We start from the raw sequence: 55,999 nt of genomic DNA, 5'->3' as shown, positions 1-55,999 counted from the left end.
CGATTCCAGTCCGCGCTGGAGGACCGGCGCGGTGGCCACGCCGAGGGCACCCAGGCCGAGGGTGCCGAGGAAGACGCGGCGGCCCATCGGCGTTCCGCGCTCCTCGGGCTGTTCGGAGTTCACGTCCTCATTCGAGCACCCGCGCCCCGGGCGGGCCAGGGGTCGCGGGCGCTCGTCAGGGTTCCGTAATGTCCGCGGGAGCATCTCGGGGATGTCCGCGGGAGATTCTCGGGGCGAGGAGCCGGGGCGGGAATCTCGGGGCGGCAGGATCAGTGCGAGCTCTCCGCCGCCTTCTCCAGCTGGAACGCCTCGTTGCCCAGGCCGATACGGGCGTGCGCCTCGGGGGCGCGGGCTCGCAGGACCAGGCCCTGGACCAGGCCGCCGACGAGGGCGAGGGCGATGATGCCGGGCAGGATCCAGTGCAGGGACGAACCGGGGCCCGAGCCGACGAGTACGTCGAAGTCCTTGACGGTGTAGACGACGATGAAGAGCAGGGCGATGGTGGCCAGGCCCGCCGCGGCCAGACGCCAGAACTGGGTGCCCACCGCGCCCCGGCGGACGAAGAAGACCACGACGGACACCGAGGCGATGGCCATCAGCAGCGTGACGCCGAGCGCGCCGACGTTGCCCATCCAGGTGAACAGGTGCAGCACCGGCGCGGTCGGGTCGCCGGTCGGCTTGTCGTCGGTGAGCGCGAAGGCGGCCACGACCACCAGGGCGATCACGGTCTGGAGCAGGGAGCCGGTGCCGGGGGCGCCGCTCGCGCTGGTGGTACGGCCGAAGGCGGAGGGCAGCAGGCCCTCGCGGCCCATGGCGAAGGCGTACCGGGCGACCACGTTGTGGAAGCTGACCATGGCGGCGAACATGCCGGTCACGAAGAGCACGTGCAGGACGTCGGTGAAGGTCTCCCCGACCAGGCCCTCGGTCAGGAAGAACAGCATTCCGGCGCTCTGTTCCTGAGCGGTGCCGACGACGGCGTCGGGGCCGGTGGCGACGGTGATCGCCCAGCAGCTGATGGTGTAGAAGACGGCGATGCCGCCAATGGCCAGGAACATCACGCGGGGCACGAGGACGTGCGGGCGGCTGGTCTCCTCGGCGTAGACAGGTGCCTGCTCGAAGCCGAGGAATGCCGCGACGCAGAAGCACAGGGCGGTGCCGATGCCCGCGCCGCTCAGCGTGTCCGGGTTGAAGGCGTGCAGGGAGAGGCCCTCGGGACCGGGGTCGCCGAGGGCGGCCACGTCGAAGATCACGACGAGCGCCACCTCGATGAGGAGCAGGACGCCGAGCACGCGCGCGTTCAGGTCGATCTTCAGCCAGCCGAGGGCGCCGACGAACAGCACGGCCAGCAGCGCCGGGATCCACCAGGCGAGTTCGATCTCCAGGTAGGTGGCGAACAGGGCGGAGACCTCGAAGCCGAAGATGCCGTAGATGCCGACCTGGAGGGCGTTGTAGGCGACGAGCGCGACCAGGGCGGCGCCGGCGCCGGCGGTGCCGCCGAGGCCGCGGGAGATGTAGGCGTAGAAGGCGCCGGCGTTGTGCACGTGCCGGCTCATCTCGGCGTACCCGACGCTGAAGAGGGCGAGCACGACGCCGAGGATCACGAAGAGGAGCGGCTGTCCGACGATGCCCATGACCCCGAAGGTCGTGGGCATGACACCGGCGACGACCATCAGGGGGGCCGTCGCGGCGAGCACGGACAGCAGCAGGCCGATCGTGCCGAGCCGGTCGGCGCGCAGGGCGCGGTCCTGGCCCTTGAAGGTGCTGATGCCGGCGGTGTCGCCGACGGTTCTGGAGCTGCCCATCGTCATCGCGGGGCGTCCTTTCACAGATCTCGGGGGTGTCCGGGGTGCTTCGCGGTGCGGGGTGCTGCGGGGTGCTGCGGGGTGCTGCGGGGTGCTGCGGGTCTTGCGGGGTCCTACGGGGTCCTGCGGGGTCCTGCGGGGTCCTGCCGGGTGCGGCGGCCCGCCACTTGCCGCGGGGTCCCGCCAGGTGTGCCGGGTGATGCGGGTTGTGCCGGGTGCTTGCGAGTCGTGCCGGGTGCTGCGGGGTCCCACCAGGTGTCCCGGGCGCTGCGGGTCGTGCCAGGTGATGCTGGTCATGCCGGGTGGTGCCGGTCATGCCGGGTACTGCGGGGTCCCACCAGGTGTGCCGGGTGTGCGGGTCGTGCCAGGTGATGCTGGTCATGCCGGGTGGTGTGGGTCCTGCCAGGTGTGCCGGGTGCTGCAGATCGTGCCGGGTGGTGCGGGTCCTGCCAGGTGATGCCGGTCATGCCATGTGATGCGGGTCGTGCCGGGTGGTGCGGGTCGTGCCGGGTGGTGCGGGGTGTTTCACACCGTGCCGAGCGCGCTGTCGCGGGCGGCACGGAAGGCGGGGTACGGGTCGCGGTCCGGGTAGGACCATGGCGCCGGGGTGGCGTGTTCGCCGATGCGGTGGAACAGGGCGGCCGCCTCGGCGCCCCGGCCCTCGCAGAACTTGGCGTGGGCGAGGAAGTTCAGATCGACCAGGCGGCGCGGATGCCCCTCCTGCTCCCACTCCAGCCACCAGTCGAAGGCCGCCTTCAGCACCTGGCGGGCCCGTCGGCCGACCCAGTGCCCGGAAGCGGCCGGGTCGGGCGGCTCGTGCCCGGCGGCGGCCAGTACCCGGTAGCGCTCGGCGTGCGCGATGACCGGCAGGATCGCCAGCGGGGAGTCGGCGGGGGCCCGCTCGGCGGCGCCGTTGGCGAAGTCGTAGACCTCGTGCAGCGGGTCCGGGCCGACGGCCGGGTGGCGCTCGGCGAGCCGGGCGACCATCAGGTGGTGGGCGTGGTGGTGGTCGGGGTGCCGGTGACCCAGCTCCTCGAAGTGCTTCAGCGCCTCGTCCTCGGTGCCCGTCCCCCGGGTCAGCATGAGCAGGCCGAGCCACGGGGTGGGGTCGGCGGGGGCGTGCACGGCGGCCGTACGGCAGGCCTCGCGGGCGCGGTCCGGCTTCTCCTTGCCGCGCAGGACACGCTGGACCTGGGCGAGGGCGAGCAGGACGCGGGCGTCGGCGGACTCGGGCTCGGCCAGCAGCCACTCCCGGGCCCAGGGGGCGCTGTAGGGCTCCTGGGCGAGGACGGTGATCCGGTGGCCGCGCCGGTCCCAGTCGTCGCCGGTACGGGCCAGCAGGGAACGGGCCGCCTGCCACCGCCCCTGCGCCAGCGCCGTCCGGGCGGCGACGAGGTCGAGGTCGTCGAGGGCGCCATCTAGGGTCCGGTCCGCGCGCTTGCGGCCACGACCGAGGGGTGGCGGGGGTGGAGACACCTCGGGTACATCCTCACGCGACGCGAGTCGTCGTCCGGTTTCGGTTTGCCATCGAGCGATCACACACAGCCAACCCCCCGCCAACACTTCGCGTCAAGGGCCGCCAGCGCGTTACACGCGTCAACTCCTGTGACTCATGGGGCACTTGTGGCGTGTTGTCGGAGTCGGTATGGCACATTGGACCGTACCTGTGGCGTACGCCATGGCGTCGATGGCATCGGGCACGGACCATTGCGTGAAGCCCATCGCCCTCCGGCTCTCCCGGAGGCGCACCCGGCCCCGGGACGCTACAGTCGGCCCTTACGCAGTACGCCCCCCGAGCCCCGGCCGAACGATCGAGGAACGTCGCGTGTCGCTTCAGGTTCTGATACTCGCCGTGAGCGCCGCCTGCTGCCTGGGCTTCGGATTCGTCCTGCAGCAGAACGCCGCTCAGAAGGCGCCCCTCAGTGACTTTCTGTCCCCCCGGATCCTGCTGGACCTGGTGAGGGTGCCGCGCTGGCTGGGCGGTATCGCCCTGATGGTGGCGGGCATGGCGCTGGGCGCCGCCGCCCTCGGCCAGGGCGAGCTGTCCCTGGTGGAACCCCTGCTGGCGACCAACCTGCTCTTCGCCATGGCCCTGTCCCGGCGCCAGACCCGGCAGCCGCTCGGCCGCCAGGGCTGGACGGGCCTGCTCCTGCTCGCGGGGGGTGTGACCGCGTTCATCGTGGCCGGGCAGCCGAGCGGCGGCGAGGCCCTCAGCGACCCCTCCCGGCAGTGGCTGATCATCGGCGCCATGGTCGGTACGGCCCTGCTGCTCACGGCGTACGCCAAGCGCTCCCGGCTGAGCGCGGGCCCGGCCCTGCTGGCCACCGCCGCCGGTCTCCTCTACGGCGTCCAGGACGCCCTGACCCGGGTGACCGGGGAGCGCTTCGGCGAGGGTGGCCTCGGCGAGGTGCTGACCGGCTGGCAGCCGTACGCCGTGCTGGCGCTCGGTGTCACCGGCCTGGTGCTGGTGCAGAGCGCCTTCGAGACCGCGTCGCTGCGCATGTCGCTGCCCGCCCTGACCGCGGCCCAGCCGCTGGCCGGGATCCTGTGCGGCGTCGGCTTCCTCGGCGACCGGCTGCGCACCGACGCGGGCGCCCTGGCCTGGGAGTCCGCCGGCCTCGCCGCGATCGTGGTCGGCATCATCGTGCTCGGCCTGCACCCGGCGATGCCGTGCGGCGCGAAGGTCCGCGAACCGGCCCGCGCGCTCCAGCCGAGCTGACTCTCCGGGCCTGCTTGGATGGTCCGCATGAGCGCAGCTGACGAGATCCTCGACGTCGTCGACGAGAACGACCGTGTCATCGGTCAGGCGCCCCGCGGCCGGGTCTACGCCGAGGGCATGCGGCACCGGTGCGTGTTCGTCCAGGCCCGGGACACGCAGGGCCGCCTCTTCGTCCACCGCCGCACGCCGACCAAGCTGGTCTTCCCCTCCCTGTACGACATGTTCGTCGGCGGAGTCGTCGGCGCGGGCGAGCGCTACGACGTGGCCGCCCTGCGGGAGGCCGAGGAGGAGCTCGGGGTGTCGGGACTGCCCGAGCCGGAGTTCCTGTTCAAGTTCCTCTACGAGGACGGGGCCGGGCACAGCTGGTGGTCGGCCGTGTACGAGGTGCGCTGCGAGCTGCCGGTCAGCCCGCAGGTGGAGGAGGTGGCCTGGCACGCCTTCCTGCCCGAGGAGGAGATCGAGGACCGCCTCGCGGACTGGGAATGGGTGCCGGACGGACTCGCCGCGTACGAGCGGTTGCGGGCGTACCGGGCGGCGGAGGGCTCCCGGTAGCTCCGGGTAGTGTCCGGGGCGTGATCGAATTCGTACGGAACGCCCGGCTGTGGTTCGCGCCCGAGGAGGTCCGGCGCGAGGGCAGCACGCCGGACTACCGGTTCTCGCTGGCCAACGAGCGCACCTTCCTGGCCTGGCTGCGCACCGCGATGGCGCTGGTCGGCGGCGGTTTCGCGGTCGACCAGTTCCTGCCGGACCTGCGCTGGGGCTGGCGCGTCGGGCTCGCCCTCGCCCTGCTCGCGGCGGGCGTGCTGTGTTCCCTGCGCGCGGTCAACCACTGGGTGCGCTGCGAGCGGGCGATGCGCCGGGGGGAGGATCTGCCGGTCTCACGGTTCCCCGCGCTGCTGAGCGTGGTGGTCGCGGTCGTGGCGCTGGCGATGGTCGTGGTGGTGCTCGTGGGGTGGGAGGGGTGAGCACCGAGCCGGTGCCGGCCCGGGACCCGGGGCTCCAGCCCGAGCGGACCCGGCTCGCGTGGCGCCGTACGACCCTGGCGGGCACCGTCGCCGCGGTGCTCGCCGTGCGGGCGGCCCTGCACAGCGGGGTCTCGGCGCCCCGGATCGTCGTGTGCGCCCTGATCTTCGTGCTGTGGCTGTGCTTCCTGGCGGTCGCCAACCGCCGTATCCACGCCCTCGCCGCAGGACCGGAACCCGGGCCCCTCGCCCCCCGGCACGCGACGGCGGCGGTGCTGTGCACGGTGGGGCTCGCGGTGTGCGGGGCGGCGCTGATCCTCTGAGGCCGAAAGGCACGCGGCCCGGGCGGCCTCCCTGATGCCCGGGACACGGCACAGGCCGGGCGGCCTCCTGCCCGGGACACGGCACAGGCCGGGCGGCCTCCTGCCCGGGACACGGCACAGGCCGGGCGGTCTTCGGGTACCCGGAACGCCACGCAGGGCGAATGACCTGATATGCACCGTTCTCGTGGCAGCCTGTCCGTCGTCATCACCCGGACGTTCGAAGGTGAGCAATATGACCACCTACCACCAGGAACACGCCTCCCACGCCCACACCCACGGCCCCGGTTGCGGGCACACCGAGGTGCCGCACGGCGACCACGTCGACTACGCGCACGGCGGGCATCTGCACCGTGAGCACGGCGGCCACTGGGACGAGTGCGAGCCGGGCGACCACACCACCCACGCGGGCCACGACCACCAGCACGGCGAGGCCTGCGGACACGAGAGCGTCCTGCACGGCGACCACGTCGACTACCTCCACGACGGCCACCGGCACGCGGCCCACGACGGGCACTGGGACGACCACTGACCCAGACCCCGGTCACGGCCGAAAGACAGCTCCTCGCGCCCCGCGCGGGGAGCTGTCGGCCTATCGTGGCTCCGATCACGTTGGGCTCGCGCACTGGACGACATACCGACCGGTCGGCATCATTGGTCGGGACTTGTTCACCTGCCCGTAGGAGCCTCGATGAGCCCCGACCACCCGCCCGGACTCGATCTCGACCGGCTGCGCGCCCTGCTGGACCGTGAGCGCCCCGGCCTGGTGCAGGGCCCGCTGACCGGCCGGTTGATCGAGGGTGGACGGTCGAACCTCACCTACACCGTCTCCGACGGCACGGCCCGCTGGGTCGTACGGCGGCCTCCGCTCGGCCATGTCCTCGCCACCGCGCACGACATGAGGCGCGAGCACCGGGTGATCAGCGCGTTGCACCCGACGAACGTGCCGGTGCCCCGTCCGATCCTGCTGTGCGAGGACGAAGAGGTCATCGGGGCGTCCTTCTACGTCATGGAGTTCGTCGAGGGCACCCCGTACCGCACCGCCGACCAGCTGGTCCCGCTCGGCGCCGAGCGCACCCGGCAGGCGGTGCTCGCGCTCGTCGACACGCTGGTGGACCTGCACGCGGTGGACCCGGCGTCGGTCGGCCTCGCCGACTTCGGCCGCCCGGAGGGTTTCCTCGACCGCCAACTGCGGCGGTGGGGAAAGCAGCTGGACGCCTCCCGCAACCGCGAGCTGGCCGGAATCGACGAACTCCACGCGACCCTCGGGCGCAGGCTGCCGACGTCGCCCGCGCCGACGGTCATCCACGGCGACTACCGGCTGGACAACGTCCTGATCGGCCCTGCGAGCGAGCCGGACGGTGGGGCCGACCAGATCAAGGCCATCCTCGACTGGGAGATGTCGACGCTCGGCGACCCGCTCACCGATCTGGGCCTGCTGGTGATGTACAGCCTGCCGCTGGGCATGCCCGACTCCCCCGTCTCCACCACCGCCGAGGCACCGGGTCACCCGGACCCGGCCGAGCTGATCGAGCGGTACGCCGCGCGCTCGGGGCGCGACGTCTCCGCGGTCTCCTGGTACACGGCGTTCGCCTGGTTCAAGCTCGCCGTGATCCTGGAGGGCATCCACTACCGCTACACGTTGGGCCAGACCGTCGGACGCGGCTTCGACCGCATCGGCGACCTGGTCCCGGTCTTCATCGACCACGGTCTGACCACTCTCCAGGAAGGCTGACGGGACATGGACTTCGCGTTCGACGCGCGCACGGAGGAACTGCGCGGCAAGCTGCTCGCCTTCATGGACGAGTACGTCTATCCGGCCGAGGCGGTGGCGGAGGAGCAGCGGGCCGCGCTGGCGTCCCCGTGGGACACCCCGGCGGTCGTGGAGGAACTGAAGGCCGAGGCGCGCAGGCAGGGACTGTGGAACCTGTTCCTGCCGGACGCCGAGCACGGCGCCGGGCTCACCAACCTCCAGTACGCGCCCCTCGCCGAGATCACCGGCCGCTCCCCGCACCTGGCGCCCACCGCGACGAACTGCGCCGCGCCGGACACCGGGAACATGGAGGTGCTCGCGCAGTTCGCGACCGAGCAGCAGAAGAAGCAGTGGCTGGAGCCGCTGCTGGCCGGTGAGATTCGCTCGGCGTTCGCGATGACCGAGCCCGAGGTGGCCTCCTCGGACGCCACCAACATCACCACGCACATCGAGCGGGACGGCGACGAGTACGTCATCACCGGCCGCAAGTGGTACATCTCCGGGGCGATGAACCCGGACTGCAAGATCTTCATCGTGATGGGCAAGACGGACCCGGACGGCGAGGACATCCGCCGTCAGCAGTCGATGGTCCTGGTCCCCCGCGACACCCCGGGCGTGACCGTCAGCCGCGCGATGCAGGTCTTCGGCTACGCGGACCACTCCCACGGCGGCCACGCCGAGGTGGTCTTCGACCACGCGCGCGTGCCGGTCGCCAACCTCGTCGGCGAGGAGGGCGGCGGCTTCGCCATCGCGCAGGCCCGCCTCGGCCCCGGCCGGATCCACCACTGCATGCGGCTGATCGGCATGGCCGAGCGGGCGATCGAGCTGATGTGCCGCCGGGCGGTGTCCCGTACGGCCTTCGGCAAGGCCCTGGCCCAGCAGGGCGTGGTGCACAACTGGATCGCCGACGCGCGGGTGACCGTCGAGCAGCTCCGGCTGCTGGTGCTGAAGACGGCCTGGCTGATGGACACCGTGGGCAACAGGGGCGCCCACACCGAGATCCAGGCCATCAAGATCGCCACCCCGCGCGCGGTCGTCGACATCATCGACCGCGCGATCCAGCTGCACGGCGCCGGCGGGGTGAGCCAGGACTTCCCGCTGGCCGAGCTGTACGCGGCCGCCCGCACGTTGATGATCGCGGACGGCCCGGACGAGGTGCACCAGCGGTCGCTGGCGCGTCGGGAGCTGAAGAAGTACCTGTAGGAGCCTCAGGGGCGCAGGGCCCTCAGGAGCAGGTCGGCCAGATGGTCGGCCAGCTCCTGGGGGCTCATCGGGCCGTCGGGGCGGTACCAGGTCGACAGGTGGTGGACGGAACCGAAGTGGTAGTCCACCACCAGGTCGGCCGGGGTCGCGGTGGAGAAGACCCCGGCCTGCTGGCCCTCCTCGATGAGCGCGCGGAAGCGCTCGTGGTAGCGCCGACGCTCGGCGCGCACCTGCTTGTTCTTCTCGGGGCTCAGATGGTGCATCGAGCGAAAGAAGATCGAGGCGTCGTCGAGGTTGTCGATGGTGGTGACCACGACGTCGGCGGCCGCGGCCCGCAACCGCTTCTCCACCGGCTCGTCGGCGCCCGCGAAGGCGTCCAGGCGCTCCTGCTGGACGCGCAGCACGCGCGCGTACACCTCGTGCAGCAGGTCGTCCTTGGAGCCGAAGTAGTGGTACAGCGCCCCCTTGGTGACGCCGGCCGATTCCACGATCTCCTGCACCGAGGTGCGGTCATAGCCCCGCTCGGCGAAGAGCCGGGTGGCGGCGGCCAGCAGCCGCTGCGGGACGGGGGTGCCGTCTCCGTCCGTCGTCCTGGGCACTGTGCCGCCACCTGCCTTCCGAGGTTCTCATGTGCGGTTCTGCGCGCGGGAACGAAGTTCCCGCCGGAGGATCTTCCCACTCGCCGTCTTCGGCAGGTCGGGCAGGATCTCCACCTGGCGCGGGTATTTGTAGGCGGCCAGTCTCTCCTTGCAGTACACCGCGAGTTCATCCGGGTCCGGCTCGGCGCCCGGACGCAGACTGATGTACGCCTTCACGGTCTCCCCGCGGTACCCGTCGGGCACCCCGACGACGGCCGCCTCGCGCACCGCCGGATGGGTGTACAGCACGTCCTCGACCTCGCGCGGCCAGACCTTGAACCCGGACGCGTTGATCATGTCCTTCTTGCGGTCGACGACGTACAGCCAGCCCTCGCGGTCCATGAACCCGATGTCCCCGGTGCGCAGCTCGCCACCGGGGAAGGTCTCCTCGGTGGCCTCCGGGCGGCGCCAGTATCCGGGCACGACCTGCGGCCCGCTCACCACGATCTCGCCCTGCTCCCCGAAGGGCACCTCTGCACCCTCGTCGTCGAGGATCCGCACGACCGTGTCGGGACCGGGCACGCCCACGGCCAGCGTCCCCGAGACCGGGTCGACGGGCGCCTCCCGGGCGGGCGGCACGGCGGCGCAGGGGGCGGTGCACTCGGTGAGCCCGTAGCCGTTGCGGATGTACGGCCCGAAACCGGCCCGGAACTTCTCCACCAGCGCGGGCGGCAGCGGGGCGCCGCCGGAGGAGATGATCCGGAAGGAGGCGAAGTGCTCCCGGGTGACGGACGGATGGGCGGCCAGGGCCATGAAGGCGGTGGACGGGCCGACGGTGTAGTGCGGCTGGTGCTCGGCGAACGCGTCGAGCACGACTCCGGCCTCGAAGCGGTACGCCAGCACCAGCGTGCCCGCGCTGTTCAGACAGGCGCCGAGCTGGCAGACCATGCCGGTGATGTGGAACAGCGGCGCCATCGCGAAGTACACCGGAGCCTCGGGCAGCGGCAGCCCGGTCCGCTGCCGCTCGGCGTTGTGCATGATGTTGCCGTGTGTGTTGGTGGCGCCCTTGGGGGTGCCGCTGGTACCGGAGGTGTAGCTGATCAGCGCGATGTCCGAGGGCAGCGGGTCACGTCCCTCGGGCGCCGGATGCCCGGCGCGGGCGACGGCCGCCAGGTCACCGGCGTCGCCGGCCTCGGGCAGCCGTTCGAAGGCGAGCACGCGCGCGTCGCCGCGCGTCTGGAACTCCAGCTCACAGCCGGTGAGCACCATCCGCACCGGCGAGTCGGCGGCCGTCTCGCGCAGATACGACTCCCAGGCCCGGTCGGAGCAGATCAGCGCGGCGACGTCGCCGTCCCGCAGGACGTGCGCCATCTCCCCCGACTTGTACATGGGGTTCACCGGCACGACGGTCGCCCCCGCCTTCCAGGCCCCGAGCACGGCGAGCACGAAGAGCGGGGAGTTCTGCAGCAGCACGGCCACCCGCTCCCCGCGCTGGAGCCCCCGCTCCGCGAGATGTCCGGCGACCGAGTCGCTCAGCTCGTCGACCTCGCGGTAGCTGAGCCGCCCGTCGAAGTAGGCGAGGAAGACCCGCTCCGGCACCTCGGCGGCGGCCCGGCGCAGGGCGTGCACCAGGGAGTCGGCGGGGTCGATCGGGGCGCGCTGGGCGTCGTCGAGCAGCGCGAGCCAGGGCTTGTCGGCGTACCCGGCGCTCACCGCGCGGCCTCCCACTTCTGCTGGATGTGGTTCATGGTGCCGAGCCAGCGGTCGGGATCCCCCGCGCGGTGCTCGTAGAACCCGGCGACCTCGGGGTGCGGCAGGATCAGGAACCGGTCCTCCGCCATCCCCTTGAACAGGGCGTCGGCCACGTCGTCCGGCTCGATGGCGGTCGGCTGCAGCACCAGGTCACCCGCGCTCCCGGTGGCGGCGAGCATGTCGGTCCGCACCCCCTGGGGGCAGATCGCGTGCACATGGATCCCCCGGTGCCGGTACGTGAGCGACAGCCACTCGGCGAAGGCGTACGCCCCGTGCTTGGTGACGCTGTAGGGCGCGGCCCCGATCATGGTGAGCAGCCCGGCGGCGGACACCGTGGAGACGAACCGCCCGCGCCCTCGCTCGACCCACCCCGGGATGAGTTCCTGGGCGGCCCGCACATGCGCCATGACGTTGACGTCCCAGGCCAGCGCCCAGACGTCCTCCCCGGCGGCCTCGGACCCGCCGGACCCGACCCCGGCGTTGGCGCAGTACACGTCGATGTCCGCGCCGAGCGCGTCCCGAGCGGGTCCGACGACCCCGGAGGCGTCCCCGGGCAGGGCGATCCCCCCGATCTCGGAGGCGACGGCTTCGGCCTTGGCGGCGTCCAGATCGTTGACGACCACCCGCGCCCCGGCGGAGGCGAACCGCCGAGCGAGAGCGGCCCCGATCCCCCCACCCGCTCCGGTGACGACGACTCCGGCGTCCTGCAAGGCTTCCACCATCGGTCTCCTTTGATCGCGGCTCGGGCAGACGGCTCTGCGGAGGCCAGACTAACCGGTCGGTATGTCAGAAAGAAGGGTCAGGGAGGTCCTGAGTGCAAGCGCGGGGATCGCGCGACAGGCCACATCGAACCCGCGGCTTACGAACGACACCAACCACCCCTTACCGTGCCCCTCATGCGCTTCACGAGACGAACTCTCCTAGCCGCAACCCCGGCCCTCGCGGCCACCACGACCTCCGCAGCCGCAGCCGAACAGGGTGGTGGCCGCAGGCTGCAGACCGGCTTCGAGCGCCTGGTCGCCGGCGGCTACTCCGCCCTCGACGGCCAACGAGTCGGCATCGTCACCAACCCCACCGGAGTGACCCGGGACGTCCGCCACATCGTCGACGTGATGCACGGCGACGACCGCGTCGACCTGACCGCCGTCTTCGGCCCGGAGCACGGCTTCCGAGGCACCGCCCAGGCCGGTGGCTCCGAAGGCCGCTACGACGACCCGGCGACAGGGCTCCCCGTCTACGACACCTACCTCAAGAGCGGACAGCCCCTCGCCGACATCTTCACCGCGTCAGGCGTCGACACGGTCGTCTTCGACATCCAGGACGTGGGCGCCCGCTTCTACACGTACATCTGGACGCTGTACGACTGCATGGAGGCGGCCCAGCTCGCCGGCAAGCGCTTCGTCGTACTGGACCGGCCCAACCCGGTCACGGGCCGCGCGGCGAACGGCCCGGTCCTGCACAAGGAGTTCGCCACCTTCGTCGGCAGGCAGCCGATCTCGCAGGCGCACGGGATGACGGTCGCCGAACTGGCCCTGCTGTTCAACGGCGAGTTCCTCCGGACCCCCGTCGCCTTGGACACCGTGACGATGACCGGCTGGCGGCGCTCGGAGTTCTACGACGCCTCGAAGCTGCCCTGGGTGCCGCCGAGCCCCAACATGCCGACCCCCGAGACGGCGCTCGTGTACTCGGGCACCTGTCTCTTCGAGGGCACGAACCTCTCCGAGGGCCGTGGCACCACCCGTCCCTTCGAACTGCTCGGCGCCGAGGGCGTGGACCGCCGTTGGGCCGCCGAGGCGAACCGGCTCGGGCTGCCGGGCGTGCACTTCAGGGAGGCGTACTTCACGCCCACCTTCTCCAAGTTCCAGGGCAAGACCGTCGGCGGGGTGCAGGTCCATGTCCACGACCGGGCCGCCTACGACCCCGTCCGCACCGGGATCGCCCTCCTCGTCACCGCCAAGCGGACGTACAGCGGCTTCACTTGGCGGGCGGACAACTGGATCGACAAGCTCACCGGCTCCACCCAGGTCCGTACGGCGATCGACGCGGGAGCGAGCGCCGACGAGGTGGTGGCCGGCTGGCAGGAGGAACTCGCGGCGTTCCGGAGGATTCGAAAGGAATACCTCCTCTACCGATGAGCCGCGCCGTATGGCCAACTCTGCCCCGTGGCGGGACGATACGCGCACATCGCACCGCTACGGGGGACGGAGGGGTCCGTCATGGCCAGACCGGCAGTCAGCGTGAGTCCCTACTGGGAGCTGACCTTCGACGCCGACGGCGACCCCGACGCCCGGGCGCGGGACCGGCTGCTCACCGGGGTGGCCCGGCACGAGGTGCGTGAGTTGCTGATCTTCGCGCACGGCTGGAACGCCGACCGTTCCGGGGCGACCCGCCTCTACGACCGCTTCTTCGCGCCGGTCCCTGAGCTGGCCCCGAAGGCCCGGATCGGGTACGTGGGCGTCGTATGGCCGTCCATGCGGTTCTCGGACGAGGAGATCCCCGACTTCCCGCGCGCCGTCGCCGCCGAGGCGCCGCCGCGTCCGGCGCTGGACAAGGACACCCGGCACGCGCTGCTGGAGACGTTCCCGGGACGGGCCACGGTCGTCGACCAGCTCGCCCGGCTGCTGGATCAGCAGTCGGGAGAAGAGGCCGAGTTGGAGGAGTTCGGACGACTGGTGCGGCTGCTGGTGGACCTGGTGCCGCCGGGTCCGCAGGCGCTGTTCGCGGCGGACACCCTGGCGGAGGGCGTGCCGCAGGACGAGCCCGCCATGTTCCAGGGTCCGGCGGCCGTGATCTGCGGGGAGTTCGGGCGGGCGCTGGCCCGGCCGCGGTCCCCCGAGCGGGCCGCCCTCGGGGCGCCCGCCTCCTTCTCCCTGCCGAACCCCTGGGAGGGGGCTCACGAACTGCTGCGCCAGGCGACGTACTACGCGATGAAGCGGCGGGCCGGCACCGTGGGTGAGCGGGGGCTCGGGCGGGTGATCGGGCAGCTCGCGACGCGGGCGCCCGGCGTGCGGGTGCATCTGGTCGGGCACAGCTTCGGCGCGCGGCTGGTGTCGTTCGCGCTGCGCGGGCTGCCCGAGGGCGTGCGCAGCGTGAAGTCCGTGACCCTGCTCCAAGGGGCCTTCTCGCACTACGCGTTCGCGGCCCGGCTGCCGCACGACGCGCGCGCGGGCGGCGTGCTCCAGGGTCAGCACAACCGGATCGACGGGCCCTTGGTGTGCTGTTTCTCAAAGCACGACGACGCCCTGAGCACGATGTACCCGCTGGCGTCCAGAATGGCCGGCCACGACCGGGAGTTCCAGGAACTCGGCCTCGGCCGGGCACTGGGCGCCAAGTGGGGCGCGATGGGCTTCAACGGGGTGCAGGCGGTGCCCGGCACCAAGAAGCTCGAGCTCGCCGACGCCCTGCGCGGGCCGCTTCCCGCGGCGGGCTGTGTGAACGTCGACGCCGCGTCGGTGGTACGGCGTGGTGGACCGCCCGCCGGGGCGCACAGCGACATCGTGCACCGGGAGCTGGCCCAACTGGTGCTGGCGGCGGGCCGCGTCCGCTGACCCGCCGCCAGTCCCGCGGTCACCGGTGCGAGGTGAACTCCACGACCTGCTGGTAGGTGGGCCGGTTCTGCCAGCTGATCCTGCCGTGGTTGATGCCGCCGAGCGGGCGCTGCACGATCGAGTCGGCGCACCACTGGTCGCCCGCCGGGCAGCCCGCGTCGCCGGGGTAGACCTGGGCCGCGGTCTGGCCGGCCGCCGTCTTCAGGGTGCTGATCATGGCGTCCCGGCAGGCGCTCAGGCTGCCGCCGCCGCAGTACTGGCGGGCCAGCGGGCCCCGCACCGGCTCACCGAGGACCGACCGCAGATCCTTGTCGACGTAGCTCCACCAGCCGTACTGGAAGGAGCTTCCGGCGTGGGCACCGGTCGGGCCGTGGGCGGCCGACGGGGCCTCGTCGACGGGCAGGTTGTTCGTGAAGGCGGTGAACAGATCGCTGCCCAGGCCCGGTTCGAACTCGGCCCGCACCAGCAGCGGCCACCAGGCGTCCAGGATGCGGATCGCGTCGGCGTGGGCGTACGTCCTGGAACCGGCGGAGGTCTCGGTCCGTCGCGAGCCGGCCGCGGCCCACGCGGACAGCTTGCCGACCGCCGCCTTCGCCGCCGGGTCGGTCACCGGTGAACTGCCCACGACCTTCAGCAGGTCCGGCAGGACGTCCTCGGCGCGCAGGTCGGCGAGCCCCGCCTCGGCCATCGCCCGCACCAGCGCCGCGCGGGTCACCCCGCCCTGGGTGATCAGCTTCCGCACCCGGTCGTCGAGGAGGTTGCCGCGGTGGACCGAGCCGTCGCCCCAGGGGGCGGTGGTGTAGTCGGCGGCCTGTTTGTTGTTCCAGGAGATGTAGTAGTCCTGATCGATGGAGTTCGGGTGGGCGGAGGGCGGGGTGTAGTCGGCGGTGTTGGTCGTCGGGTTCCAGTTCCGCCACTCGTACGACGGCTGCGCCCAGACCGGGAACTCGGCGTCGACGCCGCTCGCGCGGACCGGGTTGTCGCCGCTGTTGTAGTAGGCGGTGTGCTCGGAGTCGACGTAGAACCAGTTGAAGGTGAAGTTGATGTGCCGCACCGCCGTCTGGAAGGTCTCGGGGCTCGTGAGGTAGCCGGGGTCGTTGAGCATCTGGAAGCCGATGATGGAGTCGGCCTCGTGGAAGAACGACGAGCGCAGGGTGGTGTAGGCGACCCGCTTGCCGTCGACGGTGGCGCGGTGCGTGACGGGTCCGTACTTCGTGCGCCAGACACGCAGGGTGTAGGAGCCCGCCGGGGTGTCGTCGGCGGTGGTCGGCTTCCAGGCGTTCTTCCGCTCGACCTTCTCCATCGCGGTACAGGTGCCGCGGTAGAGGTAGTGGTGGTCGTCCTGGCAGAGCTCGACGGCGTAGGTGTCGATGATGTCCTGGCCGGAGGTGGTCGCGCTCCATGAGTAGTCCTGCCCGCGGCCCAGTTCGACGTACATGCTCAGGCCGGCGAAGGAGGCGCCGCGGGCGCTGATGCCCGGGCCCTGGATCTCCTGGAGCAGCAGGAGCTGGGGGGCGAAGTAGCCGGTCTGCGGGCCGAAGACGGCGACCGGGTGGCCGCTCGCGGTGTGTTCGCCGCTCACCACCAGCGCGTTGGACATGCCGCGGCGGGCCGAGCTCATCGCCGCCTTCGTCGCCGTGACCGAGGTGTCGGCAGCCCTGGAAGTGGCCGCGCTGCCCGTACGGTCGTGCACCAGGGGTTCGGGGGTCACGGAACCGGCGGCCGGCAGCGCCGTGCCCTGCGGGTTCGCGGGCTTCTCCGCGTACGGGAAGCTCCTGTCGTGGACGGTGACGACGGCCTCGGGGTCGTTGCGCTCGCGGAAGGACTCCCACACCTTGGTGCCCTCGACGACGCCGTACTTCTCCTGGGCGGCCAGCAGGGAGATCGCGTTGTTCACCTCACCGCCGCCCCCGGAGCCGAAGAGGGAGCCGATGACGGAGGCGAGCGCGACCAGGTCGGTCGGTTTGAAGTGCTCGATCGTGCCGGCGTTGGTGATCGAGTCCTTGTGGCCGGTCAGGACGTACTCGCCGGGGAAGTAGCGGCCGCTGTCGGAGGCGTCGATGTAGGCGTTGATGCCGGCGACGTAGGCGTTCACGTCGGCGAGGGCCTGCTGCCCGCGGGCGCCGTTGTTCGCCGCCGCGTTGTCGATCTGGGCCTGGAGATCGGCCTCGGTGTAGGGCGCCTGGCGCCAGAACTCCTGCTCCAGGCCCTGGTTGGCGGGGTCGCCGCCGGCGAACGAGGTCAGTTGGCCGCGGCCGACGTGCCGGAAGACGTCCATGAGCCACAGCCGGTCCTCGGCGGCGGCATAGCCCGCTCCGAACTCGGTGCCGTATCTGGTGGTACCGGTGATGTGCGGCACACCCGTCTTCCTGTCCCGGACGATCGTCACATCGGTGCGTCCGGCGGGTCTGACGGTGGAGGCGACCTGGTCGGCGGGGACACCGAAGGAGGCGTCGTTGAAGAATTTCGTGAGTGTGGCGTTGGTGAGGGTCGGGTAGCCGGGGGCGAGGCCGGCGTACGGACCGAGCTGGTCGGAGGCGTGCGCGGGCATCGTCCCGAAGGCCTGGTTGAGCAGGATCTGGGCCAGGGTGGCGTTGCCGTTCTCGCCGGGCGGGAGGATGTCGGAGCACTGGCTCCCGCAGTGGTCGGTCACGGCCGTGGCCTGCGCGTCCGCCTCCTCGGCCGCGACCGCATGGGAAAGCGGGGACAAAAGACCGGCAATGAGCACGCATACGGATGCTGTCTTCAGGAACCCGGGGAACCTGCCGGGAGTTCTCTGTCTGTCGAGCGCGGTGCGGGGGATGCGCCGTGGCATGGCAGCTCCTACCGACGGGGGCGAGCCGGACGTTACCGCCGGTATCCCCGGGATCGAAGGTGAACATGCGTCACTTTCACGGACGTTGGGGGCCGGCGCGCGGACCGGTCGCGGGCCGGCTGATGGGCGACATCGGAAATCGAATGGATCGGATGGAGTCTCGGAGGGAGCCGAATCACGTGTCGATACGTCTATTCGTCAACGCCGTACGAAGTCCGTGTACGACGACGCCGAAGTGACCGAAGTACAGGTGCAGGTGTGACGGAGGTGCAGGGCGATGGCCGGTTTCCGGAGTCTGGCGAGACAGGTGCGAGACCCACGCTGCGATCTGGCGCTACGGCGCTACTCGCTGCGCAAGTGCCTTGAGCGGTTCGCCCCATACGGGCACAGGGCGACCTGGGACCACTTGTGCTCCCGGGCGGGATTCGGTCCGGAGGACCGGTCCCCCGATCCGGCGCGGCTCGTGGCCGCGTTGGAGGAGTTGGAGGAGGCGCGGTCGGTCTGGCTCGCCTACGAGGTCGAGTTCGCCCGTCGGCGCAAGCGGGAGAAGCACGACGGACTGCGCAGGCCGGGGAGTGTCGACGACTGGCACCGGCTGACCTGGGGCGGTTTCGGAGTGGCGTGGTGCGACGACCCGCGGGTACACCCCCGTGAGCCGCTGGCCGAGGTGCTGCGCAAGCTGATCTCCGCGCTGGAACGAGAGCCGGGCGCCGAGTGCCCGGTGTGCGGCGGGGAGCGGCTGACCTGGAAGTACGACCTGGCCCATGAACCCTCCTCGGGCCCGGTCTGCACGGAGTGCGGCATCGTGGTGCCGCGCCCCGTACTGACACCGGAGGCCCTGGCGGCCTCCCGGCGCGAACACCGGCTGCTGGTGTCGGCCTAGTACGACGGGGGTGCGCCGGGGATGCCGCACCCCCCACATGACACTCGGGACGGCGTTGTCAGCGGCGACTGGCACCATCGAGCCATGGTGCAGGTGTGTCTGAACGGGCCCCGGGGAGCCGCCGACGGTGCGATGGTGCCGCTGACGCCGCAGGCCATGGCCGACTCCGCGGCCGAGGCCGTGGCGGCCGGCGCCACGGATGTGCATGTCCACCCCAAGACGCCCTGCGGCCAGGACAGTCTGTCCCCGCGGGTGGTGGCGGCCACGCTGGAGGCGATCCGTGCACGGGTGTCCGTGCCGGTCGGGGTGACGACGGGCGCGTGGGCGGAGCCGGATCCCGCGGCACGGGTCGCGCGGATACGGTCGTGGCGCGTGCTGCCGGATCACGCCTCGGTCAACTGGCACGAACCGGGGGCGGAGGAGGTGGCCGCGGCCCTGATCGAGCGGGGCGTCGGGGTGGAGGCCGGGATCTGGTCCGGGACGGACGGGGCGGCACGCTTCACCCGGTCGCCGCTCGCCTCGAAGGTGCTGCGGGTACTGGCGGAGGTGACGGACACCTCGCCGGACACCGCGGCGGCCGAGGCGCGGGCGTTGCTGGCCGAGCTGGGACCCGCCGGTGGCCGTCCGGTGCTGCTGCACGGCGAGGACGGCGGGGCCTGGCCGGTGCTGCGGCTGGCGGGGCGGTTGGGGCTCGGCACCCGGATCGGGCTGGAAGACACCCTGCTGCTGCCCGATGGCGAACGGGCGCTGTCGAACGCGCAGTTGGTGACGGTAGCAGGCGTTAATCCGGTCGCTCCATTCGTTTCCCGTCCGGACAGTTGGCGGTGATGAAACCCAGCTGACGAAAGATCCGGGAGTCACCCATGTCGACGCTGCGCGTCACCGCCGAAGTGCTGACCGTCCATGAGCATCCGAATGCCGACGCCCTCGAACTGGCCCAGGTGGGCCTGTACCGGGCGGTCGTGGCGAAGGGTGCGTACCGCACCGGCGATGTCGCCGTCTACATCCCCGAGCAGTCCGTGCTGCCGGCGGCGCTGGTCGAGGAGCTGGGGCTGACCGGCCGACTGGCGGGAAGCAACTCCGACCGGGTGAAGGCCGTTCGGCTGCGGGGCGAGCTGTCGCAGGGGATCGTGTGCAGGCCCGCGGAGCTGGCGGACGTGGACCTGGTCCGGGCGGCGTCGGACGGAACCGACTTCGCGGAGCGGCTGGGGATCACCAAGTGGGTGCCGCCGATACCGCCGACGATGTCCGGGGAGGTGGAGTCGGCGCCGGATCTGCTGCCGTGGGTGGACATCGAGAACATCCAGCGGTATCCGGGGATCTTCACGGCGGGCGAGCCGGTCGTGCTGACGGAGAAGCTGCACGGTTCTGCGTGCCTGGTGACGTATGTCGCCGAGGGCGACCGGGTGTTCGTCTCCTCCAAGGGCTTCGGCTCGAAGTCGCTGGCGCTGCGGGAGGATCCGCGCAACCTGTACTGGCGGGCGGTACGGGGACACGGGGTCGCCGAGGTGGCGGCGCGGGTCGCCGAGCGGCTCGGGGCGCGACGGGTCGGGATCTTCGGTGAGGTGTACGGGGCGGGGGTTCAGGACCTGACGTACGGCGCGGACGGTCGGCGGGACACGCTCGGGTATGCCGTGTTCGACGTGTCGGCGGAGATCGACGGTTCCGTGCGGTGGCTGGACCCGGTGGAGGTGCTGGAGTCGTCGCTGCCGTTGGCGCCTCGGCTGTACGCGGGCCCCTACGACAGTGAGCGGGTGCTGGAGCTGGCGACGGGCCGGGAGACCGTGTCGGGCCGCGAACTGCATCTGCGGGAGGGCGTGGTCATCCGGCCGGCGGTGGAGCGGTACAGCGCGGTGACGGGGGGTCGGGCGATCGCGAAGGCGGTGAGTCCGGCGTATCTGACGCGGAAGGGCGGGACGGAGTACGAGTGACGGTGCGCGGGGGCGAGGGTGGCAGGTGACGCAGCCGCCAGGCACGGCCTAGCTCTTGTTCTTCTTCGGGCGGTGTTCCACCAGCAGGCGGGAGCCCGCGCGGTGTTCGCCGAAGGTGTCGTCCGGGTTGGACAGGACGCACGTGGACAGGGAGAGGCAGCCGCAGCCGATGCAGTCGGTCAGGTGGTCCCGTAGGCGGTTGAGCTGGGTGATCCTCTCGTCCAGCTCGGCCCGCCACGCCTCCGACAAGCGGGCCCAGTCCTCGTGCGTGGGCGTGCGTTCCTCCGGGAGCTCCGCCAGGGCGTCACGGATCGTCGCGAGCGGGATGCCCACGCGCTGGGCGGCACGGATGAAGGCCACCCTGCGCAGGGTGTCCCTGCCGTACCTGCGCTGATTGCCCGCCGTACGGCTGCTGCTGATCAGCCCCTTGGACTCGTAGAAGTGCAGGGCGGAGACGGCGGCGCCGCTGCGCGCGGCCAACTGGCCTACCGACAGCTCGTGGATCTGCTCAGGAATCTTGGGCACCCCTCGAAGACTACCCACCCCGCACCGCGGCCGATCCGTTGACAGGGGCCTTTCCGCCTAGCATGCTAAGCAGTCGCTTAGCATTCTTTGGGAGGCCTCGGACATGGCAGAACCTAGGAGCTTCACCTCCGTCGACGACCTCAAGGCAGCCGTCGGAGAGCAGCTGGGCCACACCGACTGGGTGGAGGTCGACCAGAAGCGGATCGATCTCTTCGCCGAGGCGACCGGCGATCACCAGTGGATCCATGTGGATCCCGAGAAGGCCGCCCAGGGGCCGTTCAGGACCACCATCGCCCACGGGTATCTGACACTCTCCCTCCTCCCGCTCTTCGGACCCCAGCTCATCAAGGTCGAAGGCGTGAAGATGGGTGTCAACTACGGGACCAACAAGGTGCGTTTCCCCGCGCCCGTGCCCGTCGGCTCCCGGCTGCGCGCCACCGGTACGATCACCGGCGTCGACGACGTCACCGGTGGCGTCCAGGTGACCGTCGCGTTCACCGTGGAGCGCGAAGGCGGCGACAAGCCCGTATGCGTCGCGGAGTCCGTCTCCCGCTACTACCTCTAGCGGGCCGGCGCTACTTCGCGCCCACCATCCGCAACACGAGGTCGGCGTACAGTTCGCCGACCTCGTCCGGGGTCCACGGACCCGAGACGTCGAACCAGCGGGCCACGTCCACGCACAGCGACAGCACCGCCAGCGTCGTGCCCTTGACGTCCGGCACCTGGAACTCGCCGGTCGTCACCCCGTCCTCGATGATCCCGCGGACCTCCGCGTCGGCCTGCCGTCGCAGCCCGACGATCTCCGCGCGGGCCTCGGGACCGAGCGAGTCCAGCTCGTACTGCACCACGCGGGCGGTCGTACGGCCCCCCGCGTGCCAGCGCACGAAGGAGCTGACCGCGTCCGCGAGCCGCTCGGTCGCGGTGCCCTCCCGCCCGGACGCCGTGCGCAGGATCTCCACGGCCTTCTCGTGACCGATCCGGCTGATCCGGTGAAGGAGTTCTTCCTTGGTCTTGTAGTGGATGTAGAGCGCGGCGGGGCTCATTCCCGCCCGGCCCGCGATGTCGCGGGTCGTCGTGGCGTGGTAGCCACGCTCGGCGAAGGCCTCCACCGCGGCGATCAGCAGCCGCCGGGCCGCGTCGGGCGTGACCTCGCCCCACGCCGTCCCTTCGCCACCGGCCGTCTCCTCCGCCGTACTCATCGCTCGCTCGCCCCTCTCGCCGACAGGGTCACCACCATACCGCCGACAGTGAGCGGGCGCTTAGAGCAGCCGTTCAGAGCTTCTCGAAGGGGCTGTACGCGCGCGCCGTCGCCGCTTCCTGGCGGTCCCGGATGACCTTGGCGAGGGTGAAGGCGCTGGTGACGAGGTACAGGACGGCGACGCCCAGGAAGGCGCGGACCCAGGGGTCGGCCTCCAGCTGGTAGATGCCGATGGCGGTGGCCGCCATGGCGACGGCGAAGGAGGCGACGGACTGGCCGTAGAAGGCGGCCGTGTTCTGCTGCTTGCCCGGTGTGTCACTCATGGGGACAAGCTTCGGCGGACGTGGACCGCGCCACATCCGCCGAAGTACTCAGGCGTCGTACTCAGAAGGCCGAGACCCCGGTCAGCGCGCGCCCGATCACCAGCTTCTGGATCTGGCTCGTGCCCTCGTACAGGGTCATCACGCGGGCGTCGCGCAGCAGCTTGCCCGCCGGGTACTCGTCGATGTAGCCGTAACCGCCGAAGACCTGGAGGGCGTTGTTGGCGGCCCGCACCGCGGCTTCGGAGGCGAAGAGCTTGGCCTTGGACGACTCGGTGGCGAACGGCCGCCCTCTGTCGATCAGGTCGGCGACCCGCCAGGTCAGCAGCCTGGCCGCGTCCACGTCCACCGCGATGTCGCTGATCAGTTCCTGGACGAGCTGGTGGTGGGCGATGGTTCTGCCGAACTGCTCCCGCTCCCCCGCGTACCGCACGGCGGCGTCCAGGGCGGCCTGGGCGAGGCCCACGCAGCCCGCCGCCACCGACATCCGCCCCTTGGCCAGCGCCGACATGGCGACCGAGAAGCCCTTGCCCTCCTCGCCCAGCAGGGCGGAGGCGGGCACGCGCACGTCCTCCAGGACGAGTTCGGCGGTGGCCTGGCCGCGCAGGCCGAGCTTGCCGTGGATCGTCCGGCGGGTCAGGCCGGGGGTGTCCGTGGGGACCAGGAAGGCGGAGACGCCCTTGTGGCCGGGGGCGTCGGTGGAGCGGGCGAAGAGGAGCACGACGTCGGCCCAGGTGCCGTTCGTGATGAACATCTTGGTGCCGTTGATGACGTAGTCACCGCCGTCCCGGACCGCCCGGGTGGCGAGGCTGCCGGCGTCGGAGCCGGTGCCCGGCTCGGTGAGCCCGAAGCAGCCGACCTGCTCCCCCGAGGTCAGCCCCGGCAGCCACCGCCGCTTCTGCTCCTCGCTCCCCCAGGAGGCGATGGTCTTGGCGACCAGACCGAGGGAGACGGAGACGATGCCGCGCACCGAGGAGTCACCGCGGCCGAGCTCCTCCGTCACCAGGCAGTACGCGAGATGGTCACCGCCGGAGCCGCCGTACTCCTCATCGATCGTCAGCCCCAGGAAACCGACCTCGCCGAGCTTCTTGACGATGCCCCGGTCGACCTCCTCGGCGCGGTCCCAGGTGACGACGTGCGGGGTGACCTCTCCGGCCACGAAGTCCCGGGCGAGCTGCCGTACGGCGGTCTGCTCCTCGCTGAGCTCCAGGTTCATACCGAGTCACCCCAATTGAATGCCGTACATTTAAATTAGCACTGCTAGTTTCTGTTCGCAGCCCTACTATGTGCGCCATGGCCCGACCGCGCAAGCCCCTGCTGAGCACCGACCGGATCGTCGAGACGGCGCGGGTTCTCGTGGACACGGAGGGCCTGGCGGCCGTCTCCACCCGACGGCTCGCGGCGGAGCTGGGGGTCAGCGGGCCGTCGCTCTACAACCACTTCCGCACGAAGGACCAGATCCTCGAGGCGGTCGCCGACTCGGTGAGCGCGCAGGTCGATCTGTCGATGTTCGAGGACGGCCGGGACTGGCGGACCGCGCTGCACGACTGGGCGGTCTCGTACCGGGCGGCCCTGCGGGACCATCCGAACATCGTCCCGGTCCTCGCGCGCGGGCCCGGGCGGCGGCCCGCCGCGCTGCGGCTCGCTGACGCGGTGTACGGGGCGATGGTGTCCGCGGGGTGGCCGCCTGCGCAGGCGACGTCCATCGGGGCCCTGATGCGGTACTTCATCATGGGCTCGGCGTTGGGGTCGTTCGCGGGGGGATTCGTCGACGACGTCAGCGCCTACGATCCGGCCGACTACCCCCACCTCGGGCAGGCTCATCTTCTCGCCGAGCGGCAGGAGAAGATCGACGAGCGGGCGTTCGAGACGGGGCTCGCCGCGCTGCTGGACGGCCTGGAGCGGCAGTACGAGCGGGTTTCGTGAGTCCGCGGGACGGTGGTGGCCGGTCGCGCAGGTCCCCGCGCCCCCCGGGTTCGCCGCTGTTCCCCACTCTTCGGCCGTGACCGAAGTTTCCTTGGCCCATGCTGGTCCCCATGACCGATCGCGACCCCCGAGCACCCCACCTCGCCCAGCTCGCCACGCTCATCGCCGATGAGACCCGGGCCGCCTGTCTGCTGGCTCTGCTCGATGGGCGGGCCTGGACCGCTGGGGAGTTGGCTCGGCATGCGGGAGTCGCCGCTTCCACCCTCAGTGAGCATCTGGGGAAGCTCGTGGCCGGTGGACTGCTCGCCGAGGAGCGGCAGGGGCGGCATCGGTATGTGCGGCTCGCCGACTCCCGGGCCGCGCACCTGGTCGAGGACCTGGCAGCCCACATCGCACCCGCGGCCGTTGCGCCGCCGCGGAGTCTGCGGCAGTCCAGCGCCGGGTCGGCGATGGCGCGCGGGCGGACCTGTTACGACCATCTGGCGGGGCGGCTCGGTATCGCGGTGACCGACGGGTTCGCCGCCCGCGGGCTGTTGCGGCAGGACACCGGGTTCGCGCTCACCGACGCGGGGCTCTCGTGGTTCGACTCGCTCGGGGTTCCGCTGGAGCGGGCGGGCCGTCGGCCGATGGCGCGGGCCTGTCTGGACTGGACCGAGCGGCGGCCGCATCTGGCCGGTGTCGCGGGGGCGGCGATCTGCCGGCACGCGCTGGACGCGGGGTGGTGTGTGCGGATCGGGTCCGAGCGGGCGGTGAAGGTGACGGCGGCCGGGGAGCGGGCGCTGTCGGAGCTGCTCGGTGTGCCCGCCGAGTCCCTGCGCTGACCTCTCCCCCGGCCGACGTCCGAAATCCGCGAGCTCTTCCGATCCTTCCTTCCTAGCCTCTGGAGCATGATGAACGCCGCCGTCCGTCGTACGGAACTACTCGCCGCGGGGGCCGCCACGGTCACCGTGGTGCTGTGGGCCTCCGCCTTCGTCTCGATCCGCAGCGCGGGTGCCGTGTACTCGCCGGGCGCGCTGGCGCTGGGGCGGCTGCTGGCCGGGGTGCTGGTCCTCGGGGCCATCTGTCTCGTACGGCGGGAGGGGTGGCCGCCACGGTCGTCCTGGCCCGGGATCCTGATATCCGGGCTGCTGTGGTTCGGGTTCTACATGGTGGCCCTGAACTGGGGCGAGCAGCAGGTGGACGCGGGCACGGCGGCGCTGGTGGTGAACATCGGGCCGATCCTCGTCGCGCTGCTGGGCGCGCGGTTGCTCGGTGACACCATGCCGCCGCGGCTGCTGGCGGGCATGGCGGTGTCGTTCGCGGGAGCGGTGACCGTGGGGTTGTCGATGTCGAGCGGGGGCGGTTCCTCGCTGCTCGGTGTGGTGCTGTGCCTGCTGGCGGCGATCGGGTACGCCGGGGGCGTGGTCGCGCAGAAGCCGGCGCTGGCGACAGCGAGCGCGCTGCAGGTGACGACGTTCGGGTGTCTGGTGGGCGCGGTGGCCTGCCTGCCGTTCGCCGGGCAGCTGGTGACGGAGGCGGCCGAGGCGCCGGTGTCGGCCACGCTCAACATGGTGTACCTCGGCGTCTTTCCGACCGCGCTGGCCTTCACGACGTGGGCGTACGCCCTCGCCCGGACGACCGCGAGCCGGATGGGGGCGACGACGTACGCCGTGCCCGCGCTGGTCGTCCTGATGTCGTGGCTGGCGCTGGGTGAGGTGCCGGGGGTGCTCACCCTGGCGGGCGGGGCGCTGTGTCTGCTGGGGGTGGCGGTGTCGCGGTCGCGGCCGTCGGCTTCGGGCGCGGGTGGGGGTGCGGGTTATGCCGAGGGCTCCGTCCCCGGCACGCCGCTCGGCCCGGAACAGGCCCCGCCCTCGACCGCCGAGCAGGGCCTGTCCCAGAGCCTGGAACAGGCCCCGTCCCGGACCGGCGGACGGACCCCGTCCCAGACTCCCGAGCAGGCCCCGTCCCCGGTCGCCGGGCAGGCCGACTAGAACGTCACCAGGGCCCGCCCGCCCTTCCCCGCCAGCATGTTCTCGAACGCGGCCGGGATGCCCTCCAGGCCGATCCGCTCCGTCACCAGCATGCCCAGGTCCAGGCGGCCCGCGCGGACGTGGTCGGCGAGGACCGGGACGTCGCGGGCGGGGTCGGTGTTGCCGTAGACGCAGCCGGAGAGGGTGCGGCCCCAGTGGAAGAGCTCCAGGGCGTTGAAGGTGACCTGCTGGTCCTTGCCGCCGATGCCGACCACCGTCGTACGGCCGCCGCGGCGGGTGGAGTCCCAGGCCGTGCGGATCGTCGAGGCGCGGCCCACGCACTCGATCGCCACGTCCACGCCCTGCTTGCCGGTCAGCGCGCGGATCTCGCGGGCGGTGTTGTCCGAGGCGATCACGTAGTCGGTGGCGCCGGCCGCGCGGGCCAGCTCCTCCTTGGCGGGGGACACGTCCACCGCCACGATCCTCGACGCGCCCGCGATCCGGGCCGACTGAAGGGCGGCGAGGCCCACTCCCCCGACGCCGTACACGGCCACCGTCTCCCCCTCGCGCACCCGCGCCGAGTGGTGGACCGCGCCGTAGCCGGTGAGAACCGCGCAACCCAGCAGGGCGGCCTCGGAGAGCGGGACGCCGTCCGGGGCGGGGAGGACGCAGGACGCCGGGACGACCGTCTCCTCCGCGAACGCGGCCACGTTCAGGCCGGGGTGGAGGTCGGTGCCGTCGGCGGCCCGGGCGTACACCTCGGCGGAGCCGTTCAGGGCGTTGGCGCACAGCCACACCTCGCCCAGCGCGCAGGCCGGGCAACCGCCGCAGGAGGGGGCCCAGTTGAGGACGACCCCGGCACCGGGCGCGATGTGCCCGACGCCCTCGCCCACGGCGACCACGGTGCCCGCGCCCTCGTGGCCGAGGACCGCGGGGACCGGTACCCGCATGGTGCCGTTGGACAGGGACAGGTCGGAGTGGCAGACGCCCGCGGCGGCGAGCCGGACACGGACCTGGCCGGGGCCCGGGTCCGGGAGTTCGATGTCGGCGATCTCCAGCGGAGCGCCCACGGCGGGCAGGACAGCGGCGCGAACCATGGGATTGAACTCCTCTAGAACTGGAGGGACTTGGTCTGGAGGTACTCGGCGAGCCCGTGCGCGCCCAGTTCCCGGCCCACGCCGGACTGCTTGTAGCCGCCGAAGGGGGCGAGAGGGTTGAAGCGGCCGCCGTTGATGTCGACCTGGCCGGTCTCCATCCGGCGCGCGAAGGCCACGGCGTCCGCCTGGTCGCCCCACACCGCGCCGGCGAGGCCGTAGACCGTGCCGTTGGCGATGCGCAGGGCGTCGTCCTCGTCGTCGTAGGGGAGGATCGACAGGACCGGGCCGAAGATCTCCTCCTGCGCGATGGTCATCTCGGGGGTGACGTCCGCGAAGACCGTCGGGCTGACGAACCAGCCCTGCTCGCGCGGGCTGTCGGTGCCGCCCGCGACCAGCCGGGCGCCCTCCTCGACGCCCTTGTCGATGTAACCGCGCACCCGCGCCTGCTGCTGGGCGTTGACGACCGGGCCGATGCGGTCGCCGTACTTGGCGGCGGCGGTCGCGGCCAGCTCGACGGCCTCGTCGTACTGCTCCCGGTGGACGAGCATCCGGGTCCAGGCGCTGCACGTCTGGCCGGAGTTGGACATGACGTTGGCGACGCCGACGTTGACGGCCTTGGCGAGGTCGGCGCTCGGCAGGATCACGTTGGCGGACTTGCCGCCGAGTTCGAGGGCGACCTTCTTGATCGCGGCGCCCGCCGTGGCGGCGATCCGCCGGCCGACGGCCGTGGAGCCGGTGAAGGAGACCAGGTCGACACCCGGGTGCTCGACGAGGGCCTGCCCCGCGACCGGCCCGAGGCCGGTGACGAGGTTGAAGACACCCGCCGGGATCCCGGCCTCGTGGACGGCCTCGGCGAAGAGCTGGGCGGTCAGGGGGGTGTCCTCGGCCGGCTTCAGCACGATCGTGCAGCCTGCCGCGAGCGCGGGGCCGGCCTTGGCGACGATCTGGTGGAGCGGGTAGTTCCACGGGGTGATGGCCCCGACCACGCCGATCGGCTCGTGCACGACGGTGGAGTTGCCCACCTTCTCCTCGAAGGCGTACGTCGCGGCCAGCTCGGCGTAGGAGCCGGCGACCGCGATCGGCACGGAGGCGTGGACGGCCTGGGAGAAGTTGAGGGGTGAGCCGAGTTCGGCGGTGACCGTCTCGGCGATCTCGTCCTTGCGGGCGGTGAGCACGTCCCGCAGGGCGGTCAGGCGAGCCGCGCGTTCGGCGGGCGGGGTGGCGGCCCAGCCGGGGAGCGCGGCGCGCGCGGCGCGTACGGCGGTGTCGACGTCCGCGGCCGTACCGGCGGGCACCCGGCCGATCACCTGCTCGTCGGCCGGGTTCACGACGTCGATCATGTCTCGGTCGGTGGCGGGGTGCCATGCGCCATCGATGTAGAAGCCGTCGTGTGCCTTCATCGGGTTCCTTCCGGGCGTCCTGCGTCTGCGGGCACCCATAAACTAGCGCCGTTAATTTTACGGCACCAGCCACCGCCCGCATGGCACAGCTCACCCTCCCCCGAAGCCGCTCAGAAGTCGACCCTGGCCCGGTCGTCCACCCTCCCCACCGACTCCTGGGCGAACTCCTTCTCATAGGCCCGGCGGATCTCCTCGATCTTGCGGTCACTGGTCTTCGCCGCCGCGACCGGGTACAGGAGGATCAGCTCGTAGGACCGCTCCTTCTCGATCGAGCCGCTCGCGTCCCGCCACTGGCCGCGGCCGGTCTGCACGGTGAGGCCGCCGGGGAAGTCGGGGGTGACCTCCTCGTCGACGAACCTCATGAACTGTTCGTCGGTGACGGCCGGTCCGCCGTCGGGGCGTGCGGTGCCGAAGAAGAGCTGGGTCTCGACATAGGGCTCGCCGCGCTGTGGGGCGGTGGCGGCCCCGCCGTCGTCGAGGGTGGCGTACGCGGTCGGGGCGGCCACGGCGAGCAGGAGGCCGGCGGTCACCAGGACGGCACGGCTGCGAGTCGGGCTCGGTGTCGTGAGGAGCTTCATGCCCCACCCAATACGACGGTCACTCCTCCAGATCCGGCAGCCGCGCCGGGGCCGGGCAGATCCGTTCGCCGTGCTGGTCGAAGACGAACAGATGGGCGATGTCGACCAGGAGCGGCACCTGCATCCCGTGCCGCAGGTCGATGTCGGGGGTGGTGCGCACGATCAGGTCGCCGGGGAGCCGCCCCTCGGGCGGGACGGGTTCCGACGCGGGCTCGGGATCCTCCAGCACGACGACCGGTCCCGCCCGCAGCGCGCCCGCCCGTTCGCGGAGCCGGTCCAGCACCGTGCCGCCCTCCCGCCTGCGGCGCCGGACCCGGCGCAGCGGGCGCGGCGCCTCCAGCTCGGGCACGAGGGCGGGACGGGAGCCGGTGTTGAAGTGGACGAGCACCTCGTGCCCCTGGAACTCGACGTGCTCCACGAGACCGGTGATCAGCACCTCCCCCGGCCGGGCCGAGGCGGGCTTGCCGATCCGCACGGACTCCGAGCGCAGGCCCACGATGACCTCGCGGCCCTGCTGGACCCGGAGCAGCTGGTGGTCCTGGGAGAGCGGTTCGGGCAGCCGGAGGTACTGCTTGCCGAGGCTGATGGTCATCGCGCCGTCGAGCGGGGCGCGCACGAGTCCGCGCAGCAGGTTGATGCGCGGGGTGCCGATGAAGGCGGCGACGAAGACGTTGCGGGGCAGGGCGTAGACCTCGCGCGGGGTGCCGATCTGCTGGAGCACCCCGCCGCGCAGGACGGCGACCCGGTCGCCGAGGGACATGGCCTCGGCCTGGTCATGGGTGACGTAGACCGTGGTGACGCCCAGCTCGCGGGTGAGCTTGGTGATCTCGGCCCGCAGGTGGTTGCGGAGCTTGGCGTCGAGGTTGGACAGCGGCTCGTCCATCAGGAAGGCGGAGGGGTGGCGGGCGATGGCCCGGCCCATGGCGACGCGCTGCCGCTCACCGCCGGAGAGCTGCGCGGGCAGCCGGTCCAGGAGGTCCTCGATGCCCAGCATCCGGGCGGTGGCGTCGACGCGCGGGCCCGGGTCCTCGTCGGGCGCCTCGATCCGCAGCGGGAAGCCGATGTTGCCGCGGCTGGTCATGCTCGGGTACAGGGCGAAGTTCTGGAAGACCATCGCCATGTCCCGGCCCGACGGCGGCAGATCGTTGGCGAACTCGCCGTCGAGCCGCAGCTCGCCCTCGTCGATCTCCTCCAGTCCGGCGATCATCCTCAGCACGGTCGACTTGCCGCACCCCGAGGGACCGAGCAGCACGAGGAACTCACCGGGCTCGATGTCCAACGTGAGCCGGTCCACCACGCGGACGCCCTTGGTGTAGCACTTGCTCACGTCGTGCAGAGAGATGGCGCGTGTCATGAGGGGTGCCCCCGGGGGCTACGTCGGCGGCCAGGGTGCTCCGCGGCTGGATGCCCCGTCCGGATCGCACGGGGCCTGTGAGTCACGGAAGTTAACGGAATGTGTGCGGGCGGGGGAAGGGAATGGGCGGGATCTGCTGCGGCCGTCCAGCAGGTGAGAAAGCGGATGCCCGAATTCAGCGCCGGCGCGGGCCGGTCGGGGCCTCGCGGACCTCCACGAGGTGGGCGAAGACCACGACGTTGCCCGAGTATCCGGTCCTGCGGTCGTAGCTCCCGCCACAGGTGATCAGCCGCAGCTCGGGGCGGCCCCGGGCGCCGTACACCTCCCGGTTGGGGAACCGGTCCTTCTCGTACTTCCTGACCGCGTCGACGGTGTAGACGGCGGTCCGCCCGTCGGCACGCCGGACCTCGACCCGGCGCCCGCGTTTCAGCTCGGTGAGCCCGGCGAAGACGGCGGGTCCGGTGTCGGTGTCGAGATGCCCCACGGCGACCGCGGTGCCCTGCTCCCCGGGCGACGGTCCTTCGGCGTACCAGCCGACCAGGTTCGGATCGTCGTCGGGCGGCGCGGGCAGCTTGCCGTCGCGGTCGAGCCGGAGATCCATGACCGGCGCGTCGACTTCGAGGTAGTCGACGGCGAGCCGGGTGGCACGGGAGCGCGGAAGGGGCGCCTCCGGTCTCGGACTCGCTTGCGGAGGCGGGCGCTTCGGGGCGGGGCGTCCCGGCGACGGCCGCAGGGAGGGGCGTTGCGAGGGGCGTTGCGCGGACGGCTTCAGGGACGGCCGTTTCGAGGACGGGCGCTTCGGAGTGGCCATGGGGGCAGGCCGTACGGCGGCGACCTTGCCGAGCGCCGGCAGACCGACCCCGTGCACATCGGTCCCCCCACCCCTGCCGACGGCTGCCCCGGAACTCACCGGAGAGCCCGGCAGGGCGGCCTCGACCGCCCCACCGGACTCCTCGTCCTGCCCCCACCAGGCCCCACCGCTCACGAGCGCGACCACGGCCAGCACCGTCCTGGCCAGCCGATAGCCCCGGGTCCGGTACCAGGGCTTACGGCGCGTGGACGAACACCGCGAAGCAACCCTGGGTCGGTCAACTCCTCCAGGGGGCGCGGGGAACTGCGCGACAAGCCCACGCGGCGCCGCACCCGACCGAAGACCCCGCGTGGCACCACCCCCTTCGGCCAACCCGGCGGAGCGCCTACGCTTCACGCCGACGCAGCCGGAACCACACCACCCCGGTCACCGCGGCCAGACCCACCGCAGCGGCCCCGGCGACCGGCGCGAAGGCGTCGTCACGCGCCATGCCACCACCACCGGCCGGCGGACCGCCGTTGGGCCCGGGAGGCGCCGTCGGCTTGGAGATGGGGCAGTCGACCTTGAAGACCTTGAACTTGCCCGCGCCATGGCCCTGGGAGGTGGTCCAGGTGAGCTTGTACTGCCCGTTCGGCAGCCCGAGCGGGATGGTGTGGGCGGTGCCGTCCGACTCGATGGTGACGGTGTTGTCGGGGTAGGCGGAGTTGGGCAGCTTGGGGCCACCGCGGACCCCGGGGTGGGTCTTGATGGTCCAGACGACCTGCTCCCCGGCGTCGAAGTTGAAGGCGGCGAGGTAGAAGTCGCAGACCTTGGGCTCGTTGCGCTGGTCGGCGAAGGGCGTGCCCACCGAGTGGATCTTGACGTCCCCGTTGTCACCGGGCGGCTGGGCGAAGGCGGCGGGCGCCCCGGCGGCGGTGCCGGCGAGGGTCAGGGCCGCGAGGGCTGCGGCGCGACGTGGGAGTGTGGTGGCGGGCATGCGGGATCCTCCGAGTCAGATTGTCGTACAAATCGCACTTGATCTGACTCTTTGTCACATCTCCGCCCCGGACACGCGAAGCCGCGCCCTACGACCCGTCAGCCATCGCTCCAACGGCTCACAGCCGCTTCGGCTCACAGCCGCTTCGGCTCACAGCCTCTTCGACTCGCAACCTCGTCGGCTCACAGTTTCTTACGGCTCACAGCCGCCCGTGATCGGCGGCGGGGCGGGCCCGCGTCGCCGTTGCCTCCGGCCGGCTTCGCCGGTGAGCGCACCGCCACACCGGCGGAGGCCAGCAGCAGCACCCCCAGCATCACGAACGGGGCCGCCACGCCCGCGACTCCGGCGACCAGGCCCGCCGTGGCGGGCGCCGCGACCTGGCCCAGGCGGTTGCCGGTCAGGCGCAGCGCGAGGGCGGTGGAGCGGGCGCCGTCGGGGGCGGCCTGGACGACGGTCGTCATGGACAGCGGCTGGCCCACACCGAGGCAGAAGCCGAGCGCGGCGAGCATCACGGCCAGCGCCCACACCGGCACCGGGAAGGCGACGGCGGCGCACAACAGCGCCCCCAGCAGACAGGTGACGGTCAGCAGGGCGGGGCGGCTGAGCAGCCGCAGCAGCGGGGTCAGCACCAGCCGGCAGGCGATGGTGGCCGCCGCGCGCAGGCTCAGCAGCAGACCGATCACCGAGGGCGCGATGCCCCGGTCCTCGCCGACCACCGGGAGGTAGGCGGTGAGGACGTCGGTCGCGGACAGCACGGAGAGGCTGATGAGCATCCCGGCGGGCACGCCCCGGGTGCGCAGAATGCGGTGCACCGGGACGCGGTCACCCTGTGGCGTACGGGACTCGGGCGTCGTACGACGGTCCTCTATGCGCCACAGCGAGGTGACCGCGGCCGCCGCGACCGCCCCCGCGACCAGCAGGGCCAGCGCGCTGCTGCCGGCCATGTCGTGGCCGCCGATCAACCCGCCCGCCGCGACGGGGCCGATGAGCTGGCCGAGCGAGGCGCCGATGGTGAAGTGGCCGAAATTGCGGTCCTGTTCGTGCGGGGCGGACTGACGGGCGACGAGGGACTGGGCGCCGATGACGAAGGAGAGGTGGCCGAGGCCCATCACCCCGCTCCACAGGGCCATCGTCCACAGGGAGTCGGCCAGGCCGCTCAGCGCGCAGCCGCCGGAGATCAGGACCACTCCGACGGGCAGCAGCGGCGCGCAGCGGCCGTGGTCGGTACGGCGGCCGAGAGGCACCGCCGCGAACAGCGGGAGCAGCGCGTAGACGCCGGCGATGACACCGACCGCCGCCTCGTCGGCGCCCAGACCGAGGGCCCGGTAGGAGACGGCGGGCCGCGCCATCGACACCGCCCCCTGCGCGAAGCTGAAGGCGATGACGAGGCGGAGCAGCCAGCCGCGGTTCCCACCGGGCGCCATGGTTCAAGTCCTCCGAGAACGTGGGTCAGATGATGCCGAAGAGGATGCCCGCCGCGAGGATGACGAGACAGGTGGCCGCGGCCCACTTGACCACGAACCGGGTGTGGTCGCCGAACTCGACCTTGGCCATGCCGACGAGGACGTAGACGGCCGGGACCAGCGGGCTGGACATGTGCAGCGGCTGGCCGACGAGCGAGGCGCGGGCCATCTCCAGCGGGGAGACGCCGTGGGCGGCACCGGCCTCGGCGAGGACCGGCAGGACGCCGAAGTAGAAGCCGTCGTTGGACATGAAGTAGGTCAGCGGGAGGCTCAGCAGACCGGTGACCAGGGCCATGTGCGGGCCCATGCCCTCGGGGATGACGTCCACCATCCACTTGGCCATGCTGTCGACCATGCCGGTGCCCTGGAGGACGCCGGTGAAGACGGCGGCGGCGAAGACCATGCCGGAGACGTTGAGGACGTTGTCGGCGTGGGCGGCGAGTCGGGCCCGCTGGTCGGGGATGCGCGGGAAGTTGACGGTGAGGGCCAGCGCGGCGCCGAGCAGGAACAGCACCGGGATCGGCAGCCACTCCATGATCATGGCGGTCAGGAGGGAGACCGTGAGCAGCGCGTTGAACCAGTACAGCTTGGGGCGCAGGGTGTCGCGGTTCGGGTCGAGGCCCTGGAAGTCGTCGGCCTCCGTCTCGGCGTCGGTACCGGAGCCGCCGGTCACCTTGGTCATGGAGACCTTGCCGTCGCCGGAGCCGCCGGACGCACCGGCACCCACCAGGACCGTCTCCGCCTCCTGCGGCTCCAGCACCTCGTCCAGCGTGAGCACGCCGAGCCGCTTGCGCTCGCGCAGGCCGAGGACGTACGAGAGGACGAACACGAAGAGCAGTCCGACCAGGAGCGCCGGGATCATCGGGACGAAGATGTCGCTGGCGTCGAGCTTCAGCGCGGTGGCGGCGCGGGCGGTGGGGCCGCCCCACGGCAGGGTGTTCATCACGCCGTTGGCCATGGCGGCGACACCGGTCATCACGACCAGGCTCATCTTCAGGCGCTTGTACAGCGGGTACATGGCCGAGACGGTGATCATGAAGGTGGTGGAGCCGTCACCGTCGAGGGAGACGATCGCGGCGAGGACGGCCGTCCCGACGACGATCCGCATCGGGTCGGCCTTCGCGAACTTCAGGATCCCGCGCACGATCGGGTCGAAGAGGCCGACATCGATCATCACACCGAAGTAGACGATCGCGAACATGAGCATCGCCGCGGTGGGGGCGAGGCTGGTGACGCCTTCGATGACGTAGTCACCGAGCTGGGCGCCCTTTCCGACGAAGACGCAGAACAGTGCCGGGATCAGCACCAGCGCCGCGATCGGTGACATCTTCTTCATCATGATCAGGACCAGGAAGGTCGCGATCATGGCGAAGCCGAGGATGGTCAGCATGAGTGGATACCTAACGTTCGCCCTTGAACATCCCACCAGGGACGGCGGTGCGATGACGTTAGGTCCCCTCAAACAGCGTTAACAAGACGTTGACACGCGAGCAATAAGCGCAAAACTCCAGGTCAGAGCTTTGCTCAGGTCACAGGGGTGAGCTGGACGGGGAATCCGTTGAGGACGGCGTTGCCCGAGAGGGGGTCCAGCAGGCTGCCGTCGAGGAGCTGGTTGACGTTGACGCCGGGGTCCTTCAGAGCGTGGCTCATCCGGGTGCCGGGCCGGTCGTGCCCCCAGCCGTGCGGCAGGCTGACGACCCCGGGACGCACGGCGTCGGTGACCTCCGCGGGCGCGACGACCTCGCCGCCGTCCCCTTTGAGTCGTACGGCCGCCCCGTCCCGGACGCCGAGCCGTTCCGCGTCGTCGGGGTGGATGTGCAGCGTGCAGCGGTTGGTGCCGCCGGTGAGGGCGGGCACGTTGTGCATCCAGCTGTTGTTGGAGCGCAGATGGCGGCGCCCCACGAGGACGAGCCCTTCCGGACGCTGCCGCAGAGCCTCCCGCAGCCGGGGCAGATCGTCGGCGATGGGCGCGGGCAGCAGCTCGACCTTGCCGCTCCGGGTCTTGAGCGGCTGGGGCAGCCGCGGGGCGAGGGGCCCGAGATCGATGCCGTGCGGATGCGCGAGCAGCTTCTCCAGGGTCAGCCCGTCGGGTCGTACGCCGAAGCCGTCGCCGTACGGACCGAGGCGCAGCATCATGTCGAGCCGCCGCTCGGGGCCGGTGTCGCCGAAGAGCAGCGCGGCGAGTTCGCGCGGGTCGCGTCCGTGGGCCGGGGAATGCGCCTCCTTCACCGCCTTGCCGAGGGTCTGGCCGATGACCATGTCGTCGACGGCGGACGGCTCGGCACCGTGCATTCCGGTCGCGGCGAGGATCAGCCGGGCCAGGATCTCGGTCTCGGCCATCCGGCCGGGCTCCAGCGGGACCGCGGGGCGGGAGTAGCGGACCTGGTTGCGCACGGCGAGCGTGTTGAAGGCGAAGTCGTGGTGGGGGCTCTGCGAGGGCGGGGGCGGGGGCAGGACGACATGGGCGTGGCGGGCGGTCTCGTTGAGATAGGGGTCGACGCTGACCATGAAGTCGAGCGTGTCGAGCGCCTGGTCGAGCCGGTCGCCGTCGGGCACGGAGAGGACGGGGTTGGCGGCGACGGCGATGAGCGCGCGGATGGGCTCGCCCTCGTCGGTGGCGGTGTCGATCTCCTCGGCGAGCGCGGAGATCGGCAGCTCCGACTTGGCCTCCGGGTGCCGGCTGACCCGGGAGTGCCAGCGACCGAGCGCGAATCCGTGGCTGGGTCCGGCGGGCCGGGGGGTGCGGTCGGTGGCGGCCTGCGGGAAGAGGGCACCGCCGGGCCGGTCGAGGTTCCCGGTGAGGATGTTGAGCACGTCCACCAGCCAGCTGGCGAGGGTGCCGTGCGGGACGGTGCAGCTGCCGATGCGGGCGTAGACGGCGGCCGTGGGGGCGGCGGCGAGGTCGCGGGCGAGGGCGCGGATGGTGCCGGCGTCGACGTCACAGGCACCGGCGACGGCGTCGGGCGTGAAGTCGCGCAGCTGCGCCCGGAGTTCGTCGAGACCGTGGACGTGCCGCGCCAGGTGTCCGAGGTCGGTCAGGCCCTCCTCGAAGAGGACGTGGGCCATGGCCGCCAGGAGGAGCGCGTCGGCGCCGGGGCGGATCGGGATGTGCCGGTCGGCGAGCTTGGCGGTGCGGGTGCGGCGGGGGTCGACGACGGTCAGGGTGCCGCCGCGGGCCTTCAGCGCCTTGAGCTTGCCGGGGAAGTCGGGGGCGGTGCACAGACTGCCGTTGGACTCGAGGGGGTTGGCGCCGATGAGCAGGAGGTGATCGGTGCGGTCGAGGTCCGGGACGGGGATGGCGTTGGCGTCACCGAAGAGGAGTCCGCTGGAGACGTGCTTGGGCATCTGGTCGACGGTGGAGGCGGAGAAGACGCTGCGGGTACCGAGGCCGGCGAGCAGGACGGGCGGGTAGAGGGCGCCGGCCATGGTGTGCACGTTGGGATTGCCGAGGACGACTCCGACGGCGTTGGCCCCGTACCGCTCGACGACGCCCCGGATCCCCTGGGCGACGGCGTCGAAGGCCTCGTCCCAGGTGGCCTCGCGCAGCACGCCGTCCTTGCGTACGAGGGGCGCGCGCAGTCGGTCGGGGTCCCCGTCGACGGCACCGAAGGAGGCGCCCTTGGGACAGATGAACCCCTTGCTGAACACATCGTCACGGTCACCTCGGGCACTGGTGACCCGGGTCCCCTCGATGGAGAGCGTGAGCCCGCAGGTGGCCTCGCACAAGGGGCAGATTCGCAGAGCGGTGCGGGACACGGGTCCTCCCGGGGGCAGCGGTGCCTGTCTTGGGCGAGCATACCGACCGGTATGGATGCTGGCGAGGGGTCAGAGCCGGTCGAAGAGGATGGGGCCGTTGCGGGTGCCGACGATCAGTTCACCGTCGGGTGCGGCGACCAGGGCGGTGCAGGGCGCCGGCAGGTCCAAGGCGCAGTGGACCATGCCGTCGTACGTACCCATTACGACCAAGGTGGTGTCGCCGGCCACCGCGTAGGTCTCCCCGCCGGGCAGCAGGGCGGCATGGTGGGCGACGACCGGCATCGTGTACTCGTACGTGACGGGTGGTTCGGGCGCCGGAGTACGGCGGTGCCACGGGCGGCCGGTCCGGCGGCGGGCCGGCGGCCGTTCGCTCGTCGAGGTGAACCGGCTGTGCAGGGCGGGCCAGGGCACGACTCTGGCCTGGGAGACGCCGACCAGGAGCAGCTCGGAGCCACCCCGCCCGTCAGGGGCGAGGACCCGCATCAGCGAGTCGTCACGCAGCCATACGGCCGCCCAGCGCCGGGTGGTCGTGTCCAGCACCCGGACGACGTCATCACTGACCTGAGTGACGACGAGGAGCCGACCGGCACAGCGCACCGCGTGCAACTCGGACTTCTCGGTCCGCCCGTCGCCTGGGGCCGAGCACGGCTGGTCGGGGAGCGGCCCTCGGTCGACGTCGTGGACGCAGACCCGGCCGTCGCCGTCCGGATGCAAGAAGCGCGGGGCGCCCGCGTCCCACACGACGAGGGACAGCAGTGCCTGCGCACCTGCGCCGTCCGGCAGCACGGCCAGTCGCGTCCCGGGGTGGTGGTGCGGTACCGGGGTTACCAGCGGCCTGCTCGCGGAGGCGAGCGGGGCACCAGTCACGAAATTCCAGTACTCCAGCAGACCGTTCTCGCCGCGGGCGAACAACGTGGGCCGGAGGTCCCCGCCGGGCGAGCGCCGGGTCACCGACGCTAGTTGCTGCACCGCGCTGTCGCCGACGGGACGCAGGCGGCGGATCAGCTCGCCCCGCTCCCCGTCCCGCACCTGGACCGAGCCGTCCGCCGCACCCACGACGACCGCGACGGCGCCGTCGTACGGCACGGCCGCGACCGCGGAGACGGGCCGCACGACGTCCAGCGCCGCCACCATCCGCCGTCCTTCCGGAGTCTCCCGAACCCACCAGACCTGTCCGCCCTCGTCACCGCAGAGAAGTCCGTCGTGGGCCGCGTACAGGGAGGCCGGGGTCCGGGACATGGGGCCCTCCCAGCCGTCGTCGTAGCAGACCAGGCGGGCGTCGGTGCCGAAGCCGACGAGCCCCGCCGCGGTGTACGCCAGCGCCCCCACGGCACCCCGGTGAGCGGTACGGGCGGGTCCGAGGGGCCTGCACGTGGGCAGCGACCATTCGCGCACCGACCCGTCGAATCCGCCGACCGCCAGTCGTCCGGAGCCGTCGGGGGCGAGGGCGAGGGCCGAGGTCCACAGCGGTGACTCCGGAAGCGGGCCGTGGACGAACGTGCGGCCCACGCCGACGTCCCAGCAGACGATGCGGCCCGAATCGGTGCCGACCACGACCACGTCCCGGCCCCGAACGCGTCCGATGGCCAACGCGGTCACGATCTCGGGGACGGTGAACTCCTGCTCGCCGACCGGCAACCCGTCTTGCAGCACCAGGATCCTCACCCCTCCACCGTGCTCACCCGTGACCACCAGGTCACGGCCGTCGGCGGTGCGTCCGGTGGTCGCACAACTGATCAGCGGCACCTCCCAAGGACCGGGGTCGAGGACCTGGTGCCGCCACAGCTCGTGCCGCCGGGTGAGGTCCCAGCACCGCACCTGGTTGTCCTCCCCCACGCTGACCAAGGCCGGAGCGCCCGACGGCCCGTGGATCTCGCCCAGTGCGAGGACACGGCCCTCGTGGGCGGTGACCCGGACCGAGTCCGCCGCATGCACGGTGGGCCACAATCGCAGGATCCCGTCCGAGCCGCCCACACAGACGGTGCCGCCCGCATGGCACACGGCGTCGGCTGAGTGTCGCTGGACCTGGCCGCCCAGCCTCTCCCCGGTCACCAGGTCGTACAGCTGGAGCCCGCGGGCGTCGCCCTGGACGGAGACGCAGGCGGTCACGCCGACGTCGAAGACGGTCAGGCGGACGTCGGGGCCCGCCTCGACGCGCAGCGGCAGTCCGATCGGCCGTCCGCTGTCCAGGTCGACGCGGTGCAGCTGCCCATCGGCCGTAACCACGGCGACGATCCACTGTCGGCCGACCCGGTGCACGCCCAGCGAGGCGATGGCGAACCCGCTGGTCAGCAGGGTGCGTACGGGAGCGCCCACGGTGAGGGAAGACAGCCGGACGGTGCTGTCGACGCCGGCGGTGACGAGCAAGCGGCCCATGGGGTGGCCGATGACCAGATCGATGTGGGTGACCGGGCCTTCGTGGTGCGTGGTCACCTCACCCGTCGAGGCCCGTCCGGTGACGTCGTACAGCGTGACCCTGCCGTCCGCCAGACCCAGCAGCAGCGACATCCGGGCCAGTCCGGCGGGCGCGGCACAGGCGGTGACGCGGCTTCCCGGTCCCTCCGCGGCGATGGGAACCGGTTCCTCGGCCGCAAGCCGATCTTTTCGCTCCTCCCACTGCTCGATCTGCCAGCTGTACAGCGACCGGCGTTGTCTGCGGGTGAGGGGCTGATAGTGGCGGGTCCAAAGGAGACGGTGGAGCAGGACATGTCCGGTACGGAACCGCAGCGCCGCCACGACGGGAGTGTCATCGCCATCGGCGAGCAGCACGACCTGCTCCGGAGCGTCCGGCACGCGGCGCTCGGGTTCGGAGTCGAAGGCCGGGCTCGGCGGCAGGACCCACGCGAAGTAGGCGTGTCGGCCCCAGGTGTGCAGCAGACGGGCGTGGTACTTCGTCGAGAGGTCGCCCTTCTCCACCACGCGGTGGGGTTCGGCCCACATGGCCGCGGCCCAGCCCGGCGTCTGAGGCGGCGCGGCAAGTGTCCCCGTGGTCCATGTGGCGGGAGGCTGCCCGCTGGGACGGTAGGCCTCCCCGTCGACCAGGTCGAACCAGGTCGTGCCCCGCGGTGACACCAGATCGACGAAGTCCGCGCCGCCCTCCCGGGACGGCACCACGATCCCCCCGCCCACCCCGATCGTCATCCCCGGGAACTGACGCGCCCCTTCCTCCGGATTCCAGGCTGCCCACCGCGCCCGCCACGGCAGGCCCCCCTCCCCACCGTCGCAGGAGTCCGCCAGCCGCTGCGCCTTCCGGCACACCGCGCGCAGCCGCAGCCTGGCCCGCGTCTCAGGATCGGCGCCCCGCCCCTCCCACGTCCGCAGTGCCCCCTCCAGGTCTCGCACCGCCTGCCCTGCCCGGCGCCCCTCCGGCGTGCGCAACCCCGGCAGCGCGGCGAGCAGTTGGCCCGGCTCGGAACTCAGCACGAACCGCGCGTCCTGGACCAGCGGATCGAGCACTCCGCCCTCACTGGCGTGCAGCGCCAGGTAACGCCGGACATAGGGGTGTTCCACCTCTCTCAAGACCTCCGTGACGCTCCCCTGCACCACTTCCCCGTCCTGTCCCTCCCGCAGGTACTCGATCAGGGCCCGGTGATACACCCGGTACACCGACCCGCCGTCCTCCACGCTCTCCACGACGTACGAACCCGCCGCTTCCCGCAGCCACACGATGTCGTCGTCGCCATAGGGGTGGCCGGTGATGGCGGAGGCGAGGCGGGGCCAGATGCCGGCCCAGGGAAGGCCGGAGCCCTGGGCGTAGGCGAGGGGGAGCAAGAGATCGCGGGCGCGGGACGCCTCCGGGCCGAGGCGTTGCGTCAGGTCGCGTTCCATCGCCTCGCCGGGCAGGCGCGGGAGTTCGTCGCGCCACTGGAGGTCGTACGGGTCGGGTGGGCACGGCGCGCGGGCGATGGTGCGGGCCGTGATCCGGGCGACCAGGAAGGAGCGGCCCGCGGCCTCGGCGACGGCCTCGGCGATGGCGTCGAGCAGACCGGACTCGGCGGCCGAAAGAGCGGAGCCGGGCGGGCACAGCAGCTTGCGGGCGTAGGCGCGGACAGCATCGGGATCACCGTGCCGCTCGGAGTCGAGGTCGATGCGGGGGGCGGCGGCGGGCAGACGGCGCGCTATGTGGGGGCGGGCGCCGACCAACAGGCGCAGTGGCAGGCGGCGCTCGGGGTCGGTGAGGGGGGTGAGGAGTTCGTCGACGACCTCGTGCGGGGCCAGGGCCTCGTCGAGGGAGTCGATGAGGACGACCAGGGGGTTTCGTCGCGTCTGGAGGTGGGCTGTCAGCGCGCCCAGTGACTCCGCGGCGCAGCCCGCCGCCGCGGACAGGGCCTCCAGGAGCTGGCGTGTGGAGAGGTGGCTCGCGTTGATGCGTTCGTCCACCGCACCGGAGGCGGGCAGTTCGGCGGGCAGGCCCACGCGCGGTACGGACGCCGCGCGGGACGGGTCGGTGAGGACCGCCACCAGACCGAGCAGGGAGGACTTGCCGGAGCCGGGGTCGCCGGTCACCACGCAGAGGCGTTCCTCCGCGCGGTCCGGTGCCAGCCACCGCGTCACGTCCTCGATCGCCGCGCGGCGCCCGGTGAAGTTCCAGACGTCCTCGGTCGGTACGTCCGTCCCCCGCGCCCGGGGGACGAAGAAGCCCCGCATGTCCTGTTCCCGGGCATCGCGTTCCCGGGCGCCCAGGGCCACGATGCGGTCGATCTCCTCCAGTCTGAGCCCGTCGGCGTCGGGGATGTGCCGCGGGTTGGGGAGGAAGGCGGGGATGTCGCCGGTGGCGTGGGTGAGGGACCAGACCGGGCGCTGGGCGCGCGGGACCTCGGGGTCGCTGCGGATCGCCGCCATGACGTGCTCGAGGCTGATGTGCGCGGGGGCGTGACCCGCCGTCGCCTGGCGTCGCACCGCCCGGTCGAAGGCGGCGGAGAGGGCGCCGGTGTAGCTCTCTTCCTTGCGCCGAGAGGAGGAGATGAGCACCAGGCCGGTGCCGCCGTGCTCGGTGACCGGCTCCCGGAAGCGGCGTGCCTCCAGCGCGGTGCGCAGGGCGGAGTCGGCGCCCTCCTCGGCATAGCAGGCATCGATCAGCACCAGGAGCCGCTCGATAGCCGTGTCCTCCCACAGGTGGGCGACCAGGTCCTCGGTGGGCAGGGCCGTGCCGCGCAAGTCGCGGGCCTCGCTGTCGCGCAGCAGCAGATAGTGGCGGCCGCTGTGTTCGGCGGTGACGCCATGGGTGGCGAGGTACAGCACGACGTGGTCGTCCGGTCTGCGATCGGGGTCCTTGGCGAATCCCCGCAGCGCGTCCACGAGTTGTTCCCGGGTCGGGTCGAGGCCGATCGGGGCGCCCGTGGCGTAGCCCAGCTCCGTGAGGAACAGCTCCTCCATCCGCCGTACGTCGTCGGCCAGTTCGGGCCGCACCGCCTCCGGGTGCGCCCGTACGTCCGTGACAGCCGTAGCGATCAGGAAGCGGCGCCCGGCCGGCTCAGTCGACGCCGCATCCATCCGTCACCGCCCGGCCTGCCTGCGGGGTGTCGAGATAGCGGGTCGCGTCGTGGGCCCGGCTGCCGTTGTGGACGAGATGGCACTCGACCCGGTCGCCGAACAGCGGGCGCAGGTCCTTCACCAAGGCCACCACGTCGCCCTCGTCCGCGATGTTCGTCCACGCCTCGACCCCGCCCGGCCAGGCGCCGGGTTTCGGCAGCCGGTCGTGGACGAGGTTGCGGATGCCGAGCGGCGAGCCCAGCGTCAGCAGCGCGCGCACCGGCCACTCCGGGTGGGCGCACAGCGCCTCGTAGGCGACGACGCTGCCGAGGGAGTGCCCCACGACGACCCGGGTGCGGTCGGTCACGGCGTCCGCGACGCGCTCCCCCACCGTCTCCCGTACGACCGGGTCGCAGAGGTAGGCGCGGACCTGTTTGAGGTCGAGGATCAGGCCACGCAGGGCCAGGCCCGCGAAGAAGCGGGAGCGGCTGAGCGCGTTCAGCGCGCGTTGGACCGTCTGCGGGGTGCGGGTCAGGGTACGGGCGTCGGGCGGCAGGACGGCATCGTCGGTTCGGGCCGCCTCCGCCCACAGCTCGAGCAGGAGTTCGGTCTCGAAGCCCTCCTCGACGTCCGAGGCGGTGAGGGGCGGGTCCTGGACGGCCAGGGTGCGGCCGGGCGGGCGGAACAGGTCGCCGTAGAAGACACAGCGCACGTCGTCCGCGGGCAGGGGCGCGGAGGCGCCCGCACGGAGCATGCCGTCCGCCAGCGCGGGATGCCACGCCGCGTGCAACTGACGTTCACCCGCGTACTGCTGACCGACCCCGTGAATGCAGACCACCCGAGCCATGGCGTCCCCCCGATACGCGCCCCAAGGGTCTGATCACCTTAGCAACGCGCGACCGTCCGGGCGCCGTTCAGTCCAGGACCCGTGCCAGATAGGCCCGGAGCAGTTCCCGCGCTTCCTCGATGATCCGCTCGTCGCCTTCCGGGGAGACGCGGAAGGCGAGGTGGACCAGGGTGTCGGCGGTCTCCACGGCGACGAGGAAGACGCGGCGCAGATCCTCGTCGGGGGTGCGGTCGAGGTAGCCGGACAGCAGCTCGGTGAGGCGGTCGGCGACCCTGTGGTTGGGTTCCGCCCGCCGGGCGCCCACGGGTATCTGGTTGCCGAAGTCGACGAGGGAGAAGCCGGGCGCCGTCCGTTTCATCAGCAGGTACTCGTCGAGTACGGCGTCCATGGCGGTACGCCAGTCCCGGACGCCGCCGCCCGCCAGGCGCTCGGTGACGCGCTCGGCGTAGCGGTCGAGGTTGCGTTGCGCCAGGGCGTCGGCCATCTGGCGCTTGTTGCCGAAGAAGCGGTAGACCGAGCCGATCGGGACGCCCGCCCGCTGGGCGACTGCGCGGGTGCTCAGGGCGTCGTAGCCGACCTCGTCGAGGAGGGCGGCGCAGGCGTCGAGGATCCTGGTGAGCCGTTCGGCACTGCGCCGCTGTACGGGCGCGCGGCGGAGCGAGTTCGGGTGGGGCACGGGCATCATGATGCCTTTCCGGCGCGATCCGGTGAACCTTGCCCTCCAGTACGCACTCCGGTGGCCCCTGCACTCATCGTCGGGTCGGCCGCGGACGCCGTGAGGTCGGCCGTGCTCTCGATCGGTTCGCCGTCCGCCGCCCACACCGTGCCGTCGTCGGCGTACAGCCGGGCGGTGACGTGATGCGTACCGCGTGGCACGAACTCGGCCGGGAGGCGGTACTCGGGGGTGCGCAGCCGGGCGATCAGGCGGCCGTCCAGGTAGAGGTGCGCCAGACCCCGCCCCGCCACCGGTGTCTCCTTCGTGCCGGCGGGCGAGAAGCGGAAGTCGCGCACGGTCAGGCGGACGTCCCAGCTGTCGTCGGCGTTGGGCTGCACCTCGACGCGGACCTCGGGCGCCTGGTCCTCGTCCACCTCGCGATAGAGCCGGCCCTGCTCGTCGGAGTCGTCGAGCAGCTCGCCGACCGGCGAGGGCGACCCGCCCTTTCTCTCCTCCTGTGTGCCACCTGAGCCGCAGCCCGCGGATCCGGTCAGCAGCAGGACACAGACCGCGAGCGCGGCGAGGGGCCCCCGCGTCCACGACATGCCCTGGAGCCTAGAACAAGGGTCCGACACTCGAATCCCCCTGGAGTCGGGTTCGGATCGTCCGCAGTGATGAGGACGGAGACCCCTTGCGCCCACCGGGACAGAATCCTACGGTGATGCATAGGATTCCAGTCGCAAGGGAGCGATCATGAGCGGGGACGCGCGGAAGACCGCGGAGGGGCTGTCGTATCTCTCCGGGTTCGGCAACGAGCACAGTTCCGAGGCGGTGCCCGGCGCCCTTCCCGAGGGCCGCAACTCACCGCAGCGCGCGCCCCTCGGGCTGTACGCGGAGCAGCTGAGCGGCAGCGCCTTCACCGAGCCGCGGGCCCACAACCGCCGTTCCTGGCTGTACCGGATCCGCCCCTCGGCGGCCCACCCGGCGTTCACCCGCACCGACAACGGCACCCTGCGCACCGCGCCTTTCACGGAGTCGGTGCCCGACCCGAACCGGCTGCGCTGGAATCCCCTGCCCGAGCCCGCCCCCGGCACCGACTTCCTCGCCGGCCTGTGGACCCTCGGCGGCAACGGCGACGCGACCCAGCGCACCGGCATGGCCGTGCACCTCTACCACGCCAACGCGGACATGGACCGCGTCTTCAGCGACGCGGACGGCGAACTGCTGATCGTCCCGGAGCGCGGCGGGCTGCTGCTGCGCACCGAGTTCGGCCTGCTGCACGCCGAGCCGGGGCACGTGGCGCTCATCCCGCGCGGGGTGCGTTTCCGCGTGGAGCTCCTCGACACGGCGCCCGACGGCGCGCGGAGCGCGACCGCGCGCGGCTACGTCTGCGAGAACTACGGCGCCCCCTTCCAGCTCCCCGACCTCGGCCCGATCGGCGCCAACGGCCTCGCCAACGCCCGTGACTTCAGGGCCCCCGTCGCCGCGTACGAGGACGTCGAGGGCCCGGTGGAGGTGGTCAACAAGTTCTGCGGCAACCTCTGGCGGGCCGAGTACGGCCACTCCCCGCTCGACGTCGTGGCCTGGCACGGCAACCATGTGCCGTACGTGTACGACCTGCGCCGGTTCAACGTCATCGGGACGATCTCGTACGACCATCCCGACCCGTCGATCTTCACCGTGCTGACGTCCCCGTCCGACACCCCCGGGCTCGCCGGGGTCGACTTCGTGGTCTTCGCGCCGCGCTGGCTGGTGGGCGAGGACACCTTCCGGCCGCCGTACTTCCACCGGAACGTGATGAGCGAGTACATGGGCCTGATCGAGGGCGCGTACGACGCGAAGGCGGAGGGCTTCGTCCCCGGCGGCGGCTCGCTGCACAACATGATGTCGGCGCACGGGCCGGACCGGGAGACGTTCGACCGGGCGAGCGCGGCCGAGCTGAAACCGCAGAAGGTGGACGACGGCCTGGCGTTCATGTTCGAGACGCGATGGCCGGTGACCCTGGCCCCGCAGGCCGCCGACGCGGAGCACCTGCAACGGCGTTACGACGACGTGTGGCAGGGCCTGGAGCGGCACTTCCGCCCCTTGCACTGAAAGATCCCTACCGGTACGGATGGCCTCGTGACCTCCTTCGCCCCGGACTCCATCGTCCTGAACCGCAAGCTGCCGCTCTGGTATCAGGTGTCGCAGTCGCTGCGCGCCTCGATACTCGGCCGCCACCCCCAGGACCCGCTGCGCCTGCCCACCGAGGAGCAGTTGGCGGGGCACTACGGCGTGAGTGTGCTGACCATGCGGCAGGCTCTGAAGGAGCTGGAGGACGAGGGGCTGATCAGCCGTCACCGGCGGCGGGGCACGTTCATCGAGCCGCATGTGCGCCGCGGCGCCCCGGTACGGCTGCTGGGCTCGGTCGACGCGATCGTGGCCCAGCAGTCGGGCATGACGACCCGGATGCTGGACCACGGCAAGGGGCCGGTTCCCCCGGAACTCGCCGAGCACTTCCCGGACCTGGGCGAGGTGGCGACGTACCACCGGCTGCGCAGCGACGAGAAGACGGGCGAGCCGACCAATCACGCGCGGAACTTCGTCCGGCCCGAACTGGCCGCGCGCATCGACCTCGCCGATCTGTCGCGGTGGCCGATGACGAAGGTGCTGCGGGATGCCGTCGGGGCGGACATCAGCCGCATCACGGACACGGTGGAGGCGCGGCTGGCGGATCCGGAGACGGCTCGGCTGCTGGAAGTGCCGTTGCTGAGCCCGATCTTGCACTACACGGGCATTACGTACGATTCAGACGGACGGGCCCTGGATGTGGCCGTCATCCACTACCGGGGGGACCGCTTCTCCTTCACGGTGACCCTCGACGCGACGTAGCGGCCACGACGTACCATGCCCACCGTGACGCACGACGACGCTCCGCTGCTGGCGGACCTCATGCCGTGGTCCGTCGCACCGCTTCGGCTGGGCCGGGGGTGGCCGACGGGGCCCGACGCGGCCTGTCTGAAGGCCCGCTGGGACGCCTTCGTGAAGGCGGAGGGCCCGGACCGGGAAGCGCTGCTGGAGCCGACCCGCTCGCGCACTCTGCACTCGGCGGTGGGACAGCTGCCCGGCCGGACCGGCGGTACGGAGAAGCTCCTCCGCGCCTCGGGACCCTGCCCGGAACCGGTTCGCGTGCTGCACGCCCCCTTCGACGAGCAGTGGCTGATCCCCGACCACCGCCTGATCGACTCAGCCCGCCCCGAGCTGTGGCGGGTCGCGGACGAGCACCAGACCTTCGTGATCGAGACGCCCGGCCGTCTGCTCGCCACCTCCCTGCTCCCCCTGCTCCGCCCCGGCCGTATCCGCCCCCTCCACCGCCGCCCCGGCGGCACGGAACCGAACCTGGCCCCGGGCCTCTTGGACCACCTGGCGAGCCGATTGGGCGTGACCCCCTCCCCCGCCGACGTCCTCGCCTGGACGCTGGCGACAGCCCGGCCCGACCTCACGGTCCCCCTCACCGAGGACCCGGGGGTGTGGGCGGCGGGCCTGGAGTCGGGCCACCGCATGCTGTGGCTGATGCGCCGGGACGGCGACCGGCCCAAACTCCCCGGCGGCCGCCGACCGTACGTCCGCGCCCCGCTCCCCGGCCGACCGCTGGCGCTCCGTTACGACCGCGAGGAGGAGACCCTGCACCTGGACGAGGGGCGCGTCTCCCCGGTGCCGCCACAGGCCTGGGACTACGAGGTGGACGGGGTCCGCGTGCTGGAGCAGTGGTTCACGGCCCGGACGGCCGAGACGGCGGAGCCGGGCACCCTGACGGCCGTGCGCCCGCAGACCTGGCCGCAGACGTGGACCTCCGAACTCCTGGAGCTGATCACGGTCCTGGCACTGCTCGCCGAAGCGGAGTCGCGGCGCGAGGAGTTGACGGTCACCGCGCCGATCACGGCAACCGAGCTGCGCAGGGCGGGAGTTCTCCCGGTGCCGGAGTCGGCTCGCAGGCCCGCCTCGGTGCTCGACCACCACGAAGAGGGCCCGGAAGGTCAGTTCGCGCTCATCTGACCCGGCGCGTAGCTGTCCAGCAACCGGTTCAGCATCCGGTCGAACACCCCCTCGGCGTCCTCCACCGGCGCCACTCCCTGGGCGAAGAGCGCCGCGAGATGCGGGTACTGCCCGGTCGCGACCTGGCTCATCATGTACGCCCCGCGCACCTGCTGCTCCCGCTCCGCCGACCACGGCTCGGACCGGGTCCGCTCGGCGAGGGTCAGCTCGTTGGCCACGAAGGTCATCACCGAGCCGTTGACCATCCCGAACAGCTCCAGCTTCGTGCCCGGCGGCACGTCGAGGCTCTCCAGACAGGCCAGGACCCAGTCCAGGCAGCGCAGCGCGTTGGGGCTGACGCTGTACAGGGAGGACATCACCCGGATCACCCACGGATGCCGGCGCATGATGCCGCGCGCCTGACGGGCGAGGTCCAGCATGTCGGCGCGCCAGTTCCCGCTGGGCGGACGGGACAGGTCGTACTCGCCGCTGACCACGTCCACCATCAGCTCGTACAGGTCCACCTTGCGCGGCACGTAGTTGTACAGCGACATCGTCCCGCAGCCGATCTCGGCCGCCACCCGCCGCATCGAGACCGCCTCGAGGCCGTCCGCGTCGGCGATCCGCACCGCCGCCGCCGCGATGTCGGCACGGCTGTACGCGGGCCTGGGCCCCCGACCCGTCCGCTCGGGGCGCGCCCAGATCACCTCGGGTTCATCGGTACGGCCGGCCATCGATCATCACCTCGCCCACCATCGTAGTTACGTACACCGTACGTAGTGCGCTATGGTCCCCGCATGACTACTACGTACGCTGTACTTAGTGAGGGTCTGGAGAAGCGCTACGGCGATGTCCACGCCGTACGCGGACTGGATCTGGCCGTGGCCGAGGGCACGGTCTGCGGGATCCTCGGCCCCAACGGCGCGGGCAAGACGACCGCCGTCCGGCTGCTCACCACGCTGGCGTGCCCCGACGCCGGTTCCGCCCGGGTGGCGGGGCACGACCTGCTGCGGGAACCGGCGGCGATACGGCGCCGGATCGGTGTCACCGGGCAGTACGCCTCGGTCGACGGCGATCTCACCGGACGCCAGAACCTGCGCCTGTTCGCCCGGCTGCACCGGGTGCGGGGCGCGGGCGGGCGCGCCGAGGAGCTGCTGGAGCGGTTCGGGCTGACCGAGGCCGCCGATCGCCCCGCCTCCACCTACTCGGGCGGTATGCGGCGCCGGCTCGACCTGGCGGCGAGTCTGGTGCGGCGGCCCGAGATCCTCTTCCTGGACGAGCCCACCACGGGTCTCGACCCCACGAGCCGCAACCGGATCTGGGAGGCCGTGCGCGGACTCACGGCCGCCGGCACGACCGTGCTGCTGACCACCCAGTATCTGGAGGAGGCCGATCAACTCGCCGACGACATCGCCCTGGTGGACCGCGGCCGGATCGCGCACACGGGGGCTCCGGCGGAGCTCAAGGCACTCATCGGCGCCCAGGTCGAGGTGGTCGTCGCCGACCCCGGCGTCATGGCCCGGGCGGCCGCCGTGCTCGACCGACTCACCGGCTCGCAGCCCTCGTTCGACCCCGACCGCCAGGCCGTCGCCGCGGTCACCCGGGACAGCACGCTGACCCTCCCCCGACTGGTGCGCGAACTCGACGCGGCCGGGGTGCCGTTGCTCGACGCGAGCCTGAGGCCACCGACGCTCGACGACGTGTTCCTGCGCCTGACCGGGGAGAGTGCGGCATGAGCACCTTGGCCTACGACGGCACCGCGTTGCTCGGCCGACAGCTCCGGCGCGTCCGCAACAACCCGGGGCTTCTGATCCTGACCCAGACCACCCCGATCACCATGCTGCTGTTCTTCGGATACGTCTTCGGCAGCGCGGTCGCCATGCCGGGCGAGGAGTACCGCACCTTCCTCGTGCCGGGCCTGCTGGCGGCGACGGCCTCCGGCGGGATCATGACCGGGATGTTCCAGGCGGCCCAGGACACGCACCGGGGCGTGACGGACCGGCTGCGCACGCTGCCGGTGAGCAGGGCGGCCGTACCGCTGGGGCAAGCCGCCGCCGACCTCGTCGTCACGGCCCTGGGCCTGGCGCCGTTCCTGCTGGTCGGGCTCGCGGTGGGGTGGCGGTTCGAGGGGTCGGCGCCGGACGCCGTCGCCGCGCTGGGGCTGTTGCTGCTGTTCCGGTTCGCGTGCACGTGGGTCGGGATCCTGCTCGGACTGGTCAGCCGGAACGAGGAGGCGGCGGGGCAGTTGGGCAGCGTGACCTTCGTCCTGCCGCTGCTGTCCAGCGCGTACATCCCGACGGAGAATCTGGCGGGCTGGCTGCGCACGGTGGCCGAGTGGAACCCGATCAGCGCGCTCACCACGGCCCTGCGGGACCTCTTCGGCAACTCCCCCGTACCCGCCGACGCCGCCTGGCCGGTGGCTCACCCGGTCGCCGGAACGCTGGCCTGGAGCGCGGTGCTGATCGCGGCGGCCGCGCCCCTGGCCGTGCGGCGGTACACGCGCGGCGGGTCCTGACGGCCCCGGGCCGTGGCGGAAGCGCACGCCCCCGGGGCATGATCGCCCGCATGGAATCGCAGCCGCTGCCGCTCACCGGCATCACCGTCGTCGCCGTCGAACAGGCCGTCGCCGCCCCCTTCGCCACCCGGCAGCTCGCCGATCTCGGCGCCCGGGTGATCAAGGTCGAGCGGATCGACGGCGGCGACTTCGCCCGCGGTTACGACACCGCCGCCCGCGGTCTGGCCTCGCACTTCGTGTGGTGCAACCGCGGCAAGGAGTCCATCGCCCTGGACCTGAAGGACCCGCGCGGCCTGGACGTCGTACGCCGGCTCGTCGGCGAGGCGGACGTGTTCGTGCAGAACCTCGCGCAGGGCGCCGCCGCCCGGCTCGGCCTGGACGCGGCCACGCTGTGCGCCGCGCACCCACGGCTGATCGCCGTCGACATCTCGGGCTACGGCTCGGGCGGCCCGTACGCGGACAAGCGGGCCTACGACATGCTCGTGCAGTGCGAGGCGGGCCTGGTGTCGGTGACGGGGACGCCCGAACAGCCGGTGAAGGCCGGGATCCCGGCGGCGGACATCGCGGCGGCCATGTACGCCTTCTCAGGGGTGCTCGCGGCGCTGGTGCGCCGGGGCACGACCGGGCGGGGCGGGCCGGTGGAGGTGTCGATGCTGGAGTCGCTGGCGGAGTGGATGGGACATCCGTTGCACCACGCGATGCACGGCGGCACGGCCCCGGCACGTACCGGGCTCGCGCACGCCGTCATCGCACCCTACGACGCCTATCCGACCGCGGACGGCGGGCGGGTGCTGCTGTCGGTGCAGAACGACCGGGAGTGGCGCCGCCTCGCCGAACAGGTGTTGAAGCGGCCGGAGTTGGGCTCGGAGCCCGCGTACGCCACGAACGCCGCGCGGGTGGTGAACCGGGAGCGCACGGACGAGCTGGTCGCCAAGGCGCTGGCCGCGCTCGGCACCGACGAGGCGCTGGAGCGGCTGGAAGGCGCGGGGATCGCCTGCGCGCGCCTGCGGGACCTGCACGAGGTGGCGGAGCACCCGCAGTTGGCGGCCCGGGAGCGGTGGCGTGAGGTGGGGTCGCCGGTGGGCCCGCTGAAGGCACTGCTGCCGCCCATCACGCTGCCGGGCGGAGAGGCGGCACGGCCGGGGGATGTGCCCGCGCTCGGTGAGCACACCGAGGCGCTGCTGCGAGCCGTGGGGATGACGGACGGCGAGATCGCAGCGCTGCGCCGGGACGGTGTGGCCGCCTGAGCGCGGGCCCGGAACGCCTCAGTGACCGCCGAACAGCGAGCGGCGCAGCCGGCGCAGTGGCGCGAAGAGCGAGACGCGGCGGACTCGCGCACCCCGGTCGCTGTGCTGACGCACCGGTTCACGGGCGGTCAGCTCAAGCATCAGCGAGGTCGCCTCGGCCGTCTTCTGCTGCGGCACGGCGGGACCCCCCAGCACCGAGAGATGGCGGTCGAGACGCGAACTGGTCGCGCTGCTCCCGCAGGTGATCGCAGGGACCCTCGCCCTGCTGCGCACTGTTATCTGTTCCATGTCACTCCCCACCCGTACGAGTCCACCCGGCCCGGGCAGGGTAACCCTATCGCCCCCTCGGGGCACTCGTGTATCGCGGTCACAGGATTCACCTTCCCCGTAAGGGTGTTGACGACTCTTCCTTGATTACTCTCCGAATCCAACAGATTTCAGGGCGAGTTGGACTACCGGCTGGGTAGTGGGCTGCGGGGAGCCGCCGTCCGGCTCGACGGTCACAGCCAGTGACGTCGAGGACTCGTCCAGACCGGAAGCGACCAAGGGCGTGTCGCCCTCGAAGAGCCCCAGGGAGCGTGGTTGCGCGCCGGGGCGCATGAGCCACAACTGGTGCACGCGGTCGTCCGGGAGGCCGTCGTACCCGGCGAGAGTGACCACCGCGCGCCCCTCCGATGCGGAAGCAATCACTCCGATACTCCGGCCCTCAGCGTCCCGTCCGGTGCTCGCCCGCGCGTCGGGAGCGGCCAGAACGTGGGCGATCTCACGCGCCTGGGCCCGCTCGGCGTCCAGCTTGTCCTGCGTGTCGTTCGCCTGGACGGCGAACAGGGAGGCGACGACGAGGGCCGCGGCGGCCGTGGCGGTGGCGAACGGCACGAACAGCGGCCGCCGCATCCGCGCGGCCCGAGGTGGTGGTCCGGCCCCCCACACGTGGGGCGGCAGCTGCGGCTCCCGCGCCCGCACCGGCTCGCGTACGGCCTCCTGCGGAGTCGTCCGTACGGCGGCCAGGACCCGTTCGCGCAGCGCCGCCGGCGCGGGGGCGGAGGTGGACCAGGCCAGCCGGACCGCGTCCTCGGACAGGGTCCGCACCTCGGCGGCACACCGCTGGCACCCGCGCAGATGCTTCTCGAAGCGCACGCGCTCCCCCGGTTCCAGGGCGTCGAGGGCGTAGGGCGCGGCGAGGGAATGGAGGTCCTGGCGACGGAAGAGGCTCATGCGGCACCTCCGAGGCACTCGCGCAGCCGGCTCAGCCCGTCCCGCATCCGGGTCTTCACCGTGCCGAGCGGCAGGGAGAGCCGCTCGGCGACCTCACGGTAGGTGTAGCCGTCGTAGTAGGCGAGGGTGACGGACTGCCGTTGGATGGCGGTGAGCCGGTCCAGACAGCGGCGCACCCACTCCCGCTCCAGGCCCGCCTCGACCTCCTCGGACACCTGGTCGAAGGCCGGGTGATGGGCCTTGCGCGCCTCGCGCTGCTCGCGTTCGCCGGCCGCGCGGGCGCTGCGCACCCGGTCCACGGCCCGGCGATGGGCGAGGGTGAGGATCCACGACAGGGCGCTGCCCCGGCCGGGATCGAACCGCCCCGCGGACCGCCACATCTCCAGCAGCACCTCCTGCGCCACCTCCTCCGACTGGGCGGGGTCCCGCACGACCCGCCGCACCAGTCCGAACACCGGTCCGGACACGATCCCGTACAACTCCTCGAACGCCTTCTGGTCGCCGCCAGCCACGAGCACCAGCAGCTCGTCCGCCTCCAACTCGTCTCCCCCTCCCGCGAGACCGCATCCGGGCCGTCCCGCCCCACGAGGTATTCGCAACGCACCCACCTCCGGATGGGGTTACGGATCAGAAGGCCGAAAACGCGGGTCGGCGGGCCGCGAAATCAGTTTCGCCGGACCGTCCGAAGAGTTTTCAGGCCGGACCAATCCGCTCCGCACCCCGCTCCGAATCCCGGTGCGTCAGGCAAGTTGAACCGAGGACGGACGGCATGACACCTATCGCCAGGAGCGGCGCCGGACGCACGAGCGTCGCCACCCTCATCTGTGGTGCGCTGGCCGCCGGGGGGCTCGCAGCCGCCGGCGTGACCGCGCTGGAACCCGGGGCGGCCTCCGCCTCCAGCCACCGGGAGGCCCCGCTGATCTCGGGGACCCCGCAGTACGACAACACGGACGTGTACGCGTTCGTCAGCCCGGACAAGCCGGACACCACGACGATCGTGGCCAACTGGATCCCCTTCGAGGAACCGGCCGGCGGACCGAACTTCTTCACGTTCGCCGAGGACGCGCAGTACGACATCCACATCGACAACAACGGTGACGCGCAGGGTGAGCTGCTGTACCGGTTCACGTTCAGGACGCACGTCAAGAACAAGAAGACGTTCCTGTACAACACCGGGCCCGTCGAGAGCCTCGACGATCCCGACCTGAACGTCACGCAGTCCTACGACATCGACCTGCTGCGGCTGAAGAACCAGCACCTGGTCTCCAAGACGAAGATCGCCAACGATGTGCCGGTGGCACCGTCGAACGTCGGCAAGGCGTCCATGCCGGACTACGCGAAGCTGCGCTCGCAGGCGGTCCACCAACTCGCCGGTGGTGCCTCCTCGTTCGCGGGACAGGCCGACGACCCGTTCTTCCTGGATCTGCGGGTCTTCGATCTGCTGTACGGCGGAAACCTCAGCGAGGTCGGCAACGACACGCTCAAGGGGTACAACGTCAACTCCATCGCGCTCCAGGTGCCGACGCACATGATCACGGAGTCGGCGAAGCAGCCGATCGTGGGGATCTGGTCGACCACCCAGCGCAAGAACGCGCAGGGCCGGTTCACGCAGGTCTCGCGGCTCGGCATGCCGCTGGTGAACGAGGTCGTCAACCCGATCAAGGACAAGGACAAGTTCAACGCGAGCGCGCCCTGGAACGACGGGCAGTTCCTGAAGAACGTGACCAATCCCGAGCTGCCGAAGCTCATCGAGGCGATCTACAAGATCCCGGCACCGGCCGAGCCCCGCAACGACCTCGTCGACGTGTTCCTGAAGGGCGTGAAGGGGCTCAACCAGCCGCCGCACGTGACGCCCGCTGAGGAGCTGCGGCTGAACACGTCCATCAAGCCGTCCGCCTCGCCGAAGCGGCTGGGTGTGCTCGACGGCGACAACGCCGGGTTCCCGAACGGGCGGCGACTGACGGACGACGTCATCGACGCGTCGCTTCAGGTCGTCGAGGGTGAACTCGTCGGGTCCAAGAACGACTTGGGCGACGCGGTCGACAAGAACGACAAGGACTTCGAGAAGGCGTTCCCCTACGTGGCGCTGCCCACGGAGGGGTCTCGGGGGCCGCTGGCGAAGGGGACGTCCGGGACGAACGACGTGCGCAACCAGCTCGGTGACGCGTTGTCGCCCGCCGGGTCCGGGAGTTCGTCCGACACCACGCTGATCGCGGCTTCCGCGGGCGGTGGAGCTCTGGGTGTCCTGCTGATCGGGTCCGGGCTGCTCTGGTGGCGGCGGATGCGGGAGCGGGCGTACTAGTGCCGCGTCAGGCAACGATCGCCCCGTCGCGTCGCCCGGCACGCACTCTCGCCGCACCGGGCACAAGCCCAAGTACATCCAGTACGAGGGCTTGCACCCGGCACGCCGAGAGC

At 71.9% G+C, this 55,999-nt stretch carries 51 protein-coding genes (1 of these 51 cut by a window edge); 23 read left to right on the top strand and 28 right to left on the bottom strand.

Annotated features, from left to right (window positions below; genetic code table 11):
- From ACWDRW_RS31715 to ACWDRW_RS31705, 3 genes are all read right to left on the bottom strand, one after another.
- Positions 1–123: the 5' portion of a molybdopterin-dependent oxidoreductase gene (locus ACWDRW_RS31715; protein ID WP_451729123.1), read on the bottom strand. Its footprint begins 603 nt before the window's first position; 123 of the gene's 726 nt are visible here — the first part of the coding sequence; its start codon is at positions 121–123; its stop codon lies beyond the left edge, outside the window.
- A gap of 146 nt (positions 124–269) precedes the next feature.
- On the bottom strand, positions 270–1,808 hold the full coding sequence (locus ACWDRW_RS31710) for an APC family permease (protein ID WP_451729121.1): 1,539 nt from the start codon (positions 1,806–1,808) through the stop codon (positions 270–272).
- Between the two features lie 519 nt (positions 1,809–2,327).
- Positions 2,328–3,278 carry a hypothetical protein gene (locus ACWDRW_RS31705; RefSeq protein ID WP_451729118.1) on the bottom strand — a complete coding sequence of 317 codons (951 nt, stop codon included), beginning with the start codon at positions 3,276–3,278 and terminating at the stop codon, positions 2,328–2,330.
- A gap of 349 nt (positions 3,279–3,627) precedes the next feature.
- On the opposite strand from ACWDRW_RS31705, the gene ACWDRW_RS31700 reads away from it, so the two are divergent.
- The 7 genes from ACWDRW_RS31700 (at position 3,628) to ACWDRW_RS31670 (ending at position 8,759) form a co-directional block, all read left to right on the top strand.
- The gene (locus tag ACWDRW_RS31700) at positions 3,628–4,521 is read left to right on the top strand and encodes a DMT family transporter (protein ID WP_451729116.1); all 894 of its coding nucleotides are present in this window, start codon (positions 3,628–3,630) and stop codon (positions 4,519–4,521) included.
- 27 nt (positions 4,522–4,548) lie between these two features.
- Positions 4,549–5,073 carry an NUDIX hydrolase gene (locus ACWDRW_RS31695; protein WP_451729112.1) on the top strand — a complete coding sequence of 175 codons (525 nt, stop codon included), beginning with the start codon at positions 4,549–4,551 and terminating at the stop codon, positions 5,071–5,073.
- Positions 5,074–5,093: 20 nt separating this feature from the next.
- The gene (locus tag ACWDRW_RS31690; protein ID WP_451729110.1) at positions 5,094–5,486 is read left to right on the top strand and encodes a YidH family protein; all 393 of its coding nucleotides are present in this window, start codon (positions 5,094–5,096) and stop codon (positions 5,484–5,486) included.
- Positions 5,483–5,806, top strand: a complete 324-nt coding sequence (locus ACWDRW_RS31685; protein ID WP_451729108.1) for a DUF202 domain-containing protein — start codon at positions 5,483–5,485, stop codon at positions 5,804–5,806. The genes ACWDRW_RS31690 and ACWDRW_RS31685 overlap by 4 nt, the downstream gene beginning before the upstream one ends.
- 232 nt (positions 5,807–6,038) lie before the next feature.
- Positions 6,039–6,335 (top strand): hypothetical protein, encoded by a 297-nt coding sequence (locus ACWDRW_RS31680; RefSeq protein ID WP_451729105.1) that lies wholly within the window; start codon positions 6,039–6,041, stop codon positions 6,333–6,335.
- Positions 6,336–6,494: 159 nt separating this feature from the next.
- Positions 6,495–7,538, top strand: coding sequence for a phosphotransferase family protein (locus ACWDRW_RS31675; protein WP_451729102.1), 1,044 nt, complete (start codon positions 6,495–6,497; stop codon positions 7,536–7,538).
- Positions 7,539–7,544: 6 nt separating this feature from the next.
- Positions 7,545–8,759: an acyl-CoA dehydrogenase family protein gene (locus ACWDRW_RS31670; protein WP_451729100.1), complete on the top strand. Its 1,215-nt coding sequence runs from the start codon at positions 7,545–7,547 to the stop codon at positions 8,757–8,759.
- 5 nt (positions 8,760–8,764) lie between these two features.
- On the opposite strand, the gene ACWDRW_RS31665 is transcribed toward ACWDRW_RS31670, so the two are convergent.
- From ACWDRW_RS31665 to ACWDRW_RS31655, 3 genes are read right to left on the bottom strand one after another with little or no spacing between them, the layout of a single operon-like run.
- Positions 8,765–9,358 carry a TetR/AcrR family transcriptional regulator gene (locus ACWDRW_RS31665; RefSeq protein WP_451729098.1) on the bottom strand — a complete coding sequence of 198 codons (594 nt, stop codon included), beginning with the start codon at positions 9,356–9,358 and terminating at the stop codon, positions 8,765–8,767.
- A gap of 27 nt (positions 9,359–9,385) precedes the next feature.
- Positions 9,386–11,050 (bottom strand): class I adenylate-forming enzyme family protein, encoded by a 1,665-nt coding sequence (locus ACWDRW_RS31660; RefSeq protein WP_451729095.1) that lies wholly within the window; start codon positions 11,048–11,050, stop codon positions 9,386–9,388.
- Complete coding sequence (locus ACWDRW_RS31655; RefSeq protein ID WP_451729092.1) at positions 11,047–11,811, bottom strand: SDR family oxidoreductase; 765 nt, start codon at positions 11,809–11,811, stop codon at positions 11,047–11,049. The genes ACWDRW_RS31660 and ACWDRW_RS31655 overlap by 4 nt, the downstream gene beginning before the upstream one ends.
- 174 nt (positions 11,812–11,985) lie before the next feature.
- Here ACWDRW_RS31655 and ACWDRW_RS31650 point away from each other — a divergent pair, with 174 nt between their 5' ends.
- Positions 11,986–13,224, top strand: coding sequence for an exo-beta-N-acetylmuramidase NamZ family protein (locus tag ACWDRW_RS31650; protein ID WP_451729089.1), 1,239 nt, complete (start codon positions 11,986–11,988; stop codon positions 13,222–13,224).
- 81 nt (positions 13,225–13,305) lie between these two features.
- Positions 13,306–14,637 (top strand): serine-threonine protein kinase, encoded by a 1,332-nt coding sequence (locus tag ACWDRW_RS31645; RefSeq protein ID WP_451729087.1) that lies wholly within the window; start codon positions 13,306–13,308, stop codon positions 14,635–14,637.
- A 19-nt stretch (positions 14,638–14,656) separates the two neighbouring features.
- Here ACWDRW_RS31645 and ACWDRW_RS31640 read toward each other — a convergent pair whose 3' ends face one another.
- A complete protein-coding gene (locus tag ACWDRW_RS31640; RefSeq protein ID WP_451729084.1) occupies positions 14,657–17,452 on the bottom strand; it encodes a penicillin acylase family protein in 2,796 nt (931 codons plus the stop codon).
- 277 nt (positions 17,453–17,729) lie between these two features.
- Between ACWDRW_RS31640 and ACWDRW_RS31635 the strand changes: the two genes are divergently transcribed.
- The 3 genes from ACWDRW_RS31635 (at position 17,730) to ACWDRW_RS31625 (ending at position 20,266) form a co-directional block, all read left to right on the top strand.
- Positions 17,730–18,335, top strand: coding sequence for a hypothetical protein (locus tag ACWDRW_RS31635; RefSeq protein ID WP_451729082.1), 606 nt, complete (start codon positions 17,730–17,732; stop codon positions 18,333–18,335).
- A gap of 84 nt (positions 18,336–18,419) precedes the next feature.
- Complete coding sequence (locus ACWDRW_RS31630; protein WP_451729079.1) at positions 18,420–19,163, top strand: 3-keto-5-aminohexanoate cleavage protein; 744 nt, start codon at positions 18,420–18,422, stop codon at positions 19,161–19,163.
- A 35-nt stretch (positions 19,164–19,198) separates the two neighbouring features.
- Entirely contained in the window at positions 19,199–20,266 is a 1,068-nt protein-coding gene (locus ACWDRW_RS31625; protein ID WP_451729078.1) for an RNA ligase (ATP), read from the top strand.
- A 48-nt stretch (positions 20,267–20,314) separates the two neighbouring features.
- Here ACWDRW_RS31625 and soxR read toward each other — a convergent pair whose 3' ends face one another.
- Positions 20,315–20,791 carry a redox-sensitive transcriptional activator SoxR gene (soxR, locus tag ACWDRW_RS31620; RefSeq protein ID WP_451729075.1) on the bottom strand — a complete coding sequence of 159 codons (477 nt, stop codon included), beginning with the start codon at positions 20,789–20,791 and terminating at the stop codon, positions 20,315–20,317.
- A 103-nt stretch (positions 20,792–20,894) separates the two neighbouring features.
- On the opposite strand from soxR, the gene ACWDRW_RS31615 reads away from it, so the two are divergent.
- Entirely contained in the window at positions 20,895–21,356 is a 462-nt protein-coding gene (locus tag ACWDRW_RS31615; RefSeq protein WP_451729072.1) for a MaoC family dehydratase, read from the top strand.
- A gap of 10 nt (positions 21,357–21,366) precedes the next feature.
- Here ACWDRW_RS31615 and ACWDRW_RS31610 read toward each other — a convergent pair whose 3' ends face one another.
- The 3 genes from ACWDRW_RS31610 to ACWDRW_RS31600 all read right to left on the bottom strand — a co-directional run bounded on the left by ACWDRW_RS31610 (position 21,367) and on the right by ACWDRW_RS31600 (position 23,525).
- Positions 21,367–21,990 carry a TetR family transcriptional regulator gene (locus tag ACWDRW_RS31610; protein ID WP_451729070.1) on the bottom strand — a complete coding sequence of 208 codons (624 nt, stop codon included), beginning with the start codon at positions 21,988–21,990 and terminating at the stop codon, positions 21,367–21,369.
- A 73-nt stretch (positions 21,991–22,063) separates the two neighbouring features.
- Positions 22,064–22,312: a YiaA/YiaB family inner membrane protein gene (locus ACWDRW_RS31605; RefSeq protein WP_451729068.1), complete on the bottom strand. Its 249-nt coding sequence runs from the start codon at positions 22,310–22,312 to the stop codon at positions 22,064–22,066.
- 61 nt (positions 22,313–22,373) lie between these two features.
- Entirely contained in the window at positions 22,374–23,525 is a 1,152-nt protein-coding gene (locus ACWDRW_RS31600; protein WP_451729065.1) for an acyl-CoA dehydrogenase family protein, read from the bottom strand.
- Positions 23,526–23,602: 77 nt separating this feature from the next.
- On the opposite strand from ACWDRW_RS31600, the gene ACWDRW_RS31595 reads away from it, so the two are divergent.
- From ACWDRW_RS31595 to ACWDRW_RS31585, 3 genes are all read left to right on the top strand, one after another.
- A complete protein-coding gene (locus tag ACWDRW_RS31595; RefSeq protein ID WP_451729062.1) occupies positions 23,603–24,235 on the top strand; it encodes a TetR/AcrR family transcriptional regulator in 633 nt (210 codons plus the stop codon).
- 110 nt (positions 24,236–24,345) lie between these two features.
- Positions 24,346–25,056: an ArsR/SmtB family transcription factor gene (locus ACWDRW_RS31590; RefSeq protein ID WP_451729059.1), complete on the top strand. Its 711-nt coding sequence runs from the start codon at positions 24,346–24,348 to the stop codon at positions 25,054–25,056.
- A 69-nt stretch (positions 25,057–25,125) separates the two neighbouring features.
- Positions 25,126–26,205, top strand: coding sequence for a DMT family transporter (locus ACWDRW_RS31585; protein ID WP_451729168.1), 1,080 nt, complete (start codon positions 25,126–25,128; stop codon positions 26,203–26,205).
- On the opposite strand, the gene ACWDRW_RS31580 is transcribed toward ACWDRW_RS31585, so the two are convergent.
- From ACWDRW_RS31580 to ACWDRW_RS31520, 13 genes are all read right to left on the bottom strand, one after another.
- Positions 26,202–27,281, bottom strand: a complete 1,080-nt coding sequence (locus ACWDRW_RS31580; protein ID WP_451729056.1) for a Zn-dependent alcohol dehydrogenase — start codon at positions 27,279–27,281, stop codon at positions 26,202–26,204. The two genes, ACWDRW_RS31585 and ACWDRW_RS31580, sit on opposite strands and share 4 nt — an antisense overlap.
- Positions 27,282–27,295: 14 nt before the next feature.
- Complete coding sequence (locus ACWDRW_RS31575) at positions 27,296–28,681, bottom strand: aldehyde dehydrogenase family protein (RefSeq protein WP_451729053.1); 1,386 nt, start codon at positions 28,679–28,681, stop codon at positions 27,296–27,298.
- A 110-nt stretch (positions 28,682–28,791) separates the two neighbouring features.
- A complete protein-coding gene (locus tag ACWDRW_RS31570; protein ID WP_451729051.1) occupies positions 28,792–29,259 on the bottom strand; it encodes a DUF3574 domain-containing protein in 468 nt (155 codons plus the stop codon).
- Positions 29,260–29,278: 19 nt separating this feature from the next.
- Entirely contained in the window at positions 29,279–30,613 is a 1,335-nt protein-coding gene (locus tag ACWDRW_RS31565; RefSeq protein WP_451729048.1) for an ABC transporter ATP-binding protein, read from the bottom strand.
- Positions 30,614–30,788: 175 nt separating this feature from the next.
- Positions 30,789–31,610, bottom strand: coding sequence for a class F sortase (locus ACWDRW_RS31560; protein WP_451729045.1), 822 nt, complete (start codon positions 31,608–31,610; stop codon positions 30,789–30,791).
- Positions 31,611–31,809: 199 nt separating this feature from the next.
- A complete protein-coding gene (locus tag ACWDRW_RS31555; RefSeq protein WP_451729042.1) occupies positions 31,810–32,400 on the bottom strand; it encodes a hypothetical protein in 591 nt (196 codons plus the stop codon).
- A 182-nt stretch (positions 32,401–32,582) separates the two neighbouring features.
- Positions 32,583–33,824, bottom strand: coding sequence for an MFS transporter (locus tag ACWDRW_RS31550; RefSeq protein WP_451729039.1), 1,242 nt, complete (start codon positions 33,822–33,824; stop codon positions 32,583–32,585).
- A 25-nt stretch (positions 33,825–33,849) separates the two neighbouring features.
- Positions 33,850–35,253 (bottom strand): CitMHS family transporter, encoded by a 1,404-nt coding sequence (locus ACWDRW_RS31545; protein ID WP_451729036.1) that lies wholly within the window; start codon positions 35,251–35,253, stop codon positions 33,850–33,852.
- A gap of 134 nt (positions 35,254–35,387) precedes the next feature.
- Complete coding sequence (locus tag ACWDRW_RS31540) at positions 35,388–37,619, bottom strand: molybdopterin oxidoreductase family protein (RefSeq protein ID WP_451729034.1); 2,232 nt, start codon at positions 37,617–37,619, stop codon at positions 35,388–35,390.
- Between the two features lie 69 nt (positions 37,620–37,688).
- Positions 37,689–43,112 carry a caspase family protein gene (locus ACWDRW_RS31535; protein WP_451729031.1) on the bottom strand — a complete coding sequence of 1,808 codons (5,424 nt, stop codon included), beginning with the start codon at positions 43,110–43,112 and terminating at the stop codon, positions 37,689–37,691.
- Positions 43,093–43,938, bottom strand: coding sequence for an alpha/beta fold hydrolase (locus tag ACWDRW_RS31530; protein WP_451729029.1), 846 nt, complete (start codon positions 43,936–43,938; stop codon positions 43,093–43,095). Before ACWDRW_RS31530 ends, ACWDRW_RS31535 begins: the two co-directional genes overlap by 20 nt.
- A 67-nt stretch (positions 43,939–44,005) precedes the next feature.
- A complete protein-coding gene (locus ACWDRW_RS31525; RefSeq protein WP_451729026.1) occupies positions 44,006–44,623 on the bottom strand; it encodes a TetR family transcriptional regulator in 618 nt (205 codons plus the stop codon).
- The gene (locus ACWDRW_RS31520; RefSeq protein WP_451729023.1) at positions 44,620–45,198 is read right to left on the bottom strand and encodes a hypothetical protein; all 579 of its coding nucleotides are present in this window, start codon (positions 45,196–45,198) and stop codon (positions 44,620–44,622) included. The genes ACWDRW_RS31525 and ACWDRW_RS31520 overlap by 4 nt, the downstream gene beginning before the upstream one ends.
- 148 nt (positions 45,199–45,346) lie before the next feature.
- On the opposite strand from ACWDRW_RS31520, the gene hmgA reads away from it, so the two are divergent.
- Genes hmgA through ACWDRW_RS31505 form a run of 3 tightly spaced genes read left to right on the top strand, consistent with a single transcriptional unit; the run spans position 45,347 to position 48,628 of the window.
- Positions 45,347–46,687: a homogentisate 1,2-dioxygenase gene (gene hmgA / locus ACWDRW_RS31515; RefSeq protein WP_451729020.1), complete on the top strand. Its 1,341-nt coding sequence runs from the start codon at positions 45,347–45,349 to the stop codon at positions 46,685–46,687.
- A gap of 27 nt (positions 46,688–46,714) precedes the next feature.
- Entirely contained in the window at positions 46,715–47,464 is a 750-nt protein-coding gene (locus tag ACWDRW_RS31510; protein WP_451729017.1) for a GntR family transcriptional regulator, read from the top strand.
- Positions 47,465–47,479: 15 nt separating this feature from the next.
- Positions 47,480–48,628, top strand: coding sequence for a type ISP restriction/modification enzyme (locus ACWDRW_RS31505; protein WP_451729014.1), 1,149 nt, complete (start codon positions 47,480–47,482; stop codon positions 48,626–48,628).
- On the opposite strand, the gene ACWDRW_RS31500 is transcribed toward ACWDRW_RS31505, so the two are convergent.
- Positions 48,610–49,341, bottom strand: a complete 732-nt coding sequence (locus ACWDRW_RS31500; RefSeq protein WP_451729011.1) for a TetR/AcrR family transcriptional regulator — start codon at positions 49,339–49,341, stop codon at positions 48,610–48,612. The genes ACWDRW_RS31505 and ACWDRW_RS31500 overlap by 19 nt on opposite strands.
- 63 nt (positions 49,342–49,404) lie before the next feature.
- On the opposite strand from ACWDRW_RS31500, the gene ACWDRW_RS31495 reads away from it, so the two are divergent.
- Genes ACWDRW_RS31495 through ACWDRW_RS31485 form a run of 3 tightly spaced genes read left to right on the top strand, consistent with a single transcriptional unit; the run spans position 49,405 to position 52,369 of the window.
- Positions 49,405–50,343, top strand: a complete 939-nt coding sequence (locus tag ACWDRW_RS31495; protein WP_451729008.1) for an ATP-binding cassette domain-containing protein — start codon at positions 49,405–49,407, stop codon at positions 50,341–50,343.
- Positions 50,340–51,122, top strand: a complete 783-nt coding sequence (locus tag ACWDRW_RS31490; RefSeq protein WP_451729005.1) for an ABC transporter permease — start codon at positions 50,340–50,342, stop codon at positions 51,120–51,122. Before ACWDRW_RS31495 ends, ACWDRW_RS31490 begins: the two co-directional genes overlap by 4 nt.
- A gap of 50 nt (positions 51,123–51,172) precedes the next feature.
- The gene (locus ACWDRW_RS31485; protein ID WP_451729002.1) at positions 51,173–52,369 is read left to right on the top strand and encodes a CaiB/BaiF CoA transferase family protein; all 1,197 of its coding nucleotides are present in this window, start codon (positions 51,173–51,175) and stop codon (positions 52,367–52,369) included.
- Between the two features lie 18 nt (positions 52,370–52,387).
- Here the strand turns inward: ACWDRW_RS31485 and ACWDRW_RS31480 are convergent, their stop codons facing one another.
- The 3 genes from ACWDRW_RS31480 to ACWDRW_RS31470 all read right to left on the bottom strand — a co-directional run bounded on the left by ACWDRW_RS31480 (position 52,388) and on the right by ACWDRW_RS31470 (position 54,123).
- Entirely contained in the window at positions 52,388–52,657 is a 270-nt protein-coding gene (locus ACWDRW_RS31480; protein WP_451728999.1) for a hypothetical protein, read from the bottom strand.
- A gap of 126 nt (positions 52,658–52,783) precedes the next feature.
- Positions 52,784–53,584: an anti-sigma factor gene (locus tag ACWDRW_RS31475; protein WP_451728996.1), complete on the bottom strand. Its 801-nt coding sequence runs from the start codon at positions 53,582–53,584 to the stop codon at positions 52,784–52,786.
- Positions 53,581–54,123 (bottom strand): sigma-70 family RNA polymerase sigma factor, encoded by a 543-nt coding sequence (locus ACWDRW_RS31470; protein ID WP_451728993.1) that lies wholly within the window; start codon positions 54,121–54,123, stop codon positions 53,581–53,583. Before ACWDRW_RS31470 ends, ACWDRW_RS31475 begins: the two co-directional genes overlap by 4 nt.
- Positions 54,124–54,353: 230 nt before the next feature.
- Between ACWDRW_RS31470 and ACWDRW_RS31465 the strand changes: the two genes are divergently transcribed.
- Entirely contained in the window at positions 54,354–55,886 is a 1,533-nt protein-coding gene (locus ACWDRW_RS31465) for a DUF4331 domain-containing protein (RefSeq protein WP_451728990.1), read from the top strand.
- The last annotated feature ends 113 nt before the right edge of the window (positions 55,887–55,999 follow it).

The organism is Streptomyces sp. NPDC003635 (genome assembly GCF_053587635.1).
The sequence above is the reverse complement of the archived record's forward strand: the minus strand, read 5'-3'. Positions and strand labels throughout refer to the sequence as shown.

What these genes read in the sequence shown, in the direction of transcription:
- ACWDRW_RS31710 (WP_451729121.1), bottom strand. Translation starts at nt 1,808, where the DNA reads ATGACGATGGGCAGCTCCAGAACCGTCGGCGACACCGCCGGCATCAGC.
- ACWDRW_RS31695 (WP_451729112.1), top strand. Translation starts at nt 4,549, where the DNA reads ATGAGCGCAGCTGACGAGATCCTCGACGTCGTCGACGAGAACGACCGT.
- ACWDRW_RS31680 (WP_451729105.1), top strand. Translation starts at nt 6,039, where the DNA reads ATGACCACCTACCACCAGGAACACGCCTCCCACGCCCACACCCACGGC.
- ACWDRW_RS31675 (WP_451729102.1), top strand. Translation starts at nt 6,495, where the DNA reads ATGAGCCCCGACCACCCGCCCGGACTCGATCTCGACCGGCTGCGCGCC.
- ACWDRW_RS31670 (WP_451729100.1), top strand. Translation starts at nt 7,545, where the DNA reads ATGGACTTCGCGTTCGACGCGCGCACGGAGGAACTGCGCGGCAAGCTG.
- ACWDRW_RS31655 (WP_451729092.1), bottom strand. Translation starts at nt 11,811, where the DNA reads ATGGTGGAAGCCTTGCAGGACGCCGGAGTCGTCGTCACCGGAGCGGGT.
- ACWDRW_RS31650 (WP_451729089.1), top strand. Translation starts at nt 11,986, where the DNA reads ATGCGCTTCACGAGACGAACTCTCCTAGCCGCAACCCCGGCCCTCGCG.
- ACWDRW_RS31645 (WP_451729087.1), top strand. Translation starts at nt 13,306, where the DNA reads ATGGCCAGACCGGCAGTCAGCGTGAGTCCCTACTGGGAGCTGACCTTC.
- ACWDRW_RS31640 (WP_451729084.1), bottom strand. Translation starts at nt 17,452, where the DNA reads ATGCCACGGCGCATCCCCCGCACCGCGCTCGACAGACAGAGAACTCCC.
- ACWDRW_RS31635 (WP_451729082.1), top strand. Translation starts at nt 17,730, where the DNA reads ATGGCCGGTTTCCGGAGTCTGGCGAGACAGGTGCGAGACCCACGCTGC.
- ACWDRW_RS31630 (WP_451729079.1), top strand. Translation starts at nt 18,420, where the DNA reads ATGGTGCAGGTGTGTCTGAACGGGCCCCGGGGAGCCGCCGACGGTGCG.
- ACWDRW_RS31625 (WP_451729078.1), top strand. Translation starts at nt 19,199, where the DNA reads ATGTCGACGCTGCGCGTCACCGCCGAAGTGCTGACCGTCCATGAGCAT.
- ACWDRW_RS31615 (WP_451729072.1), top strand. Translation starts at nt 20,895, where the DNA reads ATGGCAGAACCTAGGAGCTTCACCTCCGTCGACGACCTCAAGGCAGCC.
- ACWDRW_RS31610 (WP_451729070.1), bottom strand. Translation starts at nt 21,990, where the DNA reads ATGAGTACGGCGGAGGAGACGGCCGGTGGCGAAGGGACGGCGTGGGGC.
- ACWDRW_RS31605 (WP_451729068.1), bottom strand. Translation starts at nt 22,312, where the DNA reads ATGAGTGACACACCGGGCAAGCAGCAGAACACGGCCGCCTTCTACGGC.
- ACWDRW_RS31600 (WP_451729065.1), bottom strand. Translation starts at nt 23,525, where the DNA reads ATGAACCTGGAGCTCAGCGAGGAGCAGACCGCCGTACGGCAGCTCGCC.
- ACWDRW_RS31595 (WP_451729062.1), top strand. Translation starts at nt 23,603, where the DNA reads ATGGCCCGACCGCGCAAGCCCCTGCTGAGCACCGACCGGATCGTCGAG.
- ACWDRW_RS31590 (WP_451729059.1), top strand. Translation starts at nt 24,346, where the DNA reads ATGACCGATCGCGACCCCCGAGCACCCCACCTCGCCCAGCTCGCCACG.
- ACWDRW_RS31585 (WP_451729168.1), top strand. Translation starts at nt 25,126, where the DNA reads ATGAACGCCGCCGTCCGTCGTACGGAACTACTCGCCGCGGGGGCCGCC.
- ACWDRW_RS31580 (WP_451729056.1), bottom strand. Translation starts at nt 27,281, where the DNA reads ATGGTTCGCGCCGCTGTCCTGCCCGCCGTGGGCGCTCCGCTGGAGATC.
- ACWDRW_RS31575 (WP_451729053.1), bottom strand. Translation starts at nt 28,681, where the DNA reads ATGAAGGCACACGACGGCTTCTACATCGATGGCGCATGGCACCCCGCC.
- ACWDRW_RS31570 (WP_451729051.1), bottom strand. Translation starts at nt 29,259, where the DNA reads ATGAAGCTCCTCACGACACCGAGCCCGACTCGCAGCCGTGCCGTCCTG.
- ACWDRW_RS31565 (WP_451729048.1), bottom strand. Translation starts at nt 30,613, where the DNA reads ATGACACGCGCCATCTCTCTGCACGACGTGAGCAAGTGCTACACCAAG.
- ACWDRW_RS31555 (WP_451729042.1), bottom strand. Translation starts at nt 32,400, where the DNA reads ATGCCCGCCACCACACTCCCACGTCGCGCCGCAGCCCTCGCGGCCCTG.
- ACWDRW_RS31550 (WP_451729039.1), bottom strand. Translation starts at nt 33,824, where the DNA reads ATGGCGCCCGGTGGGAACCGCGGCTGGCTGCTCCGCCTCGTCATCGCC.
- ACWDRW_RS31545 (WP_451729036.1), bottom strand. Translation starts at nt 35,253, where the DNA reads ATGCTGACCATCCTCGGCTTCGCCATGATCGCGACCTTCCTGGTCCTG.
- ACWDRW_RS31535 (WP_451729031.1), bottom strand. Translation starts at nt 43,112, where the DNA reads ATGGATGCGGCGTCGACTGAGCCGGCCGGGCGCCGCTTCCTGATCGCT.
- ACWDRW_RS31530 (WP_451729029.1), bottom strand. Translation starts at nt 43,938, where the DNA reads ATGGCTCGGGTGGTCTGCATTCACGGGGTCGGTCAGCAGTACGCGGGT.
- ACWDRW_RS31525 (WP_451729026.1), bottom strand. Translation starts at nt 44,623, where the DNA reads ATGATGCCCGTGCCCCACCCGAACTCGCTCCGCCGCGCGCCCGTACAG.
- ACWDRW_RS31520 (WP_451729023.1), bottom strand. Translation starts at nt 45,198, where the DNA reads ATGTCGTGGACGCGGGGGCCCCTCGCCGCGCTCGCGGTCTGTGTCCTG.
- hmgA (WP_451729020.1), top strand. Translation starts at nt 45,347, where the DNA reads ATGAGCGGGGACGCGCGGAAGACCGCGGAGGGGCTGTCGTATCTCTCC.
- ACWDRW_RS31505 (WP_451729014.1), top strand. Translation starts at nt 47,480, where the DNA reads ATGCCCACCGTGACGCACGACGACGCTCCGCTGCTGGCGGACCTCATG.
- ACWDRW_RS31500 (WP_451729011.1), bottom strand. Translation starts at nt 49,341, where the DNA reads ATGGCCGGCCGTACCGATGAACCCGAGGTGATCTGGGCGCGCCCCGAG.
- ACWDRW_RS31495 (WP_451729008.1), top strand. Translation starts at nt 49,405, where the DNA reads ATGACTACTACGTACGCTGTACTTAGTGAGGGTCTGGAGAAGCGCTAC.
- ACWDRW_RS31490 (WP_451729005.1), top strand. Translation starts at nt 50,340, where the DNA reads ATGAGCACCTTGGCCTACGACGGCACCGCGTTGCTCGGCCGACAGCTC.
- ACWDRW_RS31485 (WP_451729002.1), top strand. Translation starts at nt 51,173, where the DNA reads ATGGAATCGCAGCCGCTGCCGCTCACCGGCATCACCGTCGTCGCCGTC.
- ACWDRW_RS31480 (WP_451728999.1), bottom strand. Translation starts at nt 52,657, where the DNA reads ATGGAACAGATAACAGTGCGCAGCAGGGCGAGGGTCCCTGCGATCACC.
- ACWDRW_RS31475 (WP_451728996.1), bottom strand. Translation starts at nt 53,584, where the DNA reads ATGAGCCTCTTCCGTCGCCAGGACCTCCATTCCCTCGCCGCGCCCTAC.
- ACWDRW_RS31465 (WP_451728990.1), top strand. Translation starts at nt 54,354, where the DNA reads ATGACACCTATCGCCAGGAGCGGCGCCGGACGCACGAGCGTCGCCACC.